A 57,671-nucleotide genomic window follows, 5' to 3' on the forward strand; every position below is an offset into this window, starting at 1 on the left:
CTAATTCGACCGCTTGTTCAAGCGATTGGGCAACATAAGCCCCCTCCACAATCATCTCTGAGCGAGAAAGAATAATATTCGGGCGTTTTGGTAGAAGCCTGCCTATTGATTCATACGTCTTTCTTCCCATAATCACCGGTTTGCCTACCGTATTTTGACGAAACCACGCTAAATCCACAGGTAAATGCCACGGCATTTCGTTACCTTTACCAATCACATTATTCTTTGTTCGAGCTACGATCACGCTAATTTTCATTTTCTATACCTTTTATGTCACTTGGTTCGATTTTATATCAAATTCAGCGTGATTTTACACCTTAAAAATGATAATTTTATTCGCATTATTTTTTAAATAAAAGTGAAGCACTTATGTCAAAAACTATCGTCATTAAATTCGGAACAAGCACGCTAACGCACGGCCAAAAAAGTTTAAGTCGCCCTTATATATTAGAACTCGTGAAACAAATCGCACAATTGCACCAAAACCATCGGGTGATCGTTGTCACCTCAGGTGCCGCAGCAGCTGGGCGTGATTATCTAGGACACCCAGAGCTCCCCAATACCTTAGCATCTAAACAGATGTTAGCGGCAGTTGGGCAAAGCCAATTAATTCGAGTGTGGGAAAATTTATTTGATATTTATAATATTCATATCGGGCAAATGTTATTAACCCGTGCTGATCTTGATGACCGTGAGCGTTTTTTAAATGCTCGTGATACTCTCGATGCGTTACTCGCTCAAAAAATTATCCCTGTCATTAATGAAAATGATGCCGTAGCCACTGAAGAATTTAAAGTAGGCGATAACGATAATTTATCTGCATTAGTTGCTATTCTTGCCCAAGCAGATCAGCTCTATTTATTGACCGATCAAGAGGGATTATTTAATGCTGATCCTCGCTCGAACGCTGATGCTAAATTACTTTCTGTAGTGGAAAAGATTACGCCTGAAATCCGCCAAATGGCGGGTGGCAGTTCAACAGGTTTAGGGACAGGCGGAATGAGCACTAAAATTACAGCGGCCGACATTGCCACTCGCTCAGGCGTAGAAACGATTATCGCCTCTGGCTCTCGTCCTAATGTGTTGGTTGATTTAGCAAATGGCGAGGCTATCGGCAGCAAATTTTTAGTACAATCTGACCGCTTGGAGGGTAGAAAGCGTTGGATCTTTGCCGCCCCACAAGTAGGGGAAATTGTTGTAGATTTAGGTGCTGAGCAAGCGTTGCTGCAACATAAATCATTATTACCAGTTGGCGTTTCTCAAATTAAAGGCGAGTTTACACGCGGAGAGGTTATTAAAATCTTCAATCAAGACGGAAAGGCTATTGCCTTAGGTATTGCTCGTTACAGCAGTGAGGCTTTACTTCGCATTAAAGGGAAAAAATCGAAAGAAATTGAGCTACTACTGGGCTATGAATTTGGCTCTGTCGCCGTACATAGTGATGAAATGGTGGTGTATTAATGGAATTAGGCATTGATATTTTAGCTATTTTATTCCTAGTTGCTACCATTGCTGGTTTTATTGATGCTATTGCAGGTGGAGGCGGGCTACTGACTATTCCAGCGTTAATGGCTGCCGGATTGCCACCAGCAATCGCATTAGGCACAAATAAATTACAAGCCTGCGGTGGATCATTTTCCTCCTCTTTTTATTTTATTCGTCAAAAAGCCGTGAATTTAAAGCCGATTTGGAGACTTATTTTATGTACTTTTATCGGCTCTGCCGCAGGGACTATTTTTGTACAAAATATTGATGTTGACTTCCTAAAAACATTACTGCCATTTTTAATTTTAATGATTGGCGTCTATTTTCTAGTTAGCCCAAATGTAGGAGATAAAGATCGTAAACAGCGAATTAGTTTTACTACTTTTGCTTTTACCGCATCCATTGCACTAGGTTTTTATGACGGTATGTTTGGCCCTGCGACAGGCTCTTTTATTACACTAGCCTTTATCTTACTACTGGGCTTTAACTTACCTAAAGCCGTTGCACACGCAAAAGTCATTAATTTTACCTCTAACTTTGCTTCACTGATTTTTTTTACTATCGGTGGTGCGATCATTTGGAAAGTCGGTTTAATTATGATGGTAGGACAATTTATTGGTGGCACACTCGGTGCTAAAATGGTAATGACAAAAGGCAAAAAATTAATTCGCCCAATGCTCGTAACAATGTCTTTTATTATGGTTGCTAAAATGCTCTACGAACAAGGAATTTTTAATTAATAATGAATAAAGCAAAACGTGTTGAGATTTTAACTCGCTTACGCAACGAAAACCCCAAGCCGACTACGGAACTCAATTATAGCAATCCCTTTGAATTACTCATTGCCGTAATTCTTTCCGCACAAGCAACCGATAAAGGGGTAAACAAGGCAACGGATAAACTATTTCCTGTAGCAAATACGCCACAAGCAATTTTAGATTTAGGTGTAGATGGGCTAAAAGAGTATATTAAAACTATCGGATTATTTAATAGCAAAGCTGAAAATATTATTAAAACCTGTCGAGATCTCATTGAAAAACACAATAGCGAAGTACCCGAGAATCGCGATGCCTTAGAAGCTCTTGCCGGTGTGGGCAGAAAAACAGCAAATGTTGTAATGAATACAGCTTTCGGGCATCCAACTATTGCGGTAGATACCCATATTTTCCGTGTTGCTAACCGTACCAACTTCGCGCCTGGCAAAAATGTCGTACAAGTTGAAGAAAAGCTACTCAAAGTCGTACCAGATGAATTTAAAGTGGATGTTCACCATTGGCTAATTTTGCACGGTCGTTATACCTGCGTTGCCCGCAAACCTCGCTGCGGCTCTTGTATTATTGAAGATTTATGCGAATTTAAAGAAAAAACGGATATGTAGCAAGCGGTGATATTTTAGGGAAATTTTGCAAAATGGATATCTATTTAGTCGGCGGTGCGGTGAGAGATAAATTACTTGGCTTGCCCGTGAAAGATCAGGATTTTTTGGTAGTGGGAGCAACTTCTGAGCAGCTTATCGCTCAAGGCTTTCAGCAAGTAGGGGCAGATTTTCCTGTTTTTCTCCACCCTGAAACCAAAGAGGAATATGCGTTAGCCCGCCAAGAGCGTAAACAAGGTAATGGCTACAACGGCTTTATTTGCGATTTTTCGCCAGAGGTCACACTAGAACAAGATTTAATCCGCCGAGATCTCACCATTAATGCTATTGCACAAAATGAAAATGGCACGATCTTTGACCCTTACCACGGCGTAAAAGATTTAGAAAACCGTGTGTTACGCCACATTTCATCAGCATTCAGCGAAGATCCGCTTAGAGTATTACGTGTGGCTCGCTTTGCTGCCCGCTTTCACCATTTCGGCTTTTCGATAGCCGCTGAAACCCTTGATTTAATGCGAAATATTGCGGAAAGTGGCGAGCTAGAAACGCTCACCGCAGAACGAGTGTGGCTCGAAACCCAAAAAGCCTTTGAAACGGAAAATCCGCCTGTCTATTTTGAAGTTTTGCGTGCAGTTGGGGCATTAAAAGTCTTATTTCCCGAGCTACAGCGGCTTTTCGGCGTGCCACAACCAGCACAGCATCACCCCGAAATTGATTCGGGTGTACATACATTAATGGTGTTAGAACAAGCCACAAGACTTGCAAAAAATGCGGAAAATCCGACCGCTTTACTGTTTGCCGCTCTCTGTCACGATCTTGGCAAAGGCTTAACACCGAAAGAGATTTTGCCTCACCACTACGGACACGAAGTCAAAGGTATTCAACCTACCCGAGAATTGGCTAATCGTTTAAAAATACCCACAGAGATTAAAGATTTCGCATTGCTGGTTACGGAATATCACACCCATTGCCACAAAATGGCAGCACTCCGCCCTGAAACTGTCATCAAGCTCTTTAATGCCCTTGATGTATGGCGAAAACCAAAACGATTTTTTGATTTTCTGCTTGCTTGTGAGGCGGATGCAAAGGGGCGATTAACCTTTGAAAATCGCGATTACCCACAAGCCGAACTTGCTCAAAAATATTACCGAGCCGCAATGAAAATTGATGTGCAACAAGTTATTCAAGACGGATTTGAAAAACAAGGAATTCGAGAAGAATTAAATAAACGTAGAGGTTATGCCGTGAAAAAAATAAAACAAACAAATTGTTAAGATATTAAATGCAAAAAAACCTAAAGCCAATGCTTTAGGTTTTCTTTATTACTCGTACTCTTCCAACCAAATGGTTAAAATCGCCTCAAGAATATGTTCGTTTGATGCTTCAGGATCGTCATCAAAATCGTCCATTTCGCAAATCCATTTGTGCATATCCGTAAAACGCACGGTGGTTGGATCTAAATCTGGATTCATATCATACAGATTTTCTGCGATCATTCGGGTATCTGTCCATTTCATTAGTGTGCTGCCTCATTTGCGTGGTTTAAGTTATATTTTGGAATTTCAACAACGAGATCTTCCTCGCCAACAACACATTGGCAGCTCAAACGACTATCCATTTCTAAGCCCCAAGCCTTATCTAACATATCTTCTTCTTGATCGGTTGTATCGTTTAAAGAATCAAACCCCTCACGAATGACGACATGGCAAGTAGTACAAGCACAAGAACAATCACAAGCGTGGTGAATTTCCACCCCAGCATCGTGTGCAACTTCTAATAAATTATCCCCAGTCTTAGCCTCAATAACCATACCTTCTGGGCAAAACTCTTCGTGTGGAAGAAATACAATTTTTGGCATCTTAATTTTCCTTTAATTAATCCCATTCAATATTATCTATATGCTCTCCAATGAAGTTGAACATTTCATCTTCATTCTCAACCAAATAAATAATAATATTTTTCAATTCTCTCGCTTTTTCTTTGCTTTTCTCCGAAAGCGGATAAGTTACATAATAGCACCCTACCTCAGGATCTTCCTCTAATAACTCTAATAGGCTTGGACGATAAATACTAAGATAAGCTCGTAAAAATGCCGCCCAATTATAGCCGTTCATATAAGCAGCTTCATATTTTGCATTAATTCGCTCGCCTAATTCAAAAATGCGATTATCTTCTAAATCAAATTCCACCGAAACAGTTCTAAACGGCTCTGAGAGTTCGGTTTTTACATAGTTAGACATAACACTCCTTATGCAAGATCGTCCATTTTTTTACCCGCTAATGCTTTTTGAATAGATAAATTCATACGGCGTGCGGCAAATTCTTGTGTGGCTAAATCTAAATCTTTAATGCCTTGCTGAATAGCTAGGCGATCTGTTCCTGCTTTTAATTCAATTAAACGGGCTAATTGAGCTTCAATCGCCTTAAATTCTTCGATGTTCAATACCTCTGAGCCATCTTCTTTCAATGCAATCACGACACTATCAATCACACGGTCTGCTTCCACTTTTTGCTCAACGAGTTGACGAACTGCCATATCTTCTTTGGCATTGCTCATAGAAGATTTAATCATTTGGGTAACTTCTTCATCAGTTAAACCGTAAGATGGCTTAATTTGAATCGATGCCTGAACTTTTGTTGATTTCTCCATTGCCGTTACATTTAATAAACCATCTGCATCAACTTGATAAGTGACTCGAACCTGTGCCACACCAGCTGCCATTGCAGGAATACCACGCAGGCTGATTTTACCTAATGAACGGCAATCCTCCACCAGCTCACGCTCGCCTTGTAGCACGTGAATAGTCATTGCTGTTTGCCCGTCTTTGCCAGTGGTAAATTCTTGGGCTCGAGCAACAGGAATAGTAGTATTACGTGGAATAATTTTTTCCACCAACCCGCCCATTGTTTCAATACCTAATGAAAGAGGCACGACATCTAATAACAACATATCAGAATCAGGCTTGTTACCCACTAAAATATCGGCCTGAACTGCCGCACCAATCGCCACCACTTTGTCTGGATCAATAGATGTTAATGGCGTTTTACCAAAAAACTCACCCACTTGCTCACGTACAAGAGGCACTCGGGTTGAACCACCTACCATCACCACTTCTCGCACCTCTTCAGCTTCCACGCCAGCATCTTTTAACGCACGGCGACAAGCCATTAAAGAACGTCTTACAAGCGGTTGAATTAGCTCATTAAATTGCAAACGACTCACAGTACCTGTCCAATTTGCAAAATTCACCTCAAATTCGGCCGCTTGTGAAAGAGCAATTTTTGCTTGAGTTGCTAAAGTTAATAATTCGCGCTGTTCGCTAGCAGTTTGTGGTTTGTAATTAGCTTGTTCGGCTATCCAATCGGCTAATAAATGATCGAAATCATCGCCGCCAAGAGCGGTATCGCCTCCCGTTGCCAATACTTCAAACACGCCTTTGCGTAAACGCAAAATGGATAAATCAAACGTGCCACCACCTAAGTCGTAAACGGCAATTACGCCTTCTTGACCACTGTCTAAACCATAGGCAATTGCCGCCGCCGTTGGCTCATTTAATAAACGTAATACATTTAAGCCAGCTAAACGTGCCGCATCTTTAGTGCTTTGGCGTTGGGCATCATCAAAATAGGCAGGCACAGTAATCACTACGCCCGATAATTCTCCGCCTAAACGCTTTCCTGCAAAGTGTGCTAAGTGACCTAAAATATCAGCTGAAACTTCAATCGGGCTTTTATTCCCTTGTGCCGTTTGAATGAGCGGCAAGCCATTTTCGCTCGCATTAAATTGATAAGGTAAATTGGTATAACGTTGCTCAACATCAGCAAGCGAACGCCCAATTAAACGCTTGGCGGAAATAACCGTATTTTGTGGATCAAGTGCTGCTTTTGCAAAAGCCTCAACACCGACTGTTTTTTCAGTTTCGCTGTAATGCACGACCGATGGCACTAATGCTCTTTCTTGTTCATCTAACAACACTTGCACCTGCCCGCTACGAACAGTCGCAACCAATGAATTTGTTGTGCCTAAATCAATGCCAACTGCTAATCTGTGTTGATGTGGTGCAGCGGTTTGACCGGGTTCAGAAATTTGTAATAATGCCATTATATTTTTATCTCTCTAATCTATCCCTCTCTCCCCTTGTGGGAGAGAGAAAAATTTTTAAGCCACCGAATATCCCATATTTTCAGGGGCAAAAACGCTTTGGTAGTGGCGTTCAATCGGTATCGCAATTTTGCTGTTTAAATCTAAAATTTGATGACCTTGCAATTTTCTAACATCGGCTTGCCAATTTTCCCAGCGGAGGTCTTGGTAAAACTCATCTAAATCGCTAGATAATGCCCAGCCTAAAAATTCAGAATAGCCAAAATTAAGAGTTTTCCATTGTTGGCTTTTCGGGTGATGATAATACACATTGCCGATATCAGCCCCAATTCCACCTGCGTTAATGGCAAAATAGCCGCCAATCGCATCATCTGCAATCAATAAATGGCTTGGCTGCTCGCCCGATTGCTTGAAGGTTTTGCCGAAATTCCAATCGAACAACCCACGGGGTAATTTTTCATTGCCTGAGCCTAAAATACGTAGCCAACCGTGGTCAATCAGTACTCCACCTGTTTCATAAAGCATTGCTCCAAGCGGTGAGCGGGTGGAAAGCTGCATTCCGGCTAAAGCCGCACTGGCATCTTCAGGATAGCTTGCCAAAATTTCGTAATGATTTTTTGCTTGAGCGAACCAATCTCGTAAAATCAGCCACGCTGATTGTTGTTCCAATAATTGTTCTAAACTTTTCATTTGCAAAACCCCGATAAAATATGACCGCTTGTATTTACATTTCAAACAATTTTTCTTCTACTTTCTCAATCTGAATAATCAACTTTTTGAAGTAGCGTAATTTATCGGTTAAGGCATTTGCTTTTTGCCATTGTTCTGCATTTAATTCTGTTTCAAGCTGTTGAAGTACCGATTTTTGCTCGGTTTTAATCTGTTTCAAGAACACCGTTAATTCGGTTTCGTCTTGGCGATGTTCGATGGTTTCGAGCTTTTCGTGCCATTCGAGCTGTTGCATTAAGAAATCCACATCTCGCATACTTTTTTCTTCCAGGTTTTTAGCTTCACCTGTGTGAATTTCAATAATCGCTTCTGCTCGTAAAATCGGATCTTTAAGAATATTTAACGCATCGTTCACATCTGCTGATTTTTGCACCGCTTCAAGTTGTTCTGCACTTGAATAGCTAGCAAAATTATCGGGGTGAAGCTGTTTTTGTAAAGCAAGATAACGCTCAGAAAGCTGGGCATTATCAAGTTGAAATTGAACGGGTAAGTCAAATAGTATAAATGGATTACTCATTTTTGCTCCTTAAACATTAAAGCTTTCGCCACAACCGCATTCATTTTTCACATTCGGATTGTTATATTTAAAGCCTTCGTTTAAGCCTTCTTTGACGAAATCAAGCTCTGTACCATTGAGATAAACGAGGCTTTTTTCGTCCACAATCACTTTTACTCCGTGTTGCTCAAATATGTGATCGTCTTCATTTAATACATCAACAAATTCCAGCACATACGCCAAGCCTGAACACCCTGAGGTTTTCACGCCAAGCCTTAAGCCAATGCCCTTTCCACGGTTTTCTAGAAATGTACGAACTCGGTTTGCTGCTGGTTCAGTTAAGGTAATACTCATATCTGTACTGTCCTTATGGATATTGTATGTGAATGGATTAAATCAAGATAGAAATAGCAAATGCAAGCGGTGAAATTTTGCAAATTTTTTGCAAAAATCGACCGCTTGCATTGATTGTATCATATTACTTCGCTTGTTTTTCTTTGTAGTCTGCGATTGCTGCTTTAATCGCATCTTCTGCAAGAATTGAGCAGTGAACTTTTACCGGTGGTAATTCAAGCTCTTCTGCAATGTCGCTGTTTTTGATTGCGCCCGCTTCATCTAAAGACTTGCCTTTTACCCACTCGGTAATTAACGAGCTTGATGCGATGGCAGAACCACAACCGTACGCTTTAAAGCGTGCATCTTCAATAATACCCTGATCGTTTACTTTAATTTGTAAACGTAAAATATCACCACACGCAGGTGCTCCCACCATACCCGTTCCCACATCTGAAGCTTCTTTATCAAATGTACCTACATTACGAGGGTTCTCGTAGTGATCAATTACTTTTTCGCTATATGCCATTTTGTATTCCTTCCAAATTATTTGTTAGATTAGGAAAATTTTGCCTGCGATTGCAAAGCCTTGCATTAAAGACTACCTCGCACGGCAAAATTTTTCTGCATTAGTGGTGATTCCACTCAATTTTAGAGAGATCCACGCCTTCTTTAAACATTTCCCAAAGTGGAGAAAGCTCACGCAATTTCACGATTGCTTTTTTCACGATTTCAATAGTGTGATCGATCTCTTCTTCCGTTGTCCAACGGCCTAACGTAAAACGAATTGAACTATGGGCTAATTCATCGTCACGACCGATAGCACGTAACACATAAGATGGCTCTAAACTTGCAGAAGTACAAGCTGAACCTGATGATACGGCGATATCACGCAATGACATCATTAAAGATTCACCTTCAACAAAATTAAAGCTGATGTTTAAGTTTGAATCAATACGTTTACCTTCTTCCATTGAACCGTTTACGTAAACTTCTTCAATATCTTTGAAGCCGTTGTATAAACGATCGCGAAGTGCTTTTAAGCGAGGCATTTCTGTTGCCATTTCTTCTTTCGCAATACGATAAGCTTCACCCATACCCACAATTTGGTGAACAGGTAATGTTCCTGAACGCATACCACGCTCGTGGCCACCACCGTGAATAATCGCCTCTAAACGTACACGAGGTTTACGGCAAACATATAAACCACCGATACCTTTTGGTCCGTATAATTTATGGCTAGAGAAAGACATTAAATCGACGTTTAAGTCTTGTACATTCACTTCGATTTTACCAACAGACTGCGTTGCATCTACGTGGAAAATAATTTTCTTCGCACGACAAATTTTACCAATCTCTTTGATTGGCTGAATAACGCCCATTTCGTTATTCACGTGCATTATGGACACTAAAATTGTATCTGGGCGAATTGCTGCTTCAAATTTCGCTAAATCGACTAAACCGTCCTCTTCAGGATCTAAGTAAGTCACTTCAAAACCTTCACGCTCTAACTGACGGCAAGTATCTAATACCGCTTTGTGTTCCGTTTTAACCGTGATGATATGCTTACCTTTTGTTTGGTAGAAGTGAGCCGCACCTTTAATTGCAAGATTATCAGACTCTGTTGCCCCTGAAGTGAAAACGATTTCACGGCTATCTGCCCCAATTAAATCTGCGATTTGATTACGAGCTACATCAACCGCTTCTTCTGCTTCCCAACCGAATTTGTGAGAGCGAGAAGCTGGGTTACCAAAGATACCGTCTTTGGTCATATATTCCATCATTTTTTTCGCAACACGTTCGTCCATTGGTGTGGTTGCGGCATAGTCCAAATAAATTGGTAATTTCATTGTTACTCCTAGTTAAAACAACTCAAAAGCGGTTGTTTTTATTAAAAATTTTGCAATTAGTGATGATGAGAATGTTCGTGACAATGGGCTTTTTCACAATCGTGATCAGCGTGTTCTGCGGCTAAGTCTGCCACTGAAATTGTCCCTAAAAACTGCTCAATTTGATCTTCTAATCGCTCCCACAAAGAATGCGTTAAACATTGAGAATCTTTCCGGCAGTTGCCGCTCCCTTTACATTTGGTGACATCAATATTTTCATTAACTGCAGAAATAATCATTCCTATGCTAATGTGCTCTGGCTTTTTGCCTAATTGATAACCGCCACCTGGACCGCGAATACTTTGCACAATGCCGTCACGACGAAGCTGTGCAAAAAGCTGTTCTAAATAGGAAAGGGAAATCGCTTGGCGATCTGAAATATCGGCTAAACTCACAGGCTCTGATTTACCGTGTAAAGCAATATCTAAAATAGCGGTTACCGCATAACGCCCTTTTGAGGTAAGTTTCATAAAATATCCTCATAGTTTTCCAGAAAATCATCCAGAACAATGTGCTAAATTCTATATAACCCACTAATTTAGTCAATCATTTAGCACTAATTAATGTGAAAGGTTTTATATATTAAAAAAGAAAATCAATTATACGAAAAAATAGTCCAAAATACCAAAACAAACTCCATTATGGCGTACATCATTTCATCAGCTTGGCGTTCAACAGATCGCAACAATTGAAATTGGATAAAATTTGATTGGTGCAACAAAGTCCATTATACTTTCCAGCCATCGCCATTTATGGTGTCACTCTATTTTAATATTCAATGAAATCACAAATTTACTACGATTATTACCAAAGCCCTGTGGGCAAATTGCTTTTACTTGCCCAAGAAGAGGGGTTAATTTATGTTGAATTTGAGCAAGAACAACGCTCAACGTCGGTAGAACACTTTATTAAAGCACCCCAAACAAGCGGTGCAGTTTTAGACATTTTTTGCAAAACAAAAGCAATTTTAGACCGCTATTTCGCAGGAGAAAAAATTGCATTCCAGCCTTTGGATTTTCTTTCTCCACAAGGCACCGATTTTCAGCAATCTGTCTGGGAAATCCTGCGTAAAATTCCTTATGGTAACACCACAACCTATGGAGAAATAGCAAACAAGTTAGGCAATCCGAATGCTATGCGAGCGGTAGGTGGTGCAGTGGGGCGTAACCCTATCTCTATTCTTATTCCCTGCCACCGAGTGCTTGGTAAAAATCAAACGCTAACTGGTTTTGGGGGAGGCTTACCGAATAAGCGTTTTCTGCTAGAGCTGGAAGGCATAAGCTATCAAGATAAAGGGATTGAATTTGTGAATCCGAAAATAAAGAAGTGGTAAATAACTACACTTTATCTAACATATTGATATATTCTCTCGCGGCTTGCAAATCGGTCTGCCATATTGACTGAATCCTTTCTGCCCAAGAGGTAATATTCTCTTCCCATTGCTTGCCATTATCCGATTGAGCTTGTTGAGCAACTTGTTGTAATTTCTCTAAACCGATAGATGATAAAGCACCTTTGATTTTGTGTGCTTCTTCTGCCACTAATTTTCGACTTTGAGGATCCGATGTTGCTTGCCAATCACTTAAATAACGTTGTAGATTGTCTAAATACGTTGGCATTAAATCAGCAAATAGATCCATATTGGCCAGCACGGCGTCTTTTCCCATTACTTCGGTAAGTTCATTTAACATTGAAATATTATAAGGCTCTTCAGACAATTTATTAGCTGCAAGCGGTTGTTTTTCCTTCTCTTTTTGCAAAAAGCTATTATCGAAGTAATGATTTAAACAATTGACTAACGCCTCTAAGGAGAGCGGTTTATGCAGTACATCGTCCATACCCTGTGCTTGATAAGATTGTTGACTTTGAATCACATTCGCCGTTAATGCAATCAGTAAGGGCAGATAATCAATTTCTTCATTTTCATAACGATTTCTTAATGTTTGTGCAATCTCAAAACCGGTGGTATCAGGCAACTGAATATCTAATAAAATTAAATCGTAACTATTTTGTTCAAAACATTTGAACGCTTCTGCCCCACTCATCGCTACATCAACATCACAACCGACTTTTTCTAGAATGGCACGAGCAACAACCACATTCATTTCAATATCTTCAACAAGAAGCACTTTTAACGCGTGATGTTGAATCTCTAGCTCTGGCTTTGTTTCTGTACTTTCTGCTTGAACAGTGAGCGTAAACGTTGAGCCCTGATTTTCTTGACTTTTAGCGACTAAGTCTCCCCCCATTAATTTTGCAATCCGTTTTGAAACGGACAACCCAATGCCACTCCCTTGTGCCTTTTTCTCTTTTGAATTTTCAGCTTGGTAGAACATATCAAAAATTTTGCGTAACTCTTTTTCAGGAATACCAATGCCTGAGTCTGCGACACTAAAACTAAATTGCTCTTTATCCAGTTGGCAAATTTCTAGCAAAATTCGACCGCTTGCAGGGGTAAATTTCACCGCATTGCTGATTAAGTTCCATAAAATCTGACTTAGGCGTGCATAGTCAATATAAATATATTTAGGTAAATTCTTCGGGTACTTTAATTCAAAATCAATATTTTTATTTCCCGCCATAAAATTACCGAAATTGGTAATATCTCGAATAAATCGCTCAAATTCTACTTCTTTCCTAAATAGTTCAATACGACTGCTGTCAATTTTTTCTAAGTCAATAATGTCGCCAAAAATATGAGCTAATGCGGTTGCACTCATATTGATCGTTTTAAGATATTCCTGCTGCTTTTCATTTAGCCCCTCATCAAGCAAAATTTGACTTAAGCCGATAATGCCATTGAGCGGTGTGCGTAATTCATGGCTAATCGTTGCCATCAAGATAGTTTTATCACGGTTGTTCTTTTCTAATTTAGCGTGGAGATAAGCATCTTGTTCTCTTAATTCTTCTAAATCTTTAACTGCCTTCTCTAACATTAAACGGGAGCGTTCTAACTTTTCAACCAATAATGTGAAAAAATAGAGGACAAAGGGGGCGGAAATTAATCCAAAAGCAATGGAGCGTAAAATATCTACCACAACTATTTTGCCAATAAACAGATACGTTAATCCGCTTTGAATGGCAATTGCTGATGCCGCAACCATAAAAAAACCAAGAAGCGAGGCTCTTAATCGCCCGAGCCTTAATACCCAATTCACATATTTTTGACTAAATTTTTTAACTTGCATACATCTTCAATCTATAAAAAAGCAGATCCTTCGATCTGCCTATTCTACTCCATTTTTTATGGCTTGGGTTTGACGATTTCATCAACCCATTCGAACAACTCATCTAAATCATCATCTAAATGCAAAACGCCCCAAGGCGTTTTATAGCTCACATTTTTACCTTCCATTTGTAGTTTAATGGCTAAAATCCCAGAAATAGCTAATGACGTATCATGATCTGCAGTCCCTACTCGAATTCGCCAATGCTCCGCTGCATTTGGGTTATCCAAATAAAACATTGGATTCATTCGTTTCACTATTTGTGGATCCGCTAAATTAATCTCTTTATTTGATGAACGTTCTGCACTATAAAGCGTGAAATGGCGGTTATTTTCCGTCGTAGTACCAAATAGATTGTTTTCATCTGAAGTTGCATTGAATATATCAAACGCTGGCGATGATTTCATTCGTTTTTCTGAAAGTACATAGCCAGACCAATCCACATTGCTCACTTTATTATTTTCAAAAGATAGCCAACTAATTTCTTGAAACGCTTTTTGTTGCTCACTATTTTCAGCTAACTGACTGTAGGCTTTATTTGCTGAATCTTTAATTAAATTTGCTAAATAATCTTTAAAAGAACCATTACCTTGTAAATCGAGTGTTAATGGATTTCCTGATTCATCTGTTAAATTTAAGCTATTGAGATAAATAGGAAAACGCTCTGCCAATTCATTCGCACCGTTAAATTGCCACTCATACGCCATATCGGCATTTTCAAGGTTGGTCATTGGTGCATACGCAGAAACAGCAAATACTTTATCACTTGCTTTTAATGCTCCAATTTCCTTGAAATAAGGCTCATAATCAAAATGATCAGCAGAAGCTCCCAACAGAGCAGCCACTGCCCCACCTGCACCTGTACCATTTGCAATAATTTTATTCGCATCGCCTGGCATTTTTTCATCATTCGCGTGCAAATAACGCACGGCTGATTTTAAATCCATAATTACGGCTGGTGCTTTTCCTATGTATTTCCCCTCTTTTTGCAAGGTACGACCTCGCACGCCAACACTCACCACAACATATCCTTTAGAAAGTGCACGTAAAATCAAATGAGGTAAACCGACCGCTCCTTTTTGCTCATCACTTTCTGCTTTAGCGGGCATATAACCTTTTATCCAATTTTGGAAGAAAATGGGGGCAGTCTCCGCTTTATAACCGTTAATCTCTCCCTCGTTATAATAGCTTTCTGGCACATAAATATTCATACTCTGATATTCAGGCTCAACAGGATTTTTTACATAAACAATTCGCTCAAAAGCTCGAAAGCGTACTTTTTCACCATTGATTGCTGTTTCAATAGTACGATAATTTTGATCATTAAAATTCAGATCGTAGCCTATCTCCGTCCCATTCAAAAAATGTTTAGGCTCAATAAGTTTATCTGTTGTGGTAGCAACGGTTTGAGTAGCAAAAATAGTAGAAACAATAAATGCAAGCAAGGCTTTGGGTTTCATTATGGAATCCTTTATGAAATATATGTGGATAAAACTAACAAGCGGTTAAATTTATTGAAAATGTTGCAATTCTACCTAAAATCACCCTAAATTTATCGCCAATAGAATAAACAAATAATTGCGACAATCGCAATCGCCACACCCAAATAGTTTACTTTATGAATTTTCTCTTTAAAGAAAAATGCCCCCACAAAAGTACCTAAACAGATAACGCCTAAGTTCATTCCTGTAAAGACGAGTGTTGGATCATCTTTCATTGCTTGATGGGCTTGAATATAGAATAAAATATTACCAAAATTCAACACGCCTAACAGCAAACCTGTTAATACGCTTGGAATGTGCCATTGAGTACGTTTCAGTAGCAAATAAATAAACATAAAACTGCCTGCACCAATAAAAGCAATTGCTAAGGTAACGGGAAAAGCAGAGCCTGATTTCGCCATCTGTTTGAATAAAATATCATTCACGCCATAACCAACCCAAACTAGGAAAAGGCTGATAATCGCAATTTTTCCCCCTTTTTCTATACCTTGATTACCTTTCCAAAGCAAACAAACCAACGCCACAAAAGCAAATAGCAAAGCAATTAATTTATTGTTAGTCACTTCCTCACCAAAAATAGTGAATGCGGCAAGAATAGGCAAAAATAAAGACAAACGCTGTGCTGCATCTGTTCTAATAATACCTGCAAATTCAAGTGCTTTGGCTTGCACTAAGAAAATAGTGGGAAGAGTGATACTTAAAATCACAAAAATATAAGAAGATGGGTTATTGGCAACAATATCAGTTATGGATTGTTCTTGAAAATCAGGCTTAAGTAATAAAAATGTCATCGTAGTCGTTACGATATAGTTTACTGCGATACTTTGATCGATCCTGATGCCTTTTTGGCGTGCGAATTTAATTAATACGCCAACGGTTACGCTACATAAAATAGCGAAAATAAGTTGTAACATTTTGCTTTCTCCTTTAAAAATGAGTGAAACATTCTATAAATATATTTTGTACTTAGCTAGTCATACCCGATTAAATTTACCAAAAAATGGAAAAATCCGACCGCTTGTAAGGGAACAATGTTAAACTGCAATCATATAAAGCATCGTGGAATTGAACTAAAATGGAAAAACGCTTTGAGATTAACGAACAAGGTTTCAGCATTCGCTGCAAGCTGTTTTATGAAAAAGATCTGCACAACATTGAAAATGTAGTGCTGATTCTACACGGTTTTGGCTCATCAAAAGATTTAAAATCAAATACTAAATTTGGCGAACGTTTAATCTCAAAGTATAACGGTTATGCCGCTCTTGCTTTTGATTTTCCTTGTCACGGCAATGATGCACGCAAAAAACTTTCAGTTGAAGAGTGTCTTACTTATCTGCAATTAGTTATTCATTATGCCAAAAACACGCTAAATGCGAAAAATATCTACGCTTATGGCACCAGTTTTGGCGGTTATTTAACGCTCAAATATATTAGCGAACAAGGCAATCCATTTCTAAAAATTGCTTTACGTGCACCAGCCATACAAATTTATCACTCACTAATGAATCGCTTATCAGAAGAAGAGCGGCAAAAACTGGCAAAAGGGAGAGAAATTTTATGGGGTTTTGACCGCCAAATGAAAATCAGCCAAACCTTTTTCAATGAACTCGCTGAATCTGATATTACACAAAACGATTACTTAGACTATGCCGATCAAATCTTAATTCTACACGGCACAGCAGATGAAATGGTAGCACTGCACACATCCCAACAATTTGCCGACAAGAATGTGATTGAGCTGATCCCCATTGAAGGGGCTGATCACGCTTTTTCTAACCCTCAATTAATGGATATAACCATCGGCAAAATAGTGGATTTTTTTGCACCTTAGTTTAACTTTCACTAGTTTCACTAAGGTTTTATTCCAAATGCTTCAATTATTTTCCGTATTCTAAATAATAAAATATTCCAATGCCTCGCTATCGTCCGAACATTTTCTCTGGATTTTCAGGCTGTTCAACTAAAATCAAAATAGAGGCATCGCCTCCCCATTCTTTGGGTGCTTGATGTAACGCCATAATTTTAGGATGTTGCACAAGCCAGCGAGGAATTTGATCTTTTAAGGCACGAGTACCAAAACCCGTCATAATACTGGCACAAAACACTTTTTCTCGCTCACAAGCAAGAATTAATGCCGCCAGCTCTTTTTTTGCTTTTTCTTTGGTTAAACCGTGTAAATCCAAAAACAGTTCAGGCTGAAAGTCGCCACGTCTGAGCCTTTTTAGCATATGAGGATCGACATCTTCACGTAGATATTTTACTTTTTCATTTTCTTCTTTAAGCAATGGCTCATATTCATCTGAAAAATAAAACTCTATATCCGCTTTTTCTTTTAATTCTCTTAATTCTTGTAATTTTTTGCGAGGCTCTGATTTTGGCACATAAGTATTTTGTGCTATCTTTTTTGTTCCTTTTGCTGCCTCGCGAAACAAAGCAAATTCATCTTCTAGTATTTTCTCTGACATAATAATTCCCTCTTTTCATTTTTACATTCTAACACAAAGCAAAATGTGGTATAAAACAGCAATTCTATCATTATGCAAAAGGCACTTAATATGTTTAAATATAATATCGAACTCCTTGATGAAATTGCAGCGATGCCAGTGGCTAATGATTTAGCTACCATTCAAGATATGATGCGTTGGGCATACAGCTATTTTAATGCTTCCGATCTTTACTATGGGCACGGCTATGACAACGCGTGGGACGAAGCCCAACAATTAATTTTAGCTGGATTATATCTCCCTTTTGATATACCAGAATCGCTTTACTCTTCTCGTTTAACACAAGCAGAAAAAGAACGTGTAATTGATTTAATTTGTGAACGCTTAGGCTCTCGCAAGCCTGTAGCTTATTTAACTCATTCCGCCTGGTTTTGCGGATCCGAATATTATGTGGACGAGCGAGTGATCGTGCCACGCTCTCCTATTGGCGAACTCATTAAAAATGGCTTTAAAGGTATTATCAAAAATGAGCCACACCGTATTTTAGATATGTGTACAGGCAGCGGCTGTATTGCTATTGCCTGTGCTGAACAATTTCCTGACGCTGAGGTGGATGCCGTTGATCTCTCCCTTGATGCTTTAGATGTGGCACAAATTAATATTGAACGCCATCAAGTATCGCACCGAGTCTTTCCAATCAGCTCCGATCTCTTTAACAATATGCCGCAAGATAAATACGATTTAATTGTTACTAACCCACCTTATGTTGATGAAGAAGATTTGAGTGATATGCCACAAGAATTTCATCACGAGCCAGAATTAGCACTCGGTTCTGGTAAAGATGGCTTGGATTTAACCAAACGTATGCTTGCCGAAGCTGCTGATTATTTAAATGATAATGGCGTATTCGTTTGCGAAGTGGGTAACAGTATGGTGCATTTAATAGAACAATTCCCAACCGTACCATTTAACTGGCTGGAACTTGAAAATGGTGGATTAGGAGTATTTAGCCTAACAAAAGAAGAGCTAGTAAAACATAGACATTTATTTGCTTAATGCTTCCATATTTCTTCCCCTTTTGGGGAAGAAATTACGTTACAAGCCTTACACATTTAACGCTTTTTGCAATCTTCCCTGATTCTGTACTAATAAATTCTCAGCCTCTTGCTTATCTAAATTACCTAATATCATCATAATTGCTAATTTCGCATTATTTTCAGCTAATTTTAGGGTATTTTCAGCAATACTCCTTTCACACTCTGTGGCTTGCATAACAATACGAATTGCACGAGCTTTTAGCTTTTCATTAGTCGCTTGCACATCAACCATTAAATTTTGATAGCATTTGCCGATTAAAATCATTGAAGCGGTAGTGAGCATATTCAGCACTAATTTTTGTGCCGTACCCGATTTCATACGGCTAGAGCCCGTGAGTACTTCTGCCCCAACAATGGTGTCAATTGCAATATCCGCCATTTGAGCCATTGCGGAATGTGGATTACTGGCAATTGAAACGGTCACCGCCCCGAATGAATTAGCATACTCCATTGCCCCTAGCACATACGGTGTTCTGCCACTTGCTGCAATGCCCACTAATACATCTTTTTTAGAAAAATTGACCGCTTGTAAGTCTAATGCTCCTTGCTCAGCATTATCCTCTGCCCCTTCAACTGGAAAACGTAACGCTCGCTCACCGCCTGCAATTAATCCCACCACGCTTTCAGGATTTACACCATAAGTTGGAGGACATTCCGACGCATCTAGCACACCTAACCGCCCACTCGTGCCAGCACCAATATAAACTAAACGCCCCCCTTGCTGAAAGGCTTGTACGATTTTTTCTACCGCTTGTGCAATTTTCGCTAAGCATTTCTCTATTGCGATAGGCACTTGTTTATCTTCATTATTGATGATTTTCACGATCTCAAGTGCAGACAGTTTGTCGATATTCATTGAATGAGGATTACGCTGCTCGGTAATCATCTGCCCTAAGGCATTCAGTAAATTTTTTTCACTCATATTATTTCACTTTATTCATCAGGGTAAATTACCCCTAAACTTACCGCTTTTTTTGCCCCAGTTACCGTTGGCATATTACTGATTAAATTATTCATTCGTTGGTAAGCAAGCCACGCAAATGCAGCAGATTCAACATAATCAACATCTAAACCGAACTCAGTTGTGATGGCAACCCTCCAATTTGGTAAAAGGTGAGACAACCTTTCCATTAATAACGGATTTCTTGCCCCACCGCCACAAACCAACAATAAGCAAGGCAATTCACTTTCAAACTGAGCCAATTCATTAGCAATACTTTTTGCGGTAAATTCAGCTAAGGTACGCTGCACATCTTCAGGCTTACAAGCGGTGAAATTTTGCAATTTTTTTGCAAGCCACATTAAATTAAACCACTCTCGCCCAGTGCTTTTTGGGGGAGCTTTGGCAAAAAAAGGATCAGCGAGTAATAAAGCTAACAATGCCTCATTTACCTCTCCACTTCTTGCCCACTCGCCATTTTTGTCATATCTTTTTCGTTGATGCTGCTCAATCCAGCTATCCATCAAAGTGTTACCCACGCCAACATCATAGCCAATCGTTGGGCTATTCGGCTTTAGCACTGAAATGTTGCTGATGCCGCCAATATTTAGCACCACGGTTACACGGTTCAGTTCGCTAAACATCGCCTGATGAAACGCAGGCACAAGCGGCGCGCCCTGCCCACCCACAGCCATATCTTTACGGCGAAAATCCGCAATAGTCGTAATGCCTGTTTTAGCTGCAACTAAATTCATATCACCAATTTGCATAGTAAACGGATAAATAGCGTCTGGAGAATGCCACACAGTTTGTCCGTGGCAACCGATGGCTTGAATATCTTCTGCCATTAACTGGTTTTTCGCTAAAAACGCCTTGATCGTTTCCGCATAAAGCACGCCTAAACGATGGTCAATTTCACCGAGCTTTTGAAGATGAGTTTCGCCGGTTTTAATCAAATCAGATATCTCCGCTCGCAAATTTTCTGGCATTGGAAAAAAATCGCAAGCGGTCATTTTAGGCGGATTTTTTGCAAAATCCATTAAGGTGATATCTACGCCATCTAAGCTAGTCCCAGACATCACACCAATATAATAATTTGGGCTATATTCATTCATCATAAAAATCAACATCGGCTATTTGTTACTTTTTTGCTTTGCCAAAGAAAAGTAACCAAAAGAAAGGCAACCCGAGCGGTTCAAACGGGAACAAAAAATGGCGAAATCATTGACGTGCCATTCTCAAATTAGCAGGCACGTCCTCAAAATTTGATCTAAATGGGTTAATATCTAGCCCACCACGTCTTGTATAACGTGCATAAACGCTTAATTTTTCAGGCTGTGCAAATTGCATTAAATCGCAGAAAATCCGCTCAACACATTGCTCGTGAAACTCATTATGTGTCCGAAAAGAAATTAAATAACGCAGCAGTTTTTCACGATTTATTTTTTTACCTTGATAGTGAATTTGAATGCTGCCCCAGTCAGGTTGTGAGGTAATCAAGCAGTTAGATTTAAGTAAATGGCTCACTAATATTTCTTCCACAACCTCACCTTCTGCACTATTTTCTAAATAGTGGGGTGAAAATTCATAACGGTCGATTTGAATATCTTGCTCATCAATGCACTCCCCTTCAAAGTCCACAATCGGTTGTTGCGTGTAATGCGATAATTTGTCAATTTTTACCGAAACTTGACCGCTTGCACAGTTCGCCAAATCACGCTGAAGCGTTTGCTCCACGTCTTCTATAGAATTAAACTTTGTTTGGTTAAAGCTGTTTAAATAAAGCTTAAAACTTTTTGATTCAATTAAATTTTCACTTTTAAAATCAATTGCTACATCAGCAATCGCTACCTGCGGTAGGCCATTTTGGTTTAGCCACGAAAGTTCATAGCAAGTCCAAATATCTGCCCCACAATTAAATGGCTGAGATTGCGTAATTCCCAAGCCATCGCGGTTTAATTTGCGTGGCACAGGCTGTAAAAGTGTTGGGTCGTATTCACTTTTATATTCGGTTTTTTGCCCAAGTTTTAGGGCAGAGAGTGCGCTGTCGTTGTAGTTCATCGGATCATTTATATATTAAAAAAATAATGTAGAATTTTAGCGTAAATTATTGAAACTTACTAAAAGAATATGCTGTCTTATAGCCACTCCTATCTTTTATGGAAAAATAAAATGAAATTTTTTTCTTTTAAATTAAGTTCAACAACGCTTATTTTTATTGTTTCGCTCTATTTTACTGTCGCGTTAAATCTCGGCTTTTTTCAGCAAATATTAAAAATTCAGCCATTTAATGGCACTAGTGCAGACTATTTTTTATATAGTGTGCCAATAGTCTATTTTTTTGCTTTAAATATTATTCTTAATATTCTTGCTATTCCTGTTTTACATAAAATCATTATTCCATTACTCATTTTAGTGAGTGCCACAATTAGCTATAACTCGCTCTTTTTTAACATCTATTTTGATGTAGATATGTTAAATAATGTGCTACAAACGAATATTGCCGAAAGCTCAAGAATGTTTACTAATTCATATGTTTTGTGGTTATTTTTTCTCGGTATTTTACCTACATTACTCTATTTAAACACCAAAATTGTTTATAAACGTTGGTGGAAAGAGTTATTGATCCGAATAGTATCCATTTTATTATCAGCAGGCGTAATCTTAGGCATAGCCAAATTTCATTATCAAGACTATGCTTCTTTTTTCAGAAATCATAAAAACCTAGCACATTTAATTACCCCGAGTAACTTTATAGCCTCTGGTATTAAGGCAATTCGTCATTATTATCGAGATAACACGCCATATCAGCAAATTGATATAAATGCAAAACAAGCTAAGTCTGATAGTTACCGAAACGTAACTATTATTGTGATTGGTGAAACAACAAGAGCTCAAAATTGGGGACTCAACGGCTATTATCGCCAAACAACACCCAAATTAGCAGCACGAGGCGATCAGATTATTAATTTCCCGAATGTAACTAGCTGTGGTACTGCAACTGCAGTCTCAGTGCCTTGTATGTTTTCCTCCTTGAGTAAAGACGATTTTAATGTCAATTTATCTTACAAACAGGATAATTTACTCGATATATTACAACGCTCAAATATTGATATTCACTGGTTAAATAATAATAGCGATTGCAAAGGTGTGTGTAAAAATATACCGAGCACTGATGTATTAAATTTTAATCTGCCAGAATATTGTCGTGATGGAGAGTGCTTAGATAATATTTTATTACCCGAAATTGATAAAGCATTAGCTAATGACACCGCAAAAGATTTTATGATTATTGTACATACAATGGGAAACCATGGGCCTACTTATTATGAGCGATATACAAACTCAGAAAAAATATTTACACCCACTTGTGATACTAATGAAATTAACCACTGTTCTAATCAAGAATTAGTCAATACTTACGATAACGGTATTATTTATCTTGACCAATTTCTCGATAAGATCATTACCAAATTAGAACAGAATGATACATGGAAAAGTGCATTATATTATGTCTCTGATCACGGCGAATCATTAGGTGAAAACGGCTTATATTTACACGGAGCACCTTATGCAATTGCTCCTGAATATCAAACCCATATCCCGATGATTATGTGGTTTTCTAACATGTGGATTCAAAATAAACCCTTTGATTTAAATTGTGTTAGAAATAATGCGAAAAATAATGCTTATTCGCATGATAATCTCTTCCATACTATGTTCAGTATTAACGATATGGATTTCAGCACTTTAAACAGTTATAAAACGGAATTAGACATTTTGGCTCAATGCCGAAAATAAAAAATGAAAGCAGGCAATCAAATGCCTGCTTTCTTTATTTAATATATCTAACCAAATCAACAAGGCTATCCAGCACTAAATCGGCTTTTGCCTCACCTTCTGGCGTTACCTCTTTACCTGTTCGCACTAATACCTTGGTTTTCACACCAGCATTTTCTGCTGCGAGCAAGTCTTCTAATTTATCGCCTACCATATACGATTGAAACGGATCAATATGGAGATCTTTTATCGCTTGCTCAAACATTCCTGATTTCGGCTTACGGCAATTGCAATCTTCACAGTATTCACCTTTACCCTCTAGATGATGTGGACAGTAGTAGATTCCATCTAGCACAACGCCATAGTCTTCGTCTAATGACCAGTCCATCCATTCAGTCAGTTGCATAAATTGATCTTCACTAAAATAACCACGTGCAATGCCCGATTGATTAGTGACTAACACAAGCAAATAGCCTTTGTCTTGAAACTGTTTTAACGCTTTTCCAACGCCTTCAATAAACTGGAAATCATCAATTTTATGCACATAACCGTGATCAATATTAATTGTGCCATCACGATCTAGGAAAATCGCTTTCTTAGCCATCAATTTGATCCTTTAATAACATCTACAACCATTTGATGATGCTCGCTTGTTTTGAATTTATCGAAAACGTGCTCAATCACACCCTGCTCATTTACTAAAAAGCTAATGCGATGAATACCCTCATAAGTTTTGCCTAAAAATTTCTTTTCGCCCCACACACCAAAGGCTTCTGCTACCTTATGATCAGGGTCTGATAAAAGCGTAAAATTTAGTGCTTTTTTCTCAGCAAATTGAGCTAATTTTTGGGGTAAATCAGGACTAATACCAAGCACAATTACATTAAGTGCCTCAAGCTCTGATTTACTATCACGCAGCCCACAAGCCTGCGTGGTACAGCCTGGTGTGAGGGCTTTAGGGTAAAAATAGACTAATACGTTTTGACCCGTAAATTGGGAAAGAGAAACAGCTTCACCAGCCTGATTTTGAAGAGTAAATTGAGGGGCTTTCTCGCCTGCTTTTAAGATATTCATTTGTAATTTTTCCATAAAAAATAACCGCTTGTTGATCTGTCCCCAAAAGTTGGGCAGTTTATTAACTTAAATATTGAGATCAGTATTGTACTGGGCTCAATCCTTTTTAAATCAAGTTTAATGCGTGTTGGATTTACCCTCCAACTACTTTTCTATTTTTAAATATCTTCGTCAATAAGCTCTTCTGTTTTGTCTATTGATGGCGGGTTTTCATATAGCCAGTTAGCTAAACGAACATAATCTGCAATCGTTAGATTTTCAGCACGTGCAGTTAAATTGATACCTAATGCTTCAAGCTGTTCAGCAGTAAACAGACTAGAAAGTGCATTACGTAATGTTTTACGACGTTGGTTAAAGGCCTGTGTAGTTACACGGTTTAACCAATAAACATCTTTCGCCGGGTGCGGTAGTTTATTGTAAGGTACTAGACGCACTACTGCTGAATCCACTTTTGGAGCAGGTTTAAATGCGGTTGGCGGTACTTCAAGCACAGGAATTACTTGGCAATAATATTGTGCCATAATAGTTAATCTGCCATACGCTTTGCTGTTTGGTGCAGCACATAAACGTTTGACGACTTCTTTTTGCAACATAAAGTGCATATCTTGAATGAGATCGTGGAACGTCAATAAGTGGAAAATTAATGGGGTGGAGATGTTATAAGGTAAATTACCAAATACGCGAACGGAATCTTCCTCTAAATTTTGACTCTCAAAATATTCTCGGAAATTAAAACGTAGCGCATCTTGTTCGATAATCGTTAATTTTTGGTTTAAGAATGGGTGATGGCGTAAGCGTTCTGCCAAATCACGGTCAATTTCTACCACGACCAGTTTATCAACTAATTCTGCAACAGGCTCCGTTAATGCCCCCAAACCAGGGCCAATTTCCAGTAAAAATTGATCATTTTTTGGGTTAATCGCGGAAACAATACCATGAATAACATTCATATCGTGTAAAAAGTTCTGTCCAAAGCGTTTACGAGCAGTATGACCTAAATGTTTTTTTGAATTTTGTGAACTCATTATTATCCTTTAAATAACAAAAGAACCCCGCTAGGCGAGGTTCTTATAATTTGTTTAATTACTGACCAATATACTGAATATTTGCAGCTTTTCTTAATGTTTTAATCCAATCTTTTGAGGCTTCTTCTGCTTGTTTATTAACAAGCTGCTGATAGGCTCTTTGATGATAAGCATCTTCAGTTCTATCACTATTACGAACATCCGTTACTTTTAGAATATGCCAGCCAAATTGCGATTTAAATGGGGCAGAGATTTGATTTTTTTTACTTTTAGATGCTACGTCTGCAAATTCAGGGGCATAAATGCCTAAGGGGTTAAAACCTAAATCGCCACCATCTGCACCTGAAGCATAATCAACAGAATGTACTTTAGCGGCTTCTTCAAAGGTCGTTTTGCCTGAATTGATATCTGCAATTAAACTGTTTAATTTCGCTTTTGCTTGTCTATCGTTTAAAATTGGGTTAGTTTTTAGCAAAATATGGCTAATACGATGCTCTTTACCCATGACTGTTTTTAATTTACCTGCAGATTTATCTTTTGCCATTAACTCTTTCGCAAGAGTTTGAACTTGTTGCGGTGAAACTTGAATAGATTTACCAATGCTAATATGACGAACTTGTTCCATAGCCATTTGTTGAGCAATGTTATGTTTAAACTCTTCTAGCGTAATCCCTTGATAATCTAATGTATCTAATAATTGACCATAAGTAATACCGTTTTGAATAGCCACATTTTCAACCGCTTGATGCACTGCCTGAGGGCTAATGGTTACGTTAGCTTCTCTCATTGCTTGTTGTACTAAAATATCGTCAATTAATTGATCAATCGCCATACGTTGAGAGGCCTTTGTTACGGTTTTCTTACCCAGCATAGTTCGAATTTGGCTCTGCATAATAGGGGTATCATTCACTAATGCAACCACTCGCTCTTCAAACGCCTGAGCTGTTTGGGTAAGTGTGATTGTTGCAATAGCAACAGCAAATAATGATTTTACTAATTTCATTTTATAAAAATCCTAATGGAGATAAATAAGTTATTCTTTTCTTAGAGATTAGTTTATCGAAAAGGTTCACTTAAATTAAGTACTTTTTATTACTCTTTATGTGCTACAGGAACTAAGACAACTTGATTGATGCCATCATAATAGGAGGTATATACCTGAATTTGCTCATTTTTCGCAGTGGGGATATTTTTTCCGACATAATCAGCCCGAATTGGCAACTCTCTATGACCACGATCAACTAAAATAACTAATTCAATTCTATCAGCTCGACCAAAATCAAGTAAGGCATCTAACGCAGCACGAATAGTTCTTCCAGTAAACAAAACATCGTCCACTAAAATCACTTTTTTACCGTTGAGATTAAGCTGATTTTCCGCACCAGTAAATACAGGATCTTGATAGATTAAATCCAAATCATCACGATAGAAAGTAATATCTAACGCCATATTGGGTAATTGAATTTGAGATAATTCTTTGATACGTTTTTGAATGAGTTCAGCAATTTCAGCGCCACGACGTTTAATACCCACGATAACGACATCTTGTAAATCCCCATGCTTTTCAATAATTTGATGGGAAATCCGAGAAATAATTCGCTGAAACTGCTCTGTATCAATAATGATTTTTTTCATAACTAAACTATAGCGATTGAATTTTTTTAATTACATTCGTGGTAGAGCAACCATTTTCAAAGTTAAGTACTCTTACATCGCCACCGTTTGCCCACACCTCTTGGCTACCTGCAATATCTTCAGGTTTATAATCTCCCCCTTTTACTAATAAATCAGGTAGCATTTCAGCAATTAAACGTTGTGGCGTATCCTCATCAAAAGGCACTACCCAATCAACAGAGGCTAAACCTGCAAGCACGGCCATTCGTGCCGCTAAATCATTAATTGGGCGAGACTCACCTTTTAAGCGTTTCACTGAATTATTCGTATTTACCGCTACAATTAAGCGATCGCCTAATTTGCGCGCATTTTCTAAATAAGAAACGTGTCCTGGATGCAGAATATCAAAACAACCATTCGTCATCACAATTTTTTCTCCACGTTTTTTCGCCTCATCAATAATTGCTTTTAACTCTATTTCAGAAACAATTCCAAAACCTGTTGTTGCACGTTGATGAATCGCATTTTCTAATTCAACAGGGCTTACTGTTGATGTGCCTAATTTACCGACCACAACACCTGCAGCAGCATTAGCTAAATAACAAGCTTCTTCATAAGGACGACCGTCTGCAATTGCAGTCGCCAATACGCTGATTACGGTATCACCCGCACCAGTGACATCATAAACCTCTTTTGCTTGAGTGGGTAAGTGATAAGGTTCTTGGTTTGGACGAAGTAACGTCATTCCTTTCTCTGAACGAGTAACGAGTAATGCAGAAAGCTCGAAATCATCAATCATTTTTAAGCCTTTCGTAACGATTTCATCGTCATCTTTGCAATACCCAACAACCGCTTCAAATTCAGACATATTAGGGGTAAGTAACGTGGCGCCACGATAGCGTTCAAAATCGGTACCTTTCGGATCAATTAAAACGGGCACATTCGCTTTGCGAGCAATTTGGATCATCTGTTGTATTGATTTAAGTGTACCTTTACCATAATCCGATAAAATCAATGCACCACAAGCGGTGATTTCTTGTGAAAGTTTTGCAAGTAGCGCGGTTGAATCGACATTTTGAAAGTCTTCTTCAAAATCCAAGCGTAATAATTGCTGATGACGAGATAAAATCCGCAATTTAGTGATGGTAGGGTGTGAATTAATTGCTACACAATGGTTTTGGATATTATGTGAATTGAGCAGCCTATCTAATGCACATCCTGCATCGTCTTGACCAATTAAACCATGAAGCGTAACGGGTACGCCAAGGCTGGCAATATTCATAGCCACGTTTGCTGCACCGCCTGCACGCTCTTCAATATCTTGCACCTTCACTACAGGCACAGGGGCTTCTGGTGAAATACGATTGGTTGCACCGAACCAGTAGCGATCTAACATAACATCACCCAGCACCAATACTTTAGCGTTATTAAATTTGGGAGAGTATTGCATCATCATATTTATTTTGCTCCTTTATCAAATCTCCCCTAGCCCTCTTTCCTAAAGAGGGGCTAGATCTCCATATTCATAACTTCATTTTATTATCCAATTTAAAATAGCCAGATAAGTTAAAAATCATCTATGAATGCTCCCCTCTTTAAAGAAAGGAAGGGGGATTTGCCTAATTATTTCTTACTTTTCTTAATAAACTTCATCAAACGCTTACGTTTTCGTAATTGATTTGGTGTAAGTTTATTTTTCTTACCTGCAAATGGATTATTGCCTTCTTGGAATAAAATCCGAATCGGAGAGCCGATAATTTTCAAACTCTTACGGAAATAGTTACTTAAATACCGCTTGTAAGAATCAGCTAATTTTTCCACTTGGTTACCGTGAATAACAATAATCGGCGGATTATAACCACCTGGGTGGGCATATTTTAATTTAACACGGCGACCATTTACGAGTGGAGGTTGATGTTCATCGGCTGCCATACGCAAAATACGGGTCAGCATTGAGGTTGAGGTTTTTTGGGTTGCACAAGCATAGGCCTCTTTCACCGAATCAAATAAATTGCCCACACCTGAGCCGTGTAGTGCTGAGATAAAATGCACACGAGCAAAATCAATAAAATCTAAACGTCTATCAAGTTCTGATTTCACCTGATCTTTAATATCTTGCGATAAACCATCCCATTTATTGACTACAATAACTAGCGAACGACCAGCATTTAAAATAAAGCCAAGCAGCGATAAATCCTGATCAGAAACACCTTCTCGAGCATCAATGGTTAAAAGCACCACGTTGGCATCTTGAATAGCTTGTAGCGTTTTAATTACGGAGAATTTCTCAACGGCTAAATTGACTTTACCACGCTTACGCACCCCCGCCGTGTCGATAATGGTATATTGCTGACCATCACGCTCCATCGGAATGTAGATAGAATCACGAGTTGTTCCAGGCATATCGTACACAACCACACGATCTTCACCTAAAATGCGGTTAGTAAGCGTTGATTTGCCTACATTTGGGCGTCCAACAATCGCAATTTTGATATTTTTGTCTTCAATCGTTTCTTCAGTATCTTCTTCCAATGCTTCATCTAATAAAGCGGTATCTTCTTCATTGTCGAAGTCAAAATCAGTATCCCATTCATCTACTTCTTCATTATTTGCAGTATTTTCATCAGAATCGACCGCTTGCTCTGCATTTAACTGTTCACCAAGAGGCGCAAGCACTTGCTCAATAAGCTGTGTCACGCCACGCCCTTGAGCTGCGGCAATTTGTTCCACTTCGCCTAAACCAAGTTGATAGAATTCTGCACAGTGTGAGTCGGCATCAATACCATCTGTTTTATTTGCAACTACCACCGTAGTTTTTTCACGTTGACGTAAGTATTGTGCAATACCAATATCTGCAGGTAATAAACCTGCACGAGCATCTACTAAGAAAAGAACAACATCTGCTTCTTCAATCGCTAATAGCGATTGTTCTGCCATTTTTTCCTCCACGCCCTCTTCTGTACCATCAATACCGCCAGTATCGATTACGATAAAATCATAACCAGCAATATTGGCGTGTCCATATTTGCGGTCACGGGTTAAGCCAGGAAAGTCTGCCACTAAGGCATCTCGAGTGCGAGTTAAGCGGTTAAACAAGGTGGATTTACCCACATTTGGTCTACCAACTAAGGCAACAACAGGCGTCATTTTTTGTCCTCTAAATTCAATCATTTGCAAGGAGTTGCAAAAACAGTAGCATTATAGCGGAAATTTGAGGAAAGTTAAAATTAGAAGCGTGATCTGAGATAAATTGCCGTAGGAAGCATCGTGTAGATCAGCAAGCGGTCAAATTTTTTCAATTTTTTGCAAAAGCATAGGAACACAGCGTGCTCAACATTATTCTTCTAAACGTAATGCTTTAGAAAAACTTTGCAACCCCGTTGAATTTCCACTTTTCGCCATAGCTTGTAAAGCTTGGGTTGGTATATGGAGCAGTTGATTAGTGAGTTTATAGCTTAATTCACTGATCACTTTTTCACTATCTTGACCTTGTGTGATAGCTTGCAAGGCTTTGTCTAATAGTTCTTGTCGGATATGTTCTGCATCTTGGCGATAGCGTTTGATAAGATCGCTAGATTGTTGCTGTTTTAACCATTCAAAGAAGGCTTTGCTCTCTTCTTTTACGATTTCAGCCGCTTGTTTTGCAGCCTCTTCACGTTGAGCCATATTGCGTTGAATGATATTTTGTAAATCATCTACGCTATAAGAATAAACGCCCTCTAATTCCCCTACTTTTTCATCAATATCACGAGGCACCGCAATATCAATAAGCAACAGTGGGTCAAATTGACGTTGTTTTTGAGCAATTTCAACCATCTCTTTAGTGATAAGTGTATCCGCACTGCCCGTTGAGCTAATCACGACATCGGCTTGATTTAAGCCTAGTTGTAATGCACTTAGAGAGAGAATTTGCATTGGGAAATTTAATTTTTCCGCTAACATTTCTGCCCGAATATGGGTACGATTAGCCACCATCATATTTTTTGCACCGTGTTGAATTAAGTAACGAGCCACTAATTCAATGGTTTCACCCGCCCCCACAAGCAAAAAACGTAATTTCCCGAAATTATCAAAAATTTGGCGAGCTAAACCACAAGCTGCATAAGCAACAGAAACCGCTTGGCTACCAATTTCCGTTTCAGATCTAACACGTTTTGCAGTAGCAAATGTGCGTTGGAATAAGCGAGATAACTTGGTAGAGATCGTTTTGTGATGTTGTTGGTAAAAATCTTCGCTATATTGATAAGCTTGTTTTACTTGCCCTAAAATTTGGGGCTCACCTAAAATAAGAGAATCCAAGCCACTTGCCACGTTCATTAAGTGGTTAGCAGCATCTAAATTTTGTTTGAAATAGAGGCATTCACCTAGTGCTTTTTCATCAAGTTGATGCACTTGAGCAAACCATTTTAAGCACTGTTCACGCCATTTAATATTATCATCACTCTCTTTGTGAGGCGAAATATTGGGCTGATGGAAATAGAGTTCGGTGCGGTTACAAGTAGAAAGAATAACAACGCTTTCGGCTAATCCACTTTCTTGAATTTGCTTGAGAGCGAGCTCACGTTTGCTATCCACAAATGCGACTTTCTCTCTTAAACCCACAGAGGCGGTTTTATGATTGATTCCTAACACTAAAATTGTCATTGTTCCCACAGAAAATAAATAAAAACGCGAGTATTTTAATCAAGAGCGTGAAGTCGTGCAAATAATTGTGTTAATAGGTTTGATTTATCACAAGAATGTTACCTCTTAAGGAGTAATCACGATGCTAATCTCTGTGCTAAATTTTTATAAAATAAGTAAATTTTTTCTGAAATTGGACGTATAATTGCACCCCATATTCAGCGATAACAAGCGGTCTGATTTTGACGAAAATTTACAAGGAGGCTTTATGGTAGCAATTCGTTATTCCCACCAACTTGATCCAAATAATTTTGAATTAGCAAGCTGGTGTACGAGCCTGAATATGTCTCCTGTTACATTTGAGCACATTCAACACGCTTGGGAGTACGCTCAAGAAAAGCTCGATACCGATTATAGTTTGATGTGGTATGGCATTGAAATGGTCGAAGTGCTTCACGGCTTGAATATGGACGATGACAGCCTAGTGGCGGCGTTGCTTTTCCCTCTTGTAAAACACAATATTATTGATCTTGTTCAATTAAAAGAAGATTTTAATAATCACATCAAAAACTTAGTGAAAGGCGTGCTGGAAATGGAAAATATCCGCCAGTTATCTGCTCACAATGTGTCTGATTTACAAATCGATAATATCCGCCGTATGTTACTGGCAATGGTAGACGATTTTCGTTGCGTAGTGATTAAACTGGCTGAACGCATTGCTTATTTGAGAGATAGTAGCCAACATACTGAAGAAGACATCGTATTAGCCGCCAAAGAATGTTTCCACGTTTATGCACCGCTTGCCAACCGTTTAGGTATCGGGCAGCTTAAATGGGAGTTGGAAGATTATTGTTTCCGTACGTTACACCCCGCGACTTATACCCAAATTGCTAAATTTGATTTAGGCGAACGCCGATTTGATCGCGAACGTTATATTGCAAATTTTATTGAAGATTTGACCGCTTGTTTAGTTGATGAAATCGACAATGTACAGATTTATGGACGCCCAAAACATATTTATAGCATTTGGAAAAAAATGCAGAAAAAGCGTTTGAGATTTGATCAGCTTTTTGATATTCGAGCGGTGAGGGTGATTGTGCCAACGCTAGAAGATTGCTACACCGCATTAGGTATTATCCATACTAAATACACTCACTTACCCGAACATTTTGATGATTATATTGCCAATCCAAAACCAAATGGCTACCAATCTTTGCATACCGTGGTATTAGGTGAAGAAGATAAAACGATTGAGGTACAAATTCGTACCCAGCAAATGCACGATGATGCCGAGCTGGGGGTGGCTGCTCACTGGAAATACAAAGAGGGAGCAACTGCTGGGCGTTCAGGCTATGAAGAAAAAATTGTGTGGTTACGTAAATTACTTGAGTGGCAAAACGATCTTGCCGATTCAGGGGATATGGTGGCAGAAATGCGGACACAAATTTTTGATGATCGTGTTTATGTCTTTACGCCAAGAGGCGAGGTAATCGATCTGCCACAAAAAGCAACTCCGCTGGATTTTGCGTATGCAATCCACAGCGAAATCGGACATCGTTGTATTGGGGCAAAAGTAGCAGGCCGAATTGTGCCGTTTACTTACCATTTGCAAATGGGCGATCAGGTTGAAATCATCACTCAGAAAGAACCCAACCCAAGCCGAGATTGGCTTAATCCAAATACGGGTTTCGTGAATACGAGCAAGGCTCGCTCAAAAATTATTGCTTGGTTTAAAAAATTAGATCGAGAAAAGCATATTCCGATTGGTAAAGAGGCTCTTGAAACCGAAATGGAAAAATTTGGTTTCACATTTAGACAAATTGAGGAATATGCGCTGCCTCGCTATAACTTAAAACAGTTTGATGATTTATACGCAGGCATCGGTGGCGGTGATATTCGTTTAAATCAGTTAATGCATTATTTGCAATCGAAATTAATTAAGCCGACTGCCGAGCAAGAAGATGAGGCGGTGTTAAAACAGGTTAATAAAAATAATAACCAGCAAAAACCGAGTAAAGGTTATGTGGTTGTTGAAGGGGTTGGTAATTTAATGCACTCTATTGCTCGGTGCTGTCAGCCAATTCCAGGCGATGAAATTTTGGGCTATATCACACAAGGGAGAGGTATTTCTATCCATCGAGCCGATTGTGAGCAATTACACGAATTGTTGAATACAAATCCAGAACGTGTAGTAGAGGCAGATTGGGGGGAAGGCTATGTTTCAGGTTTGAGCTTAACTATTCGTGTGATTGCAAATGACCGAAACGGTTTATTGCGAGATGTGAGTGCAATTATGGCGAATGAAAAAGTAAATGTGTTAGGTGTTTCTAGCCGAACAGACGTTAAACGCAGCCTGGCTACGATTGATATGGAAATTCAACTGAATAATGTTGCCATTTTAAATAAATTATTGGCGAGAGTATCGCAATTAGACGATGTGATTGAGGCAAAAAGACTTTCAAGCTAAATATAAGCGGTCGTTTTTTATAAAAATTTTGCAAGATCAAATTTGAGATCTGTAAGGGAAAGTGGCATTTTCTCTTACATAAAAATAAAGAGAAAAGAATGAAAAAGTTAGTGATTTTAGGTTCAACAGGCTCAATTGGTAAAAGCACTTTATCGGTGGTTGAACATAATAAAGAACAGTATGAAGTATTTGCTTTGGTTGGTGGAAAAAATGTGGCATTAATGACAGAACAATGCCAGCAATATCAACCCACTTTTGCGGCAATGGATGATGAAAAAGCAGCTCAAGACTTGAAAATATCATTGGCAAATTTAGGCATAAAAACAGAAGTGTTATCAGGGCAAAAAGCAATTTGCGAGCTTTCCGCTCACCCTTATGTTGATATGGTTATGGCAGCCATTGTTGGAGCAGCTGGTTTATTACCAACGCTTGCAGCTGTGAAAGCAGGCAAAAAAGTGTTATTAGCCAATAAAGAATCATTGGTAACTTGTGGACAGATTTTTATTGATGAAGCTTGCAAATCGGGAGCGAAATTACTGCCGGTAGATAGTGAACATAATGCGATTTTCCAATCGCTACCGCCTGAAGCACAAGAAAAAGTCGGTTTTTGCCCGCTTGCAGAACTAGGTGTGAGTAAAATTATTCTCACTGGTTCGGGAGGTCCGTTCCGCACCAAACCGTTAACTGAATTTGAGGCAATTACCCCAGCTCAGGCTGTCGCTCATCCAAATTGGTCGATGGGAAAAAAGATCTCGGTAGATTCTGCGACAATGATGAACAAGGGATTGGAGTATATTGAGGCTCGTTGGTTATTTAATGCAACAGCAGACGAGATGGAAATTATTATTCACCCGCAATCGATCATTCACTCAATGGTAAGATATATTGATGGTTCGGTGATTGCTCAAATGGGTAATCCTGATATGTGTACGCCGATTGCACACACTATGGCATACCCAAATCGAATTAATGCAGGCGTACCGCCACTTGATTTCTTTAAATTAAAAGAGCTGACTTTTATTGAGCCTGATTTTGCTCGTTATCCAAACTTAAAATTAGCGATTGAGGCTTTTGCAGAAGGGCAGTATGCGACAACCGCGATGAATGCAGCAAATGAAATTGCCGTTGAGGCATTTTTAAATGAACAAATTCGTTTTACCGATATTGTGAATGTGAATAGAACGGTAGTGGAAAATATTGCCCCAATTGAAATGAAAGAAATTGCTGATGTATTGCATATTGATAAACTTGCTAGAGAGTTAGCAAAACAAATAGTTATTCAGCTCTGATAAGCAAAAATGCCTACAAATTTGTAGGCATTTTTTGTATCTTAACTTTATGTCTTAGTTGGCTTTTTACTGATAGTTACGCCTGTAAATCCAAAAATTAACGTGAGGATTAAACAAATGTAACAGAAGAATGCATAAGGCAAATAGTCTAACACTGGCACATTCAGAACACTGCTGATAAACACACCACACACACTCCAAGGCACTAATGGATTGATTACCGTGCCAGCATCTTCAATAGTGCGAGATAAATTTTTCAGCTCAAGCCCTAAATGTTCATAGGTGGAACGGAAGGTATTACCTGATAATAATAAGCTTAAATATTGTTCACCGATTAATACATTAATACCTACCGCAGTGCTTGCAACCACAAAAGTAACACGCCCAGTATTGGTTAAAAAACTACTAATGCCTTTAAGTAGAGCAGGTAAAATACCTAAAATTTGTAATAAACCACCTAAACTTAATGCCAATACAACAATAGTAACAGTAAAGAACATACTATTAATACCACCACGAGATACTAAAGATTCCACTTCACCTAAGTCAATACCTTCAGCGGGTTTATAACCCGTAAAGAAATAATTACCCAGTTGCTCTAAACTGGGTGAGCTATGCGTGTAGGTAATAATAAGCGATAAAATTACAGTCGTGACGATGATATAAATTGAATTAATACGATTCATCGCCATTAAAATTAAGGTTATAAATGGCAGTAGTGTATAACCGTGAATAAGCCCTGTGGCTTGTAAATGGGTTTTTAGGTCTTCAATATTCGCTAAGTTCTGAGCATCAGCTGGTTCGGTTAAAAACCAAAGTATAAGTGCGGTAAATATCCACGCTGGTATGGTGGTATAAAGCATATTGCGAATATGAGCAAACATATCAATACCCACAATAGACGCTGCAATAGTGGTGGTGTCTGAAAGCGGAGAGGTTTTATCACCAAAAAAGGCACCGGAAACAACGGCTCCTGCAACAATTGCCGGGTTCGCGCCAAATGCAGCTGCCATTCCAATAAAGGCAACGCCAATAGTGGCGGTTGTTGTTAAACTACTACCTAACGCTATACCGACCACAGAACTCAAGGCAAAAGCAGAGATATAAAATAACTCAGGAGAAATCACACTTAAGCCATAATACATTAAGGTTGGGATTGCCCCAGACATCATTAATGCAGAAACTAATAATCCAATAAAAAAGAACAAATAAATGGCACCAATACCAGACATCAGCCCATTTGCCATACCCTCCTGCATATTTTTAAACGGAATTTTATTCACTAACCCAAAAAGTAAGAGGATAACAATGACTGCTAAAATTGAAATTTGAGGCACCCAGCCAAGGGCAATCATCGTAAAACCTAAAATAAAGACAGTCAGAAGAGAAAGTATGACCGCCGTACTAGGCTTTAATTTGAGTAGGTAGTTGTTCATTTATACTCCTAAGTTATTATGACAGGAAGAGGCGTATTATAGACTAATTTTATTCAGATAAGTAGTGTGCCCCCAAACTCTTCTCATCAATCATATGCTTTACTATTAATTGAGCGGTTTTTAATGCATTATAAATTTCAATACCTTGATGTTGGGCGTGGTAGATTGGATCAAATTGCTGCTCCAAATTATTTAGAGTGTTAAGTAACAGTTTAAGGTTACTTGGGGTACGATAAACATTCGCATATAGTGCCATATTCTCTCTAATAGTGGAAAGCACTTCGCTTGCAGAAAGTGTTAGATTGGCATTTGGATTAGCCAGTTTATTTAATGCTTTTTCCGCAACGACAAGCGGTGAAAAATCTGCATTTTTTTGCAAATGTACGTTTTGTAGAGTGCGTATAATTTCAGCAACGGCACGTTTTGCAAATACTAAACCGCCCCCAACTGAATTGCCCCCCATACGGTTTGCACCCTCAATACAATGGGCTATTTCTCCAATTGCAAACAAACCTTTAACGGAGCTTTCACCCCATTCATTAATTTGAATCCCACCATTGCAACTATGAGCAAAAGGTTTAATCGCAATTTTATCTCTCACTAAATCAATCCCCACTTCATTTTTCAGCCAATTTAAATAGACGGTGTAAAATTCTTCTTTATCTTCATAAAGTTTTGGGCTGTATTTAAGGTAAATCCCTTTTTCATTTGGATTTTCCAGCAAATGTTTCATCATAACCAAATCAAATTCTACGCACTTGAAATCTAAACTGAAAGGAGCGTAGTGGCTGCGTTCAAGCATCATTTTGCTAAATTGTGCTTCATTTAAATGAGGGAATAGATTTTTGCCTGTTGAGTCGGTAATTTCAGTGACGTATTTCAACGTATGTTCCCCGAATAATACCTTATATTTGGGTTCAACAAAGGCAGGAATAAATTGAATAAAAGCCAGATTGACTAATGTTGCCCCAGCTTGTTTGGCAACAGAATGAAGCGAGCCTATCACATCAGCTGGGTAGAGGTTATCTTTATAAAGCCCAGCAAGACCACCCGCGGCTAAAATGATATGGTTAGTTTTGCAAAAAATATAAGAAATTTGACCGCTTGTAGTATATGCAAATACAGCGCCTTGCACTTGATTATGCTCGGCAACGATATGTAAAAGCGTCGCATTTTCATAGAACGGAATCTGTTGCTCTTGTAAAATCTTTTTAGCTCGCAAGGCAGCCTCTCGCCAATCCTTAATTAAATAAATAGGGCGGGTATATTTGGCAAAGCAAGCTGGGCGGTTGTCATTACGCTTCCAAGGCTTAAAGCCGATACGCTCTAATAAAGCAATTGCTTTCGGTGAATCTTCAATATAAGCCTGTACCACATTTGGGTTGATTTTGCCCTTACCGATATGTTCAATATCTTCTCTAAAAAGCGAATAGTCGTTTTCATCGCCTGTCACTTGAATGCCAAGAGTTGCTTTCAGCGGAAAATAACTGGCTCCCGAACCAATCGTGGATTTGCTAATCAGTAAAGCATTAATGCCTTTGCTTTTTGCTTCAACTGCGGCAGAAAGCCCTGCGATACCAGAGCCGACAATCAGTAAATCTGTTTCGAGAATTTGGTTAAGTGTGATCATAAAATAAAATACAAGCGGTAAAATTGGGTGAAAATTTTACCGCTTGTAGCGAAAATAATAAACTGAATTATGGGGCAAATTGGATTTGCCCCTACCGTATTATAATAATGAGGGGGCTGACTCAATCAAGGTTCTTGTATATGCCTCTTTAGGTGTGTCAAAAACTTGTCTTGCATTCCCCATTTCGACAATTTTACCGCCATTCATTACCACAATTCGATCCGAAACCTGATTAACCGTTTGTAAATCGTGAGAGATAAACACCATTGCAAGATTTAACTCTTTCTTCAAATCGGCAAGTAAGTTCAGGACTTGAGCTCGAACTGATACATCAAGTGCTGAAGTTGGTTCATCAGCTACAATTAATTTGGGATTTAATGCCAATGCACGGGCGATTGCGACACGCTGTTTTTGACCACCCGATAAACGAGTTGGCTCAACTAGTGCAGCAGAACGTGGTAAACCTACACGAGAGAGAAGATCATAAACTCGTTTTTCACGCTCTCGTGGTTGTAAGATATTATGAATATCCATCGGATCTTTGAGAATATCTAATACACGCATACGAGGGTTTAGTGCCGTTGCTGGATCTTGGAAGATAACAGATACTTGGCTACCGAAGTATTTACGAGCTTCTGCACTACCGTATTTCATCTGCAAGCCGTTGAATTTTACCGTACCTGAAGTTGGTTTTTGAAGGCTTATCATCACGTTTGCTAGGGTAGATTTGCCACAGCCAGATTGCCCTACAATACCAACTGTTTCGCCAGCGTGAATATCTAAACTCACACCATTTACCGCACGGAATTTTTTCGGGTTGAATAGCGTTCCATCACGGGAGCGAAACTCGACAACAATATCTTTCAGCTCAATAATCGGCTGCTCTTTAATGGGTTTCATACTCATAGTTTAGCTCCCTGATTTTCTTCTAAGTGAGATGCCCAAACGTGTTGTGGGTGTTCTCCAGTTGGAACAAGTTTCAAGTGTTGTTTTGGATTCGCATCAGGACGCAATGAGCGGCTAGCGAAACGGTCACCGTTTGCAAAGTCAAACGGAGAAGGCACACTGCCTGGAATTTGATATAAGCGTTCTGCACGACATTCCGTTGAAAGTACTGAGCCTAACAAACCACGTGTATATTCGTGCGTTGGATGCATCAGTAAGTCGCTAGTTGGCGATGCTTCTACCACTTGTCCTGCATACATTACCGTGATGTGGTGAGCAATTTGAGCAACTAAGGCTAAATCGTGGCTCACAAACACCATTGCAAAGCCCAGTTTTTCACGCAATTCGTTGAGAAGCTTAATGACTTCTGCTTGAACGGTTACGTCTAACGCTGTGGTTGGTTCATCTGCAATTAACAGTTTTGGCTCACGTGCCAATGCCATTGCAATAAGAACACGCTGACGCTGACCACCTGAAAGCTCGTGAGGATAGCGGTTGAGCGTTTTTTCAGGATCAAGCTGTACCCAGCTGAGCAAGGTTTCTGCTGACTGTTTACCACCGCGACTAATTAATTGTTCCATTTGCTCACGAATACGCATTGATGGATTTAACGCACTTAACGCATCTTGGTAAATCATTGAAATCTCATGACCACGAAGATCATTAAGCTTATCTGTTTTCAGTAAATCGTACTGATTGCCAGCACGGTCAGTAAACAGGATTTCACCCGTGATTTTTGCAGTTGGTGGTAATAATCCCATAATTGAGAAAGCAGAGATTGATTTACCACAGCCAGATTCTCCCACTAAGCCCATCGTTTCACCTTCATGTACGGTAAAGCTGATGTTATCCACCAATGGGGTTTCGCCATAACGGTTTGGGAAGCGGATAGATAAGTTTTTCACTTGCAAAATCGGTTTTGCATTTGGGTTAAGTTGCATACGGTCTGTACGCACGGCTTCTGCTTGGTTCAATTGAAGTAAGTAGCGTTTTAATGCTAAGCCTTCAGCCATTGCTTCTTGAACATCGGTTGAAAGCGGTTTTGATACATCATTTTTTACTGCAGTTGGACTCTTCTTCGTTTTCGGATTCGCTAATGCATCCGTTAAACCTTCAGAGAGAATATTCAACGATAATACGGTTAAAAGTACACACAAACCAGAGAACGTTGTTGCCCACCAGAAGCCACTTAAGACTAAGTTACGCCCTTCAGATAAAATATTACCCCAAGAAGGATGTGGTGGCTGAACCCCTGCACCTAAGAAAGAAAGTGATGCTTCAAGAATAATCGCATCAGCAACCATTACTGTGGCAAACACTAGTACAGGTGCTGCAGTATTACGCACAACGTGTTTTAATAAGATATAAGTACGGCTACCACCAATGACACGCTCAGCACGCACATAGTCTTCTTCCCATTGAGAAACGACATTTGCACGCACAACACGAGCTAGCTGCGGCGTGTAAACAATTGCAATGGTGAGGATAATAATCGGCGACGAGTTACCGAAAGTAGCTAATAATACAGCAGCAAGTGCAATGCCTGGGAATGCCATTAGAATATCCATCAGACGCATAATCACTTCGTTACCGAATTTATCAGCGGTTGCCGCGGTTGCTCCCAAGATACTGCCAAATACAATGGCACAAGCTACAGCCCCTAACCCGATAAAGAGTGAGGTTCTTGCTCCGTAAACGATACGAGAGAAAATATCTCGCCCTAAACGATCTGTACCGAACCAATACTCTGAACCTGGAGCTTGGACTGGGCGTAGTGTTTGAAGTGGGTCATAAGGTGCAACTAATGGTGCCAAAATTGCGATAAGAGCCATAATAATTAAGAAAATTAACGCGATCTTGGATGTGGTTGATAATGCTTTGAATCTTGCCCCGCCAGAAGCAAGTCTGTCTGCTAATCCTTGACGAAACATTATAGACTCCGAATTTTAGGGTTAATAATTAGGTAAAGAATATCAACAATGATATTGACTAACACGAAAGTCAATGCAATGGTTAGTACCACGCCTTGTACTAAGTTTAAGTCCAAATTAGTAATTCCATTGAAAATCAATTTACCCATACCTGGTAAGTCAAAAATCTGTTCGATAACAACTGCTCCACCGAGTAAGTAACCGACACGCAAGCCAAGAACGGTTACAGGTGTAATTAAGGCATTACGCAATACATTACGACGAATAACGGTTGAATATGGTACACCGTTACCAATTGCGGTACGCACATAATCTTTATCCATTTCTTCTACCATTGCAGTACGTACTACACGGATTAATGAGGCACAAACTGGAATCGCTAATGCAAGAGACGGTAGAACCATTGAGATAGCCCACTCTTTCGGATCTTCACTAAATGGTACATAACCACCAGATGGCAACCAATCGAGTTCAAGTGAGAAGTATTGAATTAATAAAATACCGAGCCAGAAAGATGGTGTTGCAACTGCTGCAACGGAGAACAGACGAATGATTTGATCGACAAGACGATCACGATGAAGTGCTGCAAATACACCTAGTGTAAATGAGATAACCGCAGCTAAAATGACACCGATAAAGGTTAATTGCAATGTGATTGGGAACGCTTTGGCAATCATTGATGAAATAGGTAATTCAGGTGGAGTAGTTACCCCTAAATCAAACACGAGAAGGTTTCCGAGAAAACGAAAGTATTGAACCAGTAACGGATCGTTTAACCCACGTTGCTCACGCCATAATGCTTTAGCTTCATCACTGGCAGCATCGCCTAATGCTACGGTTGCAGCATCGCCCGGCGTGAATTGTAAAATAATAAAAACGAGTGCTGTCACCCCGATGATCATAATAGGTAGTGCCAATATGCGGCGGAATAACAGACGCAGTACAATTTCCATTTTTATCTCCAACTATAAAATATTATAGGAAGGTCGAGTGCGAAATACTCTTGGTTAATTTGTTTTCAGTATGCCAAACGCACTCTATGTTGTTATATAAAAACACAGAAAATTTGAGTATAAATTTAAAGTGACAAGCGGTTGATTTTAGTCGATTTTTTGCAAAATTTTCCCCAAAAACAACCGCTTGCTTAGCCGTGTGTTAAGGCTTATTTACGTCCAACACCTAAGAATGACATACCTGTGGTTGGCAATGGTTGGAAGTCCGTTAATGCTTTAGCATCCCAAGCCGTTGGTAATTTACGGTGGATAAGAGGATAGAGCGGAACTTGTTCAGCAATAATATTGAACACTTTTGCCCATTCTGCTTTTGCAGCATCGTGTGATTTTGCTGCCACTGCTGCATCTAACAGTTTTTGTACCTCTGCATATTCTGCGGTTTCAGACCAGCGGTAGCGATTTTTCGCCCAACCGTCACCACGGTAGAACCAGCTTAATAATAAGTCCACATCGTTACCGAATACAGACGGGTCACCTGGTGCAACAACCACTTTGAAGTTACCTGATGCAATGTACTCACCATATAACGCACTAGATTGTAAGTGGCGTAAAGTTACTTTCACACCTGGGATAGTATTCCAAGACTCAAGAATTAATGGTGCACATTCTTTCACCCAAGAAGTATCTGTTGCGAGTAATTCAAACTCTAATTTATCTACACCTGCTTCTTTTAATAGTGCAACTGCTTTTTCTTTGTTGAAATCGTACTGAGTTTCTGCTTTCACATAATCAGGGTGCGTTTCTTGTAAGTAAGACGTTGCTTTGCGTGCGTTACCTAAGAAGACGATATCGATCATTTTTTGAGTGTCTAACGCATAGTGGAATGCTTGACGTACTTTCGGGTTGTTAAACGGTGCTTCGGCACAGTTAAACATTAAGAACAATAAGCCAAATGATTGAACTGAATCAATAGATTGTCTTTTCGATTTTAAACGTTGAATATCAAGATAAGGTACAGACTCAATCGCTTGAACACGTTTAGATTCTTGTGCAGTTACACGAGCAGCATCGTCCGATAACAATGACCAAACCATTTTTTCTGCTTTCGCTGGATAGATACCATTATAAGCAGTAAATGCTTCAAAGACGATTTTGTCATCTTTAACCGCAGAGACAAATTTATATGGACCAGAACCTACTGGGTTTGCATCAAATGCACTTTCGCCCACAGATTCAATCACATGTTTCGGTACGATTTTGATAATCGTTAAACGCTCTTTAAATAATGCAAATGGATATTTGAGTTTAAATTCAACGACTTTCTCATCAATTGCTTTTACGCTGTCAATAAATGGAATAAAACCTTTGAATAGAGATTTATTGTTGTCATCTAGTACACGCTCAAAAGAGAATACAACATCTGCAGTAGTTACTGGCTTGCCATCGTGGAATACCGCACCATCACGTAGTGTTACACGGTAGGTTACGTCGTCCACTTTTTCAGGCATTTTTGCCGCTAAACCTAAGTATGGCTCGCGAGTGGCTGGGTGTAAATCCACGAGTCCTTCAAAAATATGGAGGTTTGCTGCCATTGGGGTTGCACCAGTGGTACGTAATGGGTCGAACCCTGTGGAAAGAGAGTAAGAAATACCCGCTTCAATCACAGAGCCTTTTGCAGGAGCCATTGCCGCTGCTACTGGTGCTGAGAATGTGCCTAATGTCGTGCTGAATGCAAAACCTGCACCCACACCAGCCATCAATTTCATAAAACCACGACGTGATTCGTTATGTTCAAATTGTTTTGTCATAGTAAGCTCCTTAAGGTCGCTATATTGGATAGTTTGTTTTTAATATGAAGTGAATTTATCAAAACATATTAATTTTTTGAAACGAAATTATCATATCATTAACAACAAAGTGGTAAAGCGGTAATTTTTGAATTTGTGATCTAGTTCACGAAAAAATCTCTACTTCCCACTTTATTTGCTTTTCGTTATTATTTACGTCTCTTAAACACAACGAATATTTAACGTGAAACTAATTTTACCGCCTTTAAGCCTTTATATCCATATCCCTTGGTGTGTACAAAAATGCCCATACTGCGATTTCAACTCGCACGCTCAAAAAGGGTTGATTCCAGAGAAAGAATATATTGAACATCTCCTTGCAGATTTATTGCAAGATTTAACCGCTTATCAAGCAGCCATAGGCGATCGTAAATTACACTCTATTTTTATTGGTGGCGGCACACCAAGTCTGTTTTCGTCCGAAGGTATTGCTTATTTATTAAAAGAAGTAGAAAAGCGAATCCCCTTTGAGGCGGGTATTGAAATCACGCTTGAAGCCAACCCTGGCACAGCAGAGGCGGAGAAATTTGCAGGCTACACCCAAGGCGGAGTCAACCGCATCTCAATGGGCATTCAGAGTTTCGAGCCAGAAAAATTGCTCAAACTCGGACGAATTCACGATGCAAATGAGGCAAAACAAGCGGTCAAATTTACTCGTTCGCTTTGCTCACTCGCTCCTTCGGAGCCGTTGGCTGAGCCAACGTTCAAAACGCAAGCGTTTTGTGCCCAAAATTCTGCAAAATTTGGCTTGAACAGTTTTAATATTGATTTAATGCACGGTTTACCAAATCAATCTGTGAAGCAGGCGTTGAGTGATTTGGAGCAAGGCATTGCCCTTAATCCGCCGCATTTATCGTGGTATCAGCTCACTATTGAGCCTAATACGATGTTTTATTATCGTAAACCCACTTTGCCAGATGATGACGAATTATGGGATATTTTTGAGCAGGGGCATCAACTTTTAACTGCGGCAGGCTATGAGCAATACGAAACGTCTGCCTATGCGAAAAAAGGCTACCAATGCAAGCACAATCTCAATTACTGGCGGTTTGGCGATTATTTAGCAATTGGTTGCGGTGCTCACGGTAAAATTTCCTATCCAACGGGCGAAATTTACCGCTTTAGTAAAACCAAACACCCAAAAGGCTATATGCGGGGTGAATACCGCTACAGCCAAGATTTAATTGAGCTAGAAGATCGCCCATTTGAGTTTTTTATGAACCGATTCCGTTTGCTTGAAGCTGTGCCAAAACAAGAGTTTGAATGGTTTACAGGGCTAGATAGGGAGGTTGTTCGCCCCACAATGGATTGGGCATTAAGCCAAGATTATATTTTTGAAACTCCAACGCATTGGCAAATTACCCTGCACGGAAAATTATTCTTAAATGAGTTATTGGAAGGATTTTTAGAATAATTTGCAAAAAAATGTTAAGATTTGACCGCTTGATGATCTCTCCCAAAAATGATCTGCACCTCACATTAAGAACCTAGGTTTTGAAATGCAGATCAACAAGCGGTCATATTTGCAAAAATTTTACAAAATATGACCGCTTGTATTTTTATTAACGTTAAATACTATTTGGTGCCAAAAATTTTATCGCCCGCATCACCTAAGCCTGGAATAATATATCCTTTTTCATTTAAGTGGCTATCAATTGAAGCTGTGTAAAGTTCAACATCTGGGTGAGCCTCTTCTAGCACGTTAATCCCTTCGGGTGCTGCAACTAATACTAATACTTTAATGTGTTTACAACCTGCTTTTTTCAGTAGATCAATCGTTGCTACCATTGAGCCACCCGTTGCTAACATTGGGTCTGTGATAATCGCTAGGCGTTCATCTACATCATTTGCTAATTTTGAAAAATAAGGAACTGGTTTTAACGTTTCTTCATCACGATAAATCCCCACTACACTAATTCTTGCACTGGGTATGTGTTCTAGCACCCCATCCATCATACCTAAACCAGCTCGCAAAATTGGCACCACGGTAACTTTTTTACCTTTAATTCGTTCAACTGAAATTTTCTTACCATTCCAACCATTAATCTCTACTTTTTCCATTTCAAGATCTTTGGTTGCTTCATAAGTCAATAGGCTACCAATCTCATTTGCTAACTCACGGAAATCTTTGGTGCTAATTTCTGCTTCTCGCATTAAACCTAATTTATGTTTTACAAGCGGGTGTTTTACCTCAACAATTTTCATTGTAAGCTCCTTAATTATGTTATTTAAGCGTTATTAACGTTTGATTTTGCTGATTCTTCATCTCTTAGTACGTTGCGAAGAATTTTTCCAATATTACTTTTAGGTAGTTCATCACGAAATTCAATATCACGTGGAATTTTATAGCCAGTTAAAAATTGACGGCAATAACGACGTAGTTCATCGCAGGTTAAGCTTTCATCTTTTTTCGTCACAAAAATTTTTATACTTTCACCAGAAAGCTCACTCGGCACACCAATAGCAACAACTTCATTCACTTTTGGATTTTGTGAAATAACATCTTCAATTTCAGCTGGGTAGACATTAAAACCAGAAACAAGGATCATATCTTTTTTACGATCAACGATGCGTAAATTAAGATCTTCACCCATTACAACAATATCGCCTGTTGCCATCCAGCCATCATTTAATACTTTTGCCGTTTCTTCTGGGCGATTCCAATACCCTTGCATCACTTGAGGGCCTTTAACTAATAACTCGCCTTGCTCGCCCAAAGGTAGCTCATTACCTTCAGCATCTACAATGCGAATATCTGTATTTGGCAAAGGAATACCTATTGAGCCTGAATATTCTACTGAATCACTACGTGTTGCACTAATAACAGGCGAACATTCAGTCATGCCATAGCCTTCAATAATGTGACAGCCTGTTAAATCGTACCAATCTTGTGCCACATTAGCTTGAATTGCAGCCCCGCCGCCAACACTTAATTTTAAGGATGAAAAATCCACTTCTTTTAGTGTTTGATTATTCAGTAATGCACTAAATAGTGTATTTACCCCTGTAAAAATAGATACTTTATATTTCTTTAATTCTTTAATAAGGCTTGGAATATCACGAGGATTTGTAATTAATAATCCTGTAATACCTAGTTCAAGAAATAAGAGACAGTTCAAAGATAATGCAAAAATATGGTATAACGGCAAGGCAGTAGCACCAATCATATTTTTAGCGTTACCTAATAGTGGATCTACAATCCATTTTGTTTGCATCATATTGGCAATGAGATTTTGATGCGTTAGCATTGCACCTTTAGGCACACCAGTTGTACCGCCTGTATATTGTAAAAAGGCGAGGTCAGAACTTAAAATATACGGTTTTACATACTGCCTTTTCTTGCCAATACTTAAGGCTGCTCTAAAGCTAACAGCGTGAGGCAACTTATATTTGGGAACTGATTTCTTAATATATTTAACGATGAGATTCACTAAAGTACGCTTACCAAAAGAGAGCTGATCGCCTACTCGAGTTAAAATAACGTGTTTTATATTCGTATTAAATACCACTTTTTCTAAAGTTGCCGCAAAGTTGGAAATAATTACAATCGCCTTTGCACCACTGTCGTTAAGTTGGTGCTCTAATTCACGGGGCGTATAAAGCGGATTGACATTCACCACAACGAGCCCTGCACGCAAAGCACCGAATAAGGCGATTGGATATTGCAATAAATTGGGCATCATTAACGCAATACGATCACCTTTTTCTAAACGTAATTCATTTTGTAAATAAGCAGCAAAAGCACGGCTACGTTCTTCTAATTTACGAAAGGTTAGAATTTGCCCTATATTAATATAAGCTGGAATATCTAGATGGCGTTTTATTGCGGCTTCAAACATATCAACTAATGATTCATATTGATTCACCTCAATGGTTTTTGGCGAGTAAGGCGGGTAATTATTAAGCCATATTTTGTCCATTCAAATCTCCTAAACTTTACCTAAAAAGATGGGCGAAAAATGGATTTGCTGACTGCGTTTATCCATTAATTTCTTTACCCCCCAGAAACTTATTGCTGTAAAAATCAACATTGCGAATAAAACGATAAGTTCATTTGCAAAAAATTGTGAAAATCCGACCGCTGTGATGATTAAAGCAAGCAAAGGTATCCCATAAATTAAAAAAACGCTTTTCAGTAGCGTATTTTCAGCTAAACCTAACTGAATTTTATCTCCCACTTTTAACGGCTCGTCGACACGAATACTAAAACGAGGAGCCATTTTTTCACCAGCTAAAGCGGATAATGCTTTTGAACCACAAGCAGTACGAGCCAAACAAGCACCACAAGCACTTTTTGCGTTGCATTGTACAATCGCAATACCATTACGATATTCAACCACACTGGCTTCTTCTATCATCATTGCGATGCTCCTTCTTTAAACTGAATATTTTTCAAAATCTGCTTAGCTACTTGTAGCGGTACATCGCCAATAATAACAATATCTTTATCATTAATTGTCTGGTTTAAAATGGTTAATTTACCTTGTCGCCAAGCATATTCATCAAAATTAGCCCCCTGACTAGGCATAACGTAAATTGTCAAACTAGATAAACCATCACTATATAAACGGCTATCTACATATTCACTGTCAAATTGATAGGTTGCCCCTGTTACTGTTTGGTTCTGTACTAGCTCAAAACCTGTTGGTAGTTCTTTAATATCCCAATCATAAGGCAATTTGACCTCTTCTTTTGGGGGAGAGGTTAAGGACGGCAACATTAAAGAGTTAATCGCATTTGCAATCATTTCAAGCTCTGGAGATTGATAAAGCTGTAATACTCGAAATTCTTCTAACACAATATTGTCTTCATTTTGTAATTGGCTTTTAAGTAGCAAATTGGTTTCTTCATCAATCCAAAGCGTGTAAGAATAACGGAAAGTATCTTTTGGTAAAATGCGAATGACTTTCGTCACTCTATCTGAAATACGATCTTTACCCAAATCTAAAAAAACATACCCTTTTAAGTTATGGTAATCTGCGTAAAGAACATTAGGAAGGTTATCTAAAATATGGTGGCTATTTAAGCTAAAAGGCCGAAAATTGTATCCTAAATAACTAACGCTGTTACCTTTTAGGATAATTTCTTCTCGGTTATGATCGAGGTTTAATAATTGGGCATACGCTTTATCAGTAAATATATGACGCAATCGGAAAGATCCTACGTTGCTGTCTTGCTGAAAAATATAAAGTAATTCATAATTCGACTTTTTATGTGCTTCAGCCATTGACGCTAAATATGATAAAGGTGTTTTTATCCCTGTATCTGCTGCCAAAGCAAAACCAGAACAAGTGAAAATAGCTATGAACATCAAAAAAGATTTTATTATCTTAATAAACATATTTATTCTCAAATCAAATTAATTGTGCCCATTTTATCAAAATTAAAATTATTTCGCTATTTGTAAGTTATTTCTATTTTTCGTTATATTTGCCATACAAAAAGCTACATAATTACTAATTATGTAGCTTTCTTAATTTTTTCTTTTAGTTCATTCCGTTCTACTTTACTAATCTAATTAGAAGAAGTTGAAGTTTGGGCTTTCTGTTTTTCTTCTGGCAAAGTATTTTGCAAATTATTTGTACGGCGTTGTAACTCGTGATTTTCCAACAACGCATTAATTTTGCGTTGCTGAATTTCTAATTGTTCAGTAGTTGGCTGCTCTTGTACTAAAGCAGTGTACCTTACCGCCTCAACAGAATTACTAAAAGGAAACGTTTGTAACACAGGTTGCTGAGTTTGAGCAATGCCTTCGCTAGAGTTCATTGAATTTACGCCAATTACTGCCACTAAGCACACCGAGGCAGCAATACCTGCTTGTAAAATAGGTGTACTCCAACGTTTAAGTTTAAGTAATAAACCTTTTGGTTTTTCCGCAGTATTTTGAGATTTAATTTCTTCGTTCTCAAGTAAGGCTTCCATTTGGGCAGAAAAATCCGCACCTAAAATGATTTCATCGCCTTGCATCACACTGCGAATAGTATGATAACTTGCCCATTTTTGCTGTAATTCTGTGCTATGGGTTAAAGTCTCTACAAACTCTCTATCAACATCTTGCCCGTCCATATAAGAAGAAAGGTATTCGCGTTGAATAATGCGTTGTTGCATAATTGTCTCCAATGATTTTCGAGATTTCTAAAACTAATTCTACTTACTGCATAAGTGGATTGATTTTCGCATCAATTGCTTCCCTTGCACGGAAAATACGTGAACGTACTGTTCCTATCGGACACTCCATCACTTCTGCGATTTCTTCATAGCTTAAACCGTCTAATTCCCTTAAACAGATAGCAATTTTAAGCTCTTCAGGTAAATTTTCAATCGTATCAAATACAACTTTTTTTAATTCTTCCGATAACACTAAATTTTCAGGTGTATCGCTTTCACGAAGCTGAGCACCGACATCATAGCTTTCAGCATCTTCTGCTAAAATATCCTCTTTAGGTGGCCTTCTGCCCAAAGACGTTAAATGATTTTTTGCAGTATTAACTGCAATACGGTAAAGCCAAGTGTAAAAAGCACTTTCCCCACGAAAAGACTCTAAAGAGCGGTAAGCTTTAATAAAAGATTCTTGAACAATGTCAGGAATATCGTCTCTTGCTACATAACGAGTCAGTAAACTCGCAACTCTATTTTGATAGCGTACTACAAGTAAATTAAATGCTTTTTTATCACCTTTTTGTGCTTTTTCGACTAACTCTTGGTCGGTGATCTGCTCGCTCAACTGCGGACTCTCCTAATTATAATTTATAATGTGTCAATTCCATTGCACTACTCTTTAGAGAATGCATTTTTATAATAGTTCCAATTAATTTAAAATTCTTTCATCTTTTTATTTTTGATAACCAAAAACAAGCGGTCAGATTTTAGCTAAATTTTGCAAAAATTTCAAAAAATCTGACCGCTTGTAAACGAAGAAGAAATAAAGAGCAAATTGTCATTGACCCTAATAAAATTATTATTTTTTAGGCTTTAAATTCGCTACTTTTTGTGAACGATAAATCGCATTGATAGCGTGAATTAATGCCCTTGCTGAACTCTCTACAATATCTGTTGCTAAACCAACGCCATGAAATTTTCTGCCTTCGTATTCCACCACAATATCAACCTGCCCCAATGCTTCCGCCCCTTCTCCTTTTGCAGTTAGATTATAGTGAGACATTTTTAGCTCCATACCCACAATGTTCATAATCGCATTGTAAGTAGCATCAACGGGGCCATTACCGCCTTGTGAAGTAGCACTTTGGCGAACGCCATCTAACTCCACTTGCACAAACGCTGATGCAGGTAAGCCACTAATAAGCTGAGTAGTAATTACATCAAGTGATAATCTATCTTCATCGCCCTGCTGCATATCAATAAAGGCAAGTGCTTCTAAATCATAGTCAAATACTTGCCCCTTCTTATCAGCAAGTTGTAAGAAAGCATCATAGAGTTTATCTAAATCATAATCAGATTCGGTATAACCCATATCCGCCATATGCCCTTTCACTGCAGCACGTCCTGAACGAGCAGTTAAGTTTAGCTTCTCTTTTTTCAAGCCAATTGTTTCAGGCGACATAATTTCATAGGTATTTTTATTTTTCAACATACCATCTTGATGGATGCCCGATGAATGAGCAAATGCGTTACTTCCCACAATCGCTTTATTTGGCTGAATGGGCATATTACAAAGCTGGCTTATCATTTGGCTTACTCGATGAATTTCTTGAGTATTGATACGAGTATCCACCCCCATAAACGCTTGACGAGTTTTAATTGCCATTACCACTTCTTCTAATGCCGTATTTCCTGCACGCTCGCCTATTCCATTGATAGTACACTCAATCTGTCTAGCTCCGTTTTGTACCGCCATTAAAGAATTAGCCGTTGCCATTCCCAAATCATTATGGCAGTGTACCGAAACAATGGCTTTATCTATATTTGGTACACGGTTCATCACTTGATGAATAATATTACCGTATTCATTTGGCAAGCAAAAACCCACAGTGTCAGGAATGTTTATTGTTGTTGCACCTGCATTAATTGCGGCTTCTACAATACGGCAAATATTATCAATGCCTGTACGCCCTGCATCTTCGCACGAAAATTCAACATCATCGGTATAACTTCTAGCACGTTTAACCGCAGCTACCGCCATTTCAACGACATCATCAAATGAACGTTTTAATTTAGCTTCAACGTGTAAAGCAGAACTAGCAATAAAGGTATGAATTCGAAAGGCCTCAGCCACTTTTAAGGCTTCATAAGCAGCATCAATATCTTTTGGTACTGCACGAGAAAGTGCTGCTACACGACTATTTTTAATATGGCGAGCAATTGTTTGCACCGATTCAAAATCCCCTGCTGAAGACACAGGAAACCCCACCTCCATTACATCAACACCTAAACGCTCTAAAGCAAGTGCAATTTGTAGTTTCTCTTTTACCGTCAAACTTGCTTTCAACGATTGCTCACCATCACGTAGTGTAGTATCAAAAATAATAATGTTATTGTTACTCATAATAAAACCTTCATTTTCTTTTGTTATTTCGGGATAAAAAAACCCGCATATTGAGTGCGGGCAAGAATCTGGATAGTTCATTTACATCTCTAGACAATCTTTATGCTCGCACAAAATGCGATAACAGAGAGAGTCGAAGTAAGGTAAATTTTTCCATATTGTGTGTTTATGTTTGCATTGTTATTCAGTCGTAAGGCTTATATTAGCTTTATACAGACCAATGTCAATAGCATTTTTCTCTTTACGCAACCGTTTAAACTCCACTAATAGATCATCTATTTAGAGTTTTATATCGTGTACAATCAATATATTAGATTAAAAATCCAAATCACCCCATCAATCTAAAACAATTAATCAATATCACAAATAAATATGATATTTTAACTTTTAACCCGTTTTTTCATAAAATGAAAAAATACTTCAATATTGTTATTCTCTTTGAAATTTCAACTCAAATTTGATAGCCTTTTTAAATAATTTTACTGATGAGGATCAACTATGACTCAACCATTTCGTGCCATTATTTCCGATCTTGATGGTACTTTACTAAATGCCAATCATAAAATTGGCAATTTTACGATTGATACCTTAGAAAAACTATCTCAACAAGGCGTAGATATCTTTTTTGCGACTGGTCGAAATTACCCTGATGTTTCTCATATTATCCGCAAAATAAATGTTGAAAATGCAATGTTAGTTACCTCAAACGGCGCAAGAGCAAATAATTTAGATGGTAAAAAAATTGTCAGCCACTATTTGCCTGAGAATATTGCTTTTGAATTAATGAATATTGAATTTGATAACCAGAATGTTTGCTTAAACAGTTATCAAGGCGATGAATGGTTTATTAATAAAGCGATCCCAGAGTTAAAAAATTTTCATCAAGATTCTGGGTTTAGTTATCAAGTGGTTAATTTTGGCGACCACCACGGTAGAAAAACAGAGAAAGTCTTTTTTATTGGTAGAACACCTGAAGCCTTAGTGCCAATTGAGCATTATATTAGAGAAACCTATGGCGATATGGTACAGATGACCTATTCAGCGTTACTCTGTCTTGAAGTGATGGCAAAAGGCGTATGTAAAGCAAATGCGTTGGAAGAATTAGTAAAATTACGTGGTTATACTCTGCAAGACTGCATTGCTTTTGGCGATGGAATGAATGATTTAGAGATGTTGAGCCTAGCTGGTAAAGGGTGTTTAATGGCAAATGCCGATCCTCGTTTAAAAGCAGCGTTACCAAATAATGAAGTCATTGGTTACAATAAAGATGAAGCTGTCGCACACTATATTCGAGCAATATTTAGTATGATTTAATGCTAACTTTTAGTAAAAAGCCCAGTAGGGGGCGATTAATATTCGAATTCATAGCAGCCGAATTTGTATATATCTGATAAATGAAGTTGTTTATCTTCTAATTCGTGCTTTTCCCTGATATTTCACCTACGTCCTTATCATTTCTGCATTAATACCTACAGTGTCTACGCAGTAAACTTTTGCCCAAAAGTACTTGCCCACAATTTATGCTTACGTAAATAGGGAAACTTATTGAACAATTTGATTGCTTCTCGCTCTTTTAAATCTCCCATTACCTCTGATAAAGAATGCAAGCGGCCGATTTTCTGCAAATTTTTACAAAAAACCGACCGCTTTTATCCCCTATTCTTCTAATCTAGCTAAAATCTCATCCACAAACTGCGGCACAATCTCTGTGGCTTTACCGTAACGAGCTTCTTTAAACGCCGTTTTAACCTTACTCGGCTCTAAATTGAGTTCAATGGTATGTGACTTCCAACGGTTTGCCTTTTCCACAAAACCGGCGGCAGGATACACATTACCCGATGTACCAATTGAGACGAAAATATCGCAATCGTAAATCGCCTCATCAATTTCTAGCATTTGGTACGGAATTTCGCCAAACCAGACAATATGCGGACGTAATCTTGCCGGTTGAATGCAGCAAGTACAGCGACTTTCGTCCGTCACATCGCCTTGCCAGTCATAGACCGTGCCTTTGTTTGGGCAGCGGACTTTCAGCAATTCACCGTGCATATGAATCACATTTTTCGAACCGGCACGCTTATGCAAGTTATCGACATTTTGGGTTACAATCAGCAGATTTTCGCCGAGTTTTTCTTCCAATTTAGCCAATGCCAAATGGGCGGCATTCGGTTGCACTTCGGGCTCAAACAGCTTACGGCGGCGTTCGTTATAAAAGCGTTGGACTAATTCCCGATCCCGTTTATAGCCTTCCGGCGTGGCGACATCTTCCACCCGATGATTTTCCCACAAGCCATCTTCGGCTCGGAATGTGCGGATACCTGACTCGGCGGAAATGCCTGCACCAGTTAATACAACAATTCTCGGTAATTTTTCCATTTTAATTCTCCTTACTCTTTACACTCTCATTATTTAAAAAATCTTGATAGCTCCATTTTTCAATGGAGAAGTACGCTTCCATAGTCTGTTCTGGGTCAATTTCATCAGTATTGAGCGTATGATCAAACATCGCATATTGATATGAATTATCACCGCTGGTTCCCCAAACAATTTTCTTTAAGGTCAGCTGGCGATAAATCGGAACTAATAGTGGCACAAGCATACTTTCACAGAATAAGGTTTTAGGAGCATCAAATCGGGTTTGATTTATCCAACCGAGATCATAAAACTTACCGTTTTCTTTGCACATTAAACAATCAACACTTATCGGCATATCAAAAAATCTCTCGCCATTTTCTAAGGTAAATTGATAGCAATAACTACCTTCAAAATGGGTATTGGAATGCTTGATAAATTGTAAACTTAAATGTTTATCCCATAACTTTGATGTAATAATAATGCTGTTACCTTTATATTCCACAATCGGCTGCTGTTTTTGTACCTCTGGCAAGGCGATAAAACCATTAATGACCCATTGAGTGAAATCAGCTTTCATTAAAATTTCTCCGAATAACCAAACCGCTGTTCTGCCATTTCGAGCATTGCCTGTAAATTTTGGCAAAAGAGTTTGGTATGCTGTAAAAACTTTTCCGGATCATCGTAAAAACGATTTCCAATCGTCATCTGCATTTTGTCGCTGGCTCGGAAAAAAGTGAGATGCTTCATATCTTCTATTTCTTCATTTTGTAACAGTGCCAGTGTGCCGATATTCGAGAATGTCATCACATCCTCATCTCGTTCCACAATCGCATTGCCACAAAGATAAGCATTACTACCGATATTGGTATCAAACTTCACTTCGGTATTGCCTTCCACTTTCGCTTCACCACAAATGTCTGAATCATAAATTTTAGCATTGCCGTAAATTTCAGCATTATCGTGAATCCCCCCACCATAGATAATTGCATTACCATATACTGAGCAACTATTATTCAACCAACCGCCACGCACTTCGGCATTATCTCGTAAAGAAATACATCCATTTTCCGAACTATTCGTCTTACCACCACAAAAAATAGCATTATTAGACATAGAAAGTGATGAGTAATATCCGTTTACCTCAGCATCACCATATATTTTTGCATTATCTTTCATTGTCAGATTTACATCACAAATAAAAGCATCACCATAGATTTTTACTTGATCAGATATATCAAATTTATAGTGATTTTCACAATAAATCCAAGCCCGACCAAATACTCTTGCATTTCCGTGAATAATGCCTTTGCCTGTAATAATCGCATTATGCTCGACTTTGGCACTACCAAAGACATAAACATTTTCGGCTATCCAACAATTACCTTGCTGAGAAAGGTTTTCTTCTTTTTCAATCCAACCTCCTAGCTCTCCCTCTTTTACAGAATGTTCCCAAGCACCTTTTCGGTAAAATGAAAAGTCTCTTAATGATTCAATTTGATAAAGTGTTTTTCCTTGATACTCTACAGTATTTTCAGTTAAACGATATTTCATTAGAAACCTCCCAAAATGCGTGACTTTGCTAATTTAATTGCCGTTTCATATTCTGAATAAGCCTTTAAGGCATTTCGGATTTGTGTCGGTGAGAAAGGCTCATTGTTATAACGAATTTCAAATCCATTTTCTGTTTTATATGCTGTTAAATATTCTAGAAAATCCGAAAATATTTTTGTTTGCAAAAAATCATTTTGAGATTGAATAAAGGCATTACTACCCAAATTAACACCATCATTGATCACAATATTTTCACCAATAATCCGAGTATTACCGAAAAAATCATTACTACCACTAATTTCCGCCCCACAGATTTTGACATTATCTTCAATCCTGATTCGATTACCTTGAATGATCGAATTTCCCCAAATTTCCACATCTCCTTTAATATGGCAATTTGCTTCAATTTGAGCATTACCATAAATCTGAGCATTATCAGAAATCCAAATTTTTCCAATAGCATTTCCACCCACACGGGCATTTTCAAAAATTTTCACGGAACCACAAATACGAGTGTTTTTTCCGCATACTGCAGCATTCCCGAAAATTTCTACATGGTCTGAAATCTGTCCCTTTACAGAAACTTGAGCATTACCATAAATTTTGACATTATCACCAATATTCCCTCTTGTAACCCGAGCATTGCCATATAACTGTGCTTGATCATATAAGCGAGAAAAACCTCCCAAATAGGCATTTTCGGAGACATAAGCCTGATCCCATACTTCCGCACTATTCGCCACCCAGCAATTTCCCTCTTGCGACAAATTATGCTCACCGCTAATGAAACCGCCTAGATCACCGACTTTCACTTCGTGACCATCACTTGTCGTAAAATCTCGCAACGCCTGAATTTGATAGAGTTTTTGCTTATCATCGCCTTTATCACTTTCAATTAAACAATACTTTTTCATTTGCTACTCCTGTTTTGTGAGATAGGGATATTCTAGGTAAAGATACGTTATTTTGTGTCGCATAAGATGCTAGATTTTAGCCATAGCATAAGAATGGAAGAATATATTTGAACAT

The 57,671-nt window shown here is 38.7% G+C and carries 55 protein-coding genes and 1 pseudogene (1 of these 56 cut by a window edge); 12 read left to right on the top strand and 44 right to left on the bottom strand.

Features of this window, described 5'->3' with window-relative positions:
- On the bottom strand, positions 1-256 hold the 5' portion of the coding sequence (locus GM698_RS00815; protein ID WP_159629590.1) for a dihydrofolate reductase. It extends 239 nt beyond the left edge of the window; only the first 256 of its 495 coding nucleotides appear in the window; it begins with the start codon at positions 254-256; its stop codon lies off the left edge, out of view.
- A 113-nt stretch (positions 257-369) separates the two neighbouring features.
- Between GM698_RS00815 and proB the strand changes: the two genes are divergently transcribed.
- Genes proB through GM698_RS00835 form a run of 4 tightly spaced genes read left to right on the top strand, consistent with a single transcriptional unit; the run spans position 370 to position 4,134 of the window.
- Positions 370-1,461 (top strand): glutamate 5-kinase, encoded by a 1,092-nt coding sequence (gene proB / locus GM698_RS00820; protein WP_209289487.1) that lies wholly within the window; start codon positions 370-372, stop codon positions 1,459-1,461.
- Entirely contained in the window at positions 1,461-2,225 is a 765-nt protein-coding gene (locus GM698_RS00825; protein WP_176812456.1) for a TSUP family transporter, read from the top strand. Before proB ends, GM698_RS00825 begins: the two co-directional genes overlap by 1 nt.
- A gap of 2 nt (positions 2,226-2,227) precedes the next feature.
- On the top strand, positions 2,228-2,863 hold the full coding sequence (gene nth / locus GM698_RS00830) for an endonuclease III (RefSeq protein ID WP_176808290.1): 636 nt from the start codon (positions 2,228-2,230) through the stop codon (positions 2,861-2,863).
- Between the two features lie 32 nt (positions 2,864-2,895).
- Positions 2,896-4,134, top strand: a complete 1,239-nt coding sequence (locus GM698_RS00835; protein ID WP_209289488.1) for a multifunctional CCA addition/repair protein — start codon at positions 2,896-2,898, stop codon at positions 4,132-4,134.
- A gap of 48 nt (positions 4,135-4,182) precedes the next feature.
- On the opposite strand, the gene iscX is transcribed toward GM698_RS00835, so the two are convergent.
- From iscX to iscR, 10 genes are all read right to left on the bottom strand, one after another.
- Positions 4,183-4,377, bottom strand: coding sequence for a Fe-S cluster assembly protein IscX (gene iscX, locus GM698_RS00840; protein WP_159629574.1), 195 nt, complete (start codon positions 4,375-4,377; stop codon positions 4,183-4,185).
- Positions 4,377-4,718 carry an ISC system 2Fe-2S type ferredoxin gene (fdx, locus tag GM698_RS00845; RefSeq protein ID WP_159629572.1) on the bottom strand — a complete coding sequence of 114 codons (342 nt, stop codon included), beginning with the start codon at positions 4,716-4,718 and terminating at the stop codon, positions 4,377-4,379. Before fdx ends, iscX begins: the two co-directional genes overlap by 1 nt.
- A 16-nt stretch (positions 4,719-4,734) precedes the next feature.
- Positions 4,735-5,100 (bottom strand): Imm51 family immunity protein, encoded by a 366-nt coding sequence (locus GM698_RS00850; RefSeq protein WP_176809842.1) that lies wholly within the window; start codon positions 5,098-5,100, stop codon positions 4,735-4,737.
- Positions 5,101-5,108: 8 nt separating this feature from the next.
- Positions 5,109-6,962 (bottom strand): Fe-S protein assembly chaperone HscA, encoded by a 1,854-nt coding sequence (hscA, locus tag GM698_RS00855; protein WP_209289489.1) that lies wholly within the window; start codon positions 6,960-6,962, stop codon positions 5,109-5,111.
- A gap of 57 nt (positions 6,963-7,019) precedes the next feature.
- Positions 7,020-7,652, bottom strand: coding sequence for a DUF2625 family protein (locus GM698_RS00860; protein WP_209289490.1), 633 nt, complete (start codon positions 7,650-7,652; stop codon positions 7,020-7,022).
- A 34-nt stretch (positions 7,653-7,686) separates the two neighbouring features.
- Positions 7,687-8,208: a Fe-S protein assembly co-chaperone HscB gene (hscB, locus tag GM698_RS00865; RefSeq protein WP_176808202.1), complete on the bottom strand. Its 522-nt coding sequence runs from the start codon at positions 8,206-8,208 to the stop codon at positions 7,687-7,689.
- Positions 8,209-8,217: 9 nt separating this feature from the next.
- Positions 8,218-8,541 (bottom strand): iron-sulfur cluster assembly protein IscA, encoded by a 324-nt coding sequence (iscA, locus tag GM698_RS00870; protein WP_209289491.1) that lies wholly within the window; start codon positions 8,539-8,541, stop codon positions 8,218-8,220.
- Positions 8,542-8,665: 124 nt separating this feature from the next.
- Positions 8,666-9,049 (bottom strand): Fe-S cluster assembly scaffold IscU, encoded by a 384-nt coding sequence (iscU, locus tag GM698_RS00875; protein WP_018651776.1) that lies wholly within the window; start codon positions 9,047-9,049, stop codon positions 8,666-8,668.
- Between the two features lie 100 nt (positions 9,050-9,149).
- Entirely contained in the window at positions 9,150-10,370 is a 1,221-nt protein-coding gene (locus tag GM698_RS00880; RefSeq protein WP_176809838.1) for an IscS subfamily cysteine desulfurase, read from the bottom strand.
- A gap of 56 nt (positions 10,371-10,426) precedes the next feature.
- Positions 10,427-10,879, bottom strand: a complete 453-nt coding sequence (gene iscR, locus GM698_RS00885; protein ID WP_176808200.1) for a Fe-S cluster assembly transcriptional regulator IscR — start codon at positions 10,877-10,879, stop codon at positions 10,427-10,429.
- Positions 10,880-11,187: 308 nt separating this feature from the next.
- Here iscR and GM698_RS00890 point away from each other — a divergent pair, with 308 nt between their 5' ends.
- On the top strand, positions 11,188-11,742 hold the full coding sequence (locus GM698_RS00890) for a methylated-DNA--[protein]-cysteine S-methyltransferase (protein ID WP_176808199.1): 555 nt from the start codon (positions 11,188-11,190) through the stop codon (positions 11,740-11,742).
- 4 nt (positions 11,743-11,746) lie between these two features.
- Here the strand turns inward: GM698_RS00890 and GM698_RS00895 are convergent, their stop codons facing one another.
- From GM698_RS00895 to GM698_RS00905, 3 genes are all read right to left on the bottom strand, one after another.
- The gene (locus GM698_RS00895) at positions 11,747-13,597 is read right to left on the bottom strand and encodes an ATP-binding protein (RefSeq protein WP_209289492.1); all 1,851 of its coding nucleotides are present in this window, start codon (positions 13,595-13,597) and stop codon (positions 11,747-11,749) included.
- 56 nt (positions 13,598-13,653) lie between these two features.
- Positions 13,654-15,096 (bottom strand): subtype B tannase, encoded by a 1,443-nt coding sequence (locus tag GM698_RS00900; RefSeq protein ID WP_209289493.1) that lies wholly within the window; start codon positions 15,094-15,096, stop codon positions 13,654-13,656.
- A 92-nt stretch (positions 15,097-15,188) separates the two neighbouring features.
- Positions 15,189-16,052: an EamA family transporter gene (locus GM698_RS00905; RefSeq protein ID WP_159629549.1), complete on the bottom strand. Its 864-nt coding sequence runs from the start codon at positions 16,050-16,052 to the stop codon at positions 15,189-15,191.
- Positions 16,053-16,213: 161 nt separating this feature from the next.
- On the opposite strand from GM698_RS00905, the gene GM698_RS00910 reads away from it, so the two are divergent.
- Entirely contained in the window at positions 16,214-16,969 is a 756-nt protein-coding gene (locus GM698_RS00910) for a S9 family peptidase (protein ID WP_159629547.1), read from the top strand.
- 88 nt (positions 16,970-17,057) lie between these two features.
- Here the strand turns inward: GM698_RS00910 and smrB are convergent, their stop codons facing one another.
- Positions 17,058-17,591, bottom strand: a complete 534-nt coding sequence (gene smrB / locus GM698_RS00915) for an endonuclease SmrB (protein ID WP_176809007.1) — start codon at positions 17,589-17,591, stop codon at positions 17,058-17,060.
- A 102-nt stretch (positions 17,592-17,693) separates the two neighbouring features.
- On the opposite strand from smrB, the gene prmB reads away from it, so the two are divergent.
- Entirely contained in the window at positions 17,694-18,638 is a 945-nt protein-coding gene (gene prmB, locus GM698_RS00920; RefSeq protein WP_209289494.1) for a 50S ribosomal protein L3 N(5)-glutamine methyltransferase, read from the top strand.
- A gap of 48 nt (positions 18,639-18,686) precedes the next feature.
- Here prmB and murQ read toward each other — a convergent pair whose 3' ends face one another.
- The 3 genes from murQ to queF form a co-directional block, all read right to left on the bottom strand.
- On the bottom strand, positions 18,687-19,601 hold the full coding sequence (gene murQ, locus GM698_RS00925; RefSeq protein WP_209289495.1) for an N-acetylmuramic acid 6-phosphate etherase: 915 nt from the start codon (positions 19,599-19,601) through the stop codon (positions 18,687-18,689).
- Positions 19,602-19,612: 11 nt separating this feature from the next.
- Entirely contained in the window at positions 19,613-20,749 is a 1,137-nt protein-coding gene (locus GM698_RS00930; RefSeq protein ID WP_209289496.1) for an anhydro-N-acetylmuramic acid kinase, read from the bottom strand.
- Between the two features lie 91 nt (positions 20,750-20,840).
- On the bottom strand, positions 20,841-21,680 hold the full coding sequence (gene queF / locus GM698_RS00935) for an NADPH-dependent 7-cyano-7-deazaguanine reductase QueF (protein WP_209289497.1): 840 nt from the start codon (positions 21,678-21,680) through the stop codon (positions 20,841-20,843).
- Positions 21,681-21,791: 111 nt separating this feature from the next.
- Between queF and GM698_RS00940 the strand changes: the two genes are divergently transcribed.
- Positions 21,792-23,420 (top strand): phosphoethanolamine transferase, encoded by a 1,629-nt coding sequence (locus tag GM698_RS00940; RefSeq protein WP_209289498.1) that lies wholly within the window; start codon positions 21,792-21,794, stop codon positions 23,418-23,420.
- 34 nt (positions 23,421-23,454) lie between these two features.
- Here the strand turns inward: GM698_RS00940 and gmhB are convergent, their stop codons facing one another.
- The 8 genes from gmhB to hemA all read right to left on the bottom strand — a co-directional run bounded on the left by gmhB (position 23,455) and on the right by hemA (position 31,756).
- A complete protein-coding gene (gene gmhB, locus GM698_RS00945; RefSeq protein ID WP_176808191.1) occupies positions 23,455-24,003 on the bottom strand; it encodes a D-glycero-beta-D-manno-heptose 1,7-bisphosphate 7-phosphatase in 549 nt (182 codons plus the stop codon).
- Positions 24,003-24,473 carry a thioredoxin-dependent thiol peroxidase gene (gene bcp / locus GM698_RS00950; RefSeq protein WP_159631247.1) on the bottom strand — a complete coding sequence of 157 codons (471 nt, stop codon included), beginning with the start codon at positions 24,471-24,473 and terminating at the stop codon, positions 24,003-24,005. Before bcp ends, gmhB begins: the two co-directional genes overlap by 1 nt.
- 158 nt (positions 24,474-24,631) lie before the next feature.
- Positions 24,632-25,498, bottom strand: a complete 867-nt coding sequence (gene rsmA, locus GM698_RS00955) for a 16S rRNA (adenine(1518)-N(6)/adenine(1519)-N(6))-dimethyltransferase RsmA (protein WP_159629533.1) — start codon at positions 25,496-25,498, stop codon at positions 24,632-24,634.
- 58 nt (positions 25,499-25,556) lie between these two features.
- A complete protein-coding gene (locus tag GM698_RS00960; RefSeq protein WP_176809830.1) occupies positions 25,557-26,501 on the bottom strand; it encodes a peptidylprolyl isomerase in 945 nt (314 codons plus the stop codon).
- Positions 26,502-26,590: 89 nt separating this feature from the next.
- Positions 26,591-27,133, bottom strand: coding sequence for a bifunctional pyr operon transcriptional regulator/uracil phosphoribosyltransferase PyrR (gene pyrR / locus GM698_RS00965; RefSeq protein ID WP_159629529.1), 543 nt, complete (start codon positions 27,131-27,133; stop codon positions 26,591-26,593).
- A 7-nt stretch (positions 27,134-27,140) separates the two neighbouring features.
- Complete coding sequence (hldE, locus tag GM698_RS00970; RefSeq protein ID WP_176808189.1) at positions 27,141-28,568, bottom strand: bifunctional D-glycero-beta-D-manno-heptose-7-phosphate kinase/D-glycero-beta-D-manno-heptose 1-phosphate adenylyltransferase HldE; 1,428 nt, start codon at positions 28,566-28,568, stop codon at positions 27,141-27,143.
- A 167-nt stretch (positions 28,569-28,735) separates the two neighbouring features.
- On the bottom strand, positions 28,736-30,259 hold the full coding sequence (gene der / locus GM698_RS00975) for a ribosome biogenesis GTPase Der (protein ID WP_176809006.1): 1,524 nt from the start codon (positions 30,257-30,259) through the stop codon (positions 28,736-28,738).
- A 189-nt stretch (positions 30,260-30,448) separates the two neighbouring features.
- Positions 30,449-31,756, bottom strand: a complete 1,308-nt coding sequence (gene hemA, locus GM698_RS00980) for a glutamyl-tRNA reductase (RefSeq protein WP_176808188.1) — start codon at positions 31,754-31,756, stop codon at positions 30,449-30,451.
- A gap of 247 nt (positions 31,757-32,003) precedes the next feature.
- Here hemA and relA point away from each other — a divergent pair, with 247 nt between their 5' ends.
- Both relA and ispC read left to right on the top strand, forming a co-directional pair.
- The gene (gene relA, locus GM698_RS00985) at positions 32,004-34,202 is read left to right on the top strand and encodes a GTP diphosphokinase (protein WP_176812441.1); all 2,199 of its coding nucleotides are present in this window, start codon (positions 32,004-32,006) and stop codon (positions 34,200-34,202) included.
- Between the two features lie 98 nt (positions 34,203-34,300).
- Positions 34,301-35,491, top strand: a complete 1,191-nt coding sequence (ispC, locus tag GM698_RS00990) for a 1-deoxy-D-xylulose-5-phosphate reductoisomerase (protein ID WP_209289499.1) — start codon at positions 34,301-34,303, stop codon at positions 35,489-35,491.
- Between the two features lie 47 nt (positions 35,492-35,538).
- Here the strand turns inward: ispC and nhaC are convergent, their stop codons facing one another.
- The 6 genes from nhaC to GM698_RS01020 form a co-directional block, all read right to left on the bottom strand.
- A complete protein-coding gene (gene nhaC / locus GM698_RS00995; protein ID WP_176808185.1) occupies positions 35,539-36,927 on the bottom strand; it encodes a Na+/H+ antiporter NhaC in 1,389 nt (462 codons plus the stop codon).
- Between the two features lie 49 nt (positions 36,928-36,976).
- Positions 36,977-38,557 (bottom strand): FAD-binding protein, encoded by a 1,581-nt coding sequence (locus tag GM698_RS01000; protein ID WP_209289500.1) that lies wholly within the window; start codon positions 38,555-38,557, stop codon positions 36,977-36,979.
- A 99-nt stretch (positions 38,558-38,656) separates the two neighbouring features.
- On the bottom strand, positions 38,657-39,463 hold the full coding sequence (locus GM698_RS01005; RefSeq protein ID WP_209289501.1) for an ABC transporter ATP-binding protein: 807 nt from the start codon (positions 39,461-39,463) through the stop codon (positions 38,657-38,659).
- Positions 39,460-41,433 (bottom strand): dipeptide/oligopeptide/nickel ABC transporter permease/ATP-binding protein, encoded by a 1,974-nt coding sequence (locus GM698_RS01010; RefSeq protein ID WP_209289502.1) that lies wholly within the window; start codon positions 41,431-41,433, stop codon positions 39,460-39,462. Before GM698_RS01010 ends, GM698_RS01005 begins: the two co-directional genes overlap by 4 nt.
- Positions 41,433-42,386 (bottom strand): ABC transporter permease, encoded by a 954-nt coding sequence (locus GM698_RS01015; RefSeq protein WP_159629511.1) that lies wholly within the window; start codon positions 42,384-42,386, stop codon positions 41,433-41,435. The genes GM698_RS01010 and GM698_RS01015 overlap by 1 nt, the downstream gene beginning before the upstream one ends.
- Before the next feature lie 209 nt (positions 42,387-42,595).
- Positions 42,596-44,194 (bottom strand): ABC transporter substrate-binding protein, encoded by a 1,599-nt coding sequence (locus tag GM698_RS01020; RefSeq protein WP_209289503.1) that lies wholly within the window; start codon positions 44,192-44,194, stop codon positions 42,596-42,598.
- 223 nt (positions 44,195-44,417) lie between these two features.
- Between GM698_RS01020 and hemW the strand changes: the two genes are divergently transcribed.
- Positions 44,418-45,647 (top strand): radical SAM family heme chaperone HemW, encoded by a 1,230-nt coding sequence (gene hemW / locus GM698_RS01025; protein ID WP_176809823.1) that lies wholly within the window; start codon positions 44,418-44,420, stop codon positions 45,645-45,647.
- Between the two features lie 161 nt (positions 45,648-45,808).
- Here hemW and upp read toward each other — a convergent pair whose 3' ends face one another.
- The 7 genes from upp to leuA all read right to left on the bottom strand — a co-directional run bounded on the left by upp (position 45,809) and on the right by leuA (position 52,736).
- The gene (gene upp, locus GM698_RS01030) at positions 45,809-46,438 is read right to left on the bottom strand and encodes a uracil phosphoribosyltransferase (protein WP_176812434.1); all 630 of its coding nucleotides are present in this window, start codon (positions 46,436-46,438) and stop codon (positions 45,809-45,811) included.
- A gap of 23 nt (positions 46,439-46,461) precedes the next feature.
- Positions 46,462-48,153: a long-chain-fatty-acid--CoA ligase FadD gene (fadD, locus tag GM698_RS01035; protein WP_209289504.1), complete on the bottom strand. Its 1,692-nt coding sequence runs from the start codon at positions 48,151-48,153 to the stop codon at positions 46,462-46,464.
- A gap of 9 nt (positions 48,154-48,162) precedes the next feature.
- Positions 48,163-48,594, bottom strand: coding sequence for a SoxR reducing system RseC family protein (locus GM698_RS01040; RefSeq protein WP_209289505.1), 432 nt, complete (start codon positions 48,592-48,594; stop codon positions 48,163-48,165).
- Positions 48,591-49,544 (bottom strand): MucB/RseB C-terminal domain-containing protein, encoded by a 954-nt coding sequence (locus GM698_RS01045; protein ID WP_238336828.1) that lies wholly within the window; start codon positions 49,542-49,544, stop codon positions 48,591-48,593. Before GM698_RS01045 ends, GM698_RS01040 begins: the two co-directional genes overlap by 4 nt.
- A 203-nt stretch (positions 49,545-49,747) precedes the next feature.
- Entirely contained in the window at positions 49,748-50,341 is a 594-nt protein-coding gene (locus GM698_RS01050; protein WP_209289506.1) for a sigma-E factor negative regulatory protein, read from the bottom strand.
- Positions 50,342-50,384: 43 nt separating this feature from the next.
- On the bottom strand, positions 50,385-50,957 hold the full coding sequence (rpoE, locus tag GM698_RS01055) for an RNA polymerase sigma factor RpoE (protein WP_176808175.1): 573 nt from the start codon (positions 50,955-50,957) through the stop codon (positions 50,385-50,387).
- A 234-nt stretch (positions 50,958-51,191) separates the two neighbouring features.
- Positions 51,192-52,736 carry a 2-isopropylmalate synthase gene (leuA, locus tag GM698_RS01060; protein WP_176812431.1) on the bottom strand — a complete coding sequence of 515 codons (1,545 nt, stop codon included), beginning with the start codon at positions 52,734-52,736 and terminating at the stop codon, positions 51,192-51,194.
- A gap of 498 nt (positions 52,737-53,234) precedes the next feature.
- On the opposite strand from leuA, the gene GM698_RS01065 reads away from it, so the two are divergent.
- On the top strand, positions 53,235-54,050 hold the full coding sequence (locus GM698_RS01065) for a Cof-type HAD-IIB family hydrolase (protein ID WP_209289507.1): 816 nt from the start codon (positions 53,235-53,237) through the stop codon (positions 54,048-54,050).
- Between the two features lie 132 nt (positions 54,051-54,182).
- Here GM698_RS01065 and GM698_RS10540 read toward each other — a convergent pair.
- The 5 genes and pseudogenes from GM698_RS10540 to GM698_RS01085 all read right to left on the bottom strand — a co-directional run.
- Positions 54,183-54,337, bottom strand: a pseudogene (locus tag GM698_RS10540) (transposase); the annotation flags it as partial.
- Between the two features lie 55 nt (positions 54,338-54,392).
- A complete protein-coding gene (cobB, locus tag GM698_RS01070; RefSeq protein WP_176812430.1) occupies positions 54,393-55,112 on the bottom strand; it encodes a Sir2 family NAD+-dependent deacetylase in 720 nt (239 codons plus the stop codon).
- A gap of 1 nt (position 55,113) precedes the next feature.
- Positions 55,114-55,668, bottom strand: a complete 555-nt coding sequence (locus GM698_RS01075) for a hypothetical protein (RefSeq protein ID WP_176812429.1) — start codon at positions 55,666-55,668, stop codon at positions 55,114-55,116.
- Positions 55,668-56,642, bottom strand: a complete 975-nt coding sequence (locus GM698_RS01080; RefSeq protein WP_176812428.1) for a hypothetical protein — start codon at positions 56,640-56,642, stop codon at positions 55,668-55,670. Before GM698_RS01080 ends, GM698_RS01075 begins: the two co-directional genes overlap by 1 nt.
- Positions 56,642-57,556, bottom strand: a complete 915-nt coding sequence (locus tag GM698_RS01085; RefSeq protein ID WP_176812427.1) for a hypothetical protein — start codon at positions 57,554-57,556, stop codon at positions 56,642-56,644. Before GM698_RS01085 ends, GM698_RS01080 begins: the two co-directional genes overlap by 1 nt.
- Positions 57,557-57,671: the final 115 nt, after the last annotated feature.

Origin of the sequence: Mannheimia sp. ZY171111, from assembly GCF_017750945.1 — a bacterium.
GTDB classification, from domain to species: domain Bacteria; phylum Pseudomonadota; class Gammaproteobacteria; order Enterobacterales; family Pasteurellaceae; genus Mannheimia; species Mannheimia pernigra.

What these genes read in the sequence shown, in the direction of transcription:
- proB (WP_209289487.1), top strand. Translation starts at nt 370, where the DNA reads ATGTCAAAAACTATCGTCATTAAATTCGGAACAAGCACGCTAACGCAC.
- GM698_RS00825 (WP_176812456.1), top strand. Translation starts at nt 1,461, where the DNA reads ATGGAATTAGGCATTGATATTTTAGCTATTTTATTCCTAGTTGCTACC.
- nth (WP_176808290.1), top strand. Translation starts at nt 2,228, where the DNA reads ATGAATAAAGCAAAACGTGTTGAGATTTTAACTCGCTTACGCAACGAA.
- GM698_RS00835 (WP_209289488.1), top strand. Translation starts at nt 2,896, where the DNA reads ATGGATATCTATTTAGTCGGCGGTGCGGTGAGAGATAAATTACTTGGC.
- iscX (WP_159629574.1), bottom strand. Translation starts at nt 4,377, where the DNA reads ATGAAATGGACAGATACCCGAATGATCGCAGAAAATCTGTATGATATG.
- fdx (WP_159629572.1), bottom strand. Translation starts at nt 4,718, where the DNA reads ATGCCAAAAATTGTATTTCTTCCACACGAAGAGTTTTGCCCAGAAGGT.
- GM698_RS00850 (WP_176809842.1), bottom strand. Translation starts at nt 5,100, where the DNA reads ATGTCTAACTATGTAAAAACCGAACTCTCAGAGCCGTTTAGAACTGTT.
- hscA (WP_209289489.1), bottom strand. Translation starts at nt 6,962, where the DNA reads ATGGCATTATTACAAATTTCTGAACCCGGTCAAACCGCTGCACCACAT.
- GM698_RS00860 (WP_209289490.1), bottom strand. Translation starts at nt 7,652, where the DNA reads ATGAAAAGTTTAGAACAATTATTGGAACAACAATCAGCGTGGCTGATT.
- hscB (WP_176808202.1), bottom strand. Translation starts at nt 8,208, where the DNA reads ATGAGTAATCCATTTATACTATTTGACTTACCCGTTCAATTTCAACTT.
- iscA (WP_209289491.1), bottom strand. Translation starts at nt 8,541, where the DNA reads ATGAGTATTACCTTAACTGAACCAGCAGCAAACCGAGTTCGTACATTT.
- iscU (WP_018651776.1), bottom strand. Translation starts at nt 9,049, where the DNA reads ATGGCATATAGCGAAAAAGTAATTGATCACTACGAGAACCCTCGTAAT.
- GM698_RS00880 (WP_176809838.1), bottom strand. Translation starts at nt 10,370, where the DNA reads ATGAAATTACCAATTTATTTGGACTATGCCGCAACCACACCAATGGAC.
- iscR (WP_176808200.1), bottom strand. Translation starts at nt 10,879, where the DNA reads ATGAAACTTACCTCAAAAGGGCGTTATGCGGTAACCGCTATTTTAGAT.
- GM698_RS00890 (WP_176808199.1), top strand. Translation starts at nt 11,188, where the DNA reads ATGAAATCACAAATTTACTACGATTATTACCAAAGCCCTGTGGGCAAA.
- GM698_RS00895 (WP_209289492.1), bottom strand. Translation starts at nt 13,597, where the DNA reads ATGCAAGTTAAAAAATTTAGTCAAAAATATGTGAATTGGGTATTAAGG.
- GM698_RS00900 (WP_209289493.1), bottom strand. Translation starts at nt 15,096, where the DNA reads ATGAAACCCAAAGCCTTGCTTGCATTTATTGTTTCTACTATTTTTGCT.
- GM698_RS00905 (WP_159629549.1), bottom strand. Translation starts at nt 16,052, where the DNA reads ATGTTACAACTTATTTTCGCTATTTTATGTAGCGTAACCGTTGGCGTA.
- GM698_RS00910 (WP_159629547.1), top strand. Translation starts at nt 16,214, where the DNA reads ATGGAAAAACGCTTTGAGATTAACGAACAAGGTTTCAGCATTCGCTGC.
- prmB (WP_209289494.1), top strand. Translation starts at nt 17,694, where the DNA reads ATGTTTAAATATAATATCGAACTCCTTGATGAAATTGCAGCGATGCCA.
- murQ (WP_209289495.1), bottom strand. Translation starts at nt 19,601, where the DNA reads ATGAGTGAAAAAAATTTACTGAATGCCTTAGGGCAGATGATTACCGAG.
- GM698_RS00930 (WP_209289496.1), bottom strand. Translation starts at nt 20,749, where the DNA reads ATGTTGATTTTTATGATGAATGAATATAGCCCAAATTATTATATTGGT.
- queF (WP_209289497.1), bottom strand. Translation starts at nt 21,680, where the DNA reads ATGAACTACAACGACAGCGCACTCTCTGCCCTAAAACTTGGGCAAAAA.
- GM698_RS00940 (WP_209289498.1), top strand. Translation starts at nt 21,792, where the DNA reads ATGAAATTTTTTTCTTTTAAATTAAGTTCAACAACGCTTATTTTTATT.
- gmhB (WP_176808191.1), bottom strand. Translation starts at nt 24,003, where the DNA reads ATGGCTAAGAAAGCGATTTTCCTAGATCGTGATGGCACAATTAATATT.
- bcp (WP_159631247.1), bottom strand. Translation starts at nt 24,473, where the DNA reads ATGAATATCTTAAAAGCAGGCGAGAAAGCCCCTCAATTTACTCTTCAA.
- rsmA (WP_159629533.1), bottom strand. Translation starts at nt 25,498, where the DNA reads ATGAGTTCACAAAATTCAAAAAAACATTTAGGTCATACTGCTCGTAAA.
- GM698_RS00960 (WP_176809830.1), bottom strand. Translation starts at nt 26,501, where the DNA reads ATGAAATTAGTAAAATCATTATTTGCTGTTGCTATTGCAACAATCACA.
- pyrR (WP_159629529.1), bottom strand. Translation starts at nt 27,133, where the DNA reads ATGAAAAAAATCATTATTGATACAGAGCAGTTTCAGCGAATTATTTCT.
- hldE (WP_176808189.1), bottom strand. Translation starts at nt 28,568, where the DNA reads ATGATGATGCAATACTCTCCCAAATTTAATAACGCTAAAGTATTGGTG.
- der (WP_176809006.1), bottom strand. Translation starts at nt 30,259, where the DNA reads ATGACGCCTGTTGTTGCCTTAGTTGGTAGACCAAATGTGGGTAAATCC.
- hemA (WP_176808188.1), bottom strand. Translation starts at nt 31,756, where the DNA reads ATGACAATTTTAGTGTTAGGAATCAATCATAAAACCGCCTCTGTGGGT.
- relA (WP_176812441.1), top strand. Translation starts at nt 32,004, where the DNA reads ATGGTAGCAATTCGTTATTCCCACCAACTTGATCCAAATAATTTTGAA.
- ispC (WP_209289499.1), top strand. Translation starts at nt 34,301, where the DNA reads ATGAAAAAGTTAGTGATTTTAGGTTCAACAGGCTCAATTGGTAAAAGC.
- nhaC (WP_176808185.1), bottom strand. Translation starts at nt 36,927, where the DNA reads ATGAACAACTACCTACTCAAATTAAAGCCTAGTACGGCGGTCATACTT.
- GM698_RS01000 (WP_209289500.1), bottom strand. Translation starts at nt 38,557, where the DNA reads ATGATCACACTTAACCAAATTCTCGAAACAGATTTACTGATTGTCGGC.
- GM698_RS01005 (WP_209289501.1), bottom strand. Translation starts at nt 39,463, where the DNA reads ATGAGTATGAAACCCATTAAAGAGCAGCCGATTATTGAGCTGAAAGAT.
- GM698_RS01010 (WP_209289502.1), bottom strand. Translation starts at nt 41,433, where the DNA reads ATGTTTCGTCAAGGATTAGCAGACAGACTTGCTTCTGGCGGGGCAAGA.
- GM698_RS01015 (WP_159629511.1), bottom strand. Translation starts at nt 42,386, where the DNA reads ATGGAAATTGTACTGCGTCTGTTATTCCGCCGCATATTGGCACTACCT.
- GM698_RS01020 (WP_209289503.1), bottom strand. Translation starts at nt 44,194, where the DNA reads ATGACAAAACAATTTGAACATAACGAATCACGTCGTGGTTTTATGAAA.
- upp (WP_176812434.1), bottom strand. Translation starts at nt 46,438, where the DNA reads ATGAAAATTGTTGAGGTAAAACACCCGCTTGTAAAACATAAATTAGGT.
- fadD (WP_209289504.1), bottom strand. Translation starts at nt 48,153, where the DNA reads ATGGACAAAATATGGCTTAATAATTACCCGCCTTACTCGCCAAAAACC.
- GM698_RS01040 (WP_209289505.1), bottom strand. Translation starts at nt 48,594, where the DNA reads ATGATGATAGAAGAAGCCAGTGTGGTTGAATATCGTAATGGTATTGCG.
- GM698_RS01045 (WP_238336828.1), bottom strand. Translation starts at nt 49,544, where the DNA reads ATGTTCATAGCTATTTTCACTTGTTCTGGTTTTGCTTTGGCAGCAGAT.
- GM698_RS01050 (WP_209289506.1), bottom strand. Translation starts at nt 50,341, where the DNA reads ATGCAACAACGCATTATTCAACGCGAATACCTTTCTTCTTATATGGAC.
- leuA (WP_176812431.1), bottom strand. Translation starts at nt 52,736, where the DNA reads ATGAGTAACAATAACATTATTATTTTTGATACTACACTACGTGATGGT.
- GM698_RS01065 (WP_209289507.1), top strand. Translation starts at nt 53,235, where the DNA reads ATGACTCAACCATTTCGTGCCATTATTTCCGATCTTGATGGTACTTTA.
- cobB (WP_176812430.1), bottom strand. Translation starts at nt 55,112, where the DNA reads ATGGAAAAATTACCGAGAATTGTTGTATTAACTGGTGCAGGCATTTCC.
- GM698_RS01075 (WP_176812429.1), bottom strand. Translation starts at nt 55,668, where the DNA reads ATGAAAGCTGATTTCACTCAATGGGTCATTAATGGTTTTATCGCCTTG.
- GM698_RS01080 (WP_176812428.1), bottom strand. Translation starts at nt 56,642, where the DNA reads ATGAAATATCGTTTAACTGAAAATACTGTAGAGTATCAAGGAAAAACA.
- GM698_RS01085 (WP_176812427.1), bottom strand. Translation starts at nt 57,556, where the DNA reads ATGAAAAAGTATTGTTTAATTGAAAGTGATAAAGGCGATGATAAGCAA.